The organism is Micromonospora sp. NPDC049240 (genome assembly GCF_040647835.1).
In the GTDB taxonomy this organism is placed as follows: Bacteria; Actinomycetota; Actinomycetes; order Mycobacteriales; family Micromonosporaceae; genus Micromonospora.
Genome location: NZ_JBEZCX010000001.1, coordinates 455,008 through 509,595, shown reverse-complemented (window position 1 = coordinate 509,595; position 54,588 = coordinate 455,008). Strand labels below are relative to the sequence as shown.

Here is a 54,588-nt window from a genome sequence, read left to right as displayed (position 1 = left end):
ACCACGCCCTCCGCGTCGTGACCGGCCGCCCGCGCGTTCCACAGCCCCAGCGGGGTGAGCCGGTAGGTGTGCACGTGCTCGGGGGAGCGCTCCAACTCGGCGAACGGCGCGATGGCCATCCGGCAGGCCTGCGCGTCCGGGTGGTCGATCTCCAGCAGCAGCGTCTTGTCCGACTGCACGATCAGTGGTCCACCACTCACGCCGCGTCCTCCTCGCCTGGCCCGGAAACCTGCCCGCACGGCGGCTGACCTGCCGAAGGCGGACCATCCAGTGTTGCACGCCGGGGAAGGTCAGAAAAAAGTCTCGCTGGACAGGCAACGTCATACTCCTCTCACACGTCTAGCAAGCGGGACAACTGTCCAGGGAGGGCCCATGCAGCGTGTCCGGTTTCTCGCCCGGGTCGCCGGCCTGGCGGTGGTCGTGCTGGTCGGCGTCGGCGCGTGCGCGCTCGATCCGCAGACGGAGGGCGCCGGGGTCACCACCCCCGCGCCGGTCGGGCTGACGGAGGGAGCATCGGGGGCGAGCGCGCCGCCCACGCCCGAGCGGTCGGCCACGTCCCCGCCGGCGCAGCCGAGCCGGACGGCCACGCCGAAACCCTCCCGGTCGCCGTCGGCGACCGCCTCCCCGAAGCCCAAGCCGAAGCCGAGCCGCTCCGCCGGGTGCCCGCAGGGCGAGCACCAACGGGCCGTGGAGCGCTACCTGAGCCGGCTGGGCGGGTTCGGGACGCTGACCGTGGACGGTGCGCAGTCCGCCGCCGACTGCGTCGCGATCAAGAAGTTCCAGAACCGGTACGGCATCAGCCCGGCCTCCGGTCGCGCCGGCCCCACCACGTACGACGTGGCGAAGCGGCTGGCCGACACAGACGTGTCCCGCTGCCGGGCCGGCGCCCGGCTCACGTTCTGCGTGGACCTGACCCGGCAGACCGTGTGGGCGATGCGCGGCGGCACGGTGGTGCTGGGCCCGACCGTCACCCGCACCGGCATGTCCGGCTACGCCACGCCGGCCGGCACGTACTCGGTCGGCTGGAAGAACCTGCGTGAGTGGTCCAACCCGTACGAGGTGTGGCTGCCGTACTGGCAGCAGTTCAACGGCGGCATCGGCTTCCACGAGACCACCACCTACCTGCACAACGGCGCGATCGGCTCGCACGGCTGCGTCAACCTGCTGCACCGCGACGCGGTCCGCCTCTGGGAGCTGGGCTCGGTCGGCACCCGCGTGGTGGTGATCGGCCGCCGTCCCGGCACCTGAGCTGCCGGTACCCTGGGAGCCGGGTCCACCACCGGGCGGGGAGGGGCTGGCATGACCGTCGATCAGGACGTGCTTCCCGAGGACGAGCGGACGCCGCCGCAGGTCTCCACCGCGGTGCTGGTCGGCTACGCGACCGCCGCCGCGGGCGTGTTCGGTTGGTTTCTCTTCGGGCTGCTGGTGCAGCGGCAGGGCTTCGTCGACTCGGTCGGCGAGTCCGCCGGCGCGGCGTTCGCGCTGCTGCTGGCGATCTCGGTGATCGGCACGTTGCGCCGCAACGGGGAGTGACTCACTCCTCCAGCACGGCGGCCGTGATCCGGTGCAGCGCGAACGTGTGCAGCATCTCGGTGCGGTCGTCCTCGGCGCGCAGGTAGCCGGCGCCGATCGAGACCGGCCGGACCAGCCGGGACGCGGTCGCCCCGTGCGCGTCGACGTAACCCACCCAGACCCGCGCCTTGTCCCGCACCGCCTGCTGGAGCACCGCCAACGCGTCGCCGTGCCCGGGCACCGCCGTCGGGCCGGTGACCGCCGGTCCGCCGCGGACCACCGCCGGGGCCCGCCGCGCCGCCCGGGCCGCCGCCTCGCCCCGGCGGATCTGCTCCACCACGCCCAGCAGGCGGGGCATCGGCAGCCTCGGCGTGGCCAGCGGGTCCACCGTCCGGCCGGTGAGCGGCGTCCGGGCCGGCGCCCGCCGGTTCTTCGGCCGGGACAGCACCGTCGCGCCGCTGGCGTCCTCGGGCACCGGCGCGTATCCCGCGTCGCGCAACGCGAGCAGCATCCGGTTGACCTGGTACGGGGTGACCAGCACGGTCGGGGCCAGCCGGCGGAACGCCAGCGACTCCAACCGCCGGTCCGCCTGCACCTCGTTGAGCAGCGCCTCGTCGTCGCTGCGCACGTAGCCCCCGGCCGACCCGACCCGCAGCCCGCCGTGCTTGCGCGCCACGTCGTCCACCAGATAGGTCAGCCCCTGCGGCACCGGGGTACGCGACCGGCGGCGGAACAGCGCGTGCAGGTCGTCGGCGGTGTACCCGGCGTCCAGGGCCCGCCGGATGCTGGCCGTGGTCACCCGGTGCACGCTCGCCCCGCCCGCCGACTCGTGCTCGGCCACCACGTCCAGCTCGGCGGCGAGCGCCGGGTCGGGCGGGCCGGGCACCACCACGCTCAGGTCGGCCTGCACGAGGACGTGGTCGACCGGGGCGGGCAGCAGCCCGTCCAGTGCGCGTACCGCCGTCGACGGGTCGCCCGACTCAGCGTCGGAGCGCAGCCCCAGCGGGTCGTCGCCCCGCTCGTCGGCGTCGGCCAGCTCGGCCAGCAGCAGCCGCCCGTACGAGGTGAGCGCGCCCAGCCCGGTCACCCCGAGCCGGGCCGCCTCGGCCAGCACGTCGCGGTGCGCCGTCTCCCGTCCCCGGGCCCGCCGGGGCGCCCGCCACTCCAGCAGCGCCAGCACCTCGTCCGGTGTCGGCGCGGTGGCCGCCGGCAGGTCGGCCAGCACGGCGAGCACCGCGCGGCGGGCGGCCGGCGCACCGGCGCGTTCCGCCTCCGGCGAGAGCACCGAGATCGGCCGGTCCCGGTCGTCCCGCTGGCCGACCAGACCCACCTGCCGGGTCATCGCCAGCCACGCCCGGGCGAGCTGCTCCCAGCGCTGGGCGAGCGACGCCGCGCGCCACACCTCGTACCCGCCGGTGGGCGCGATCTGCTGGTCGCCGCCGTACCGGGTGGTGGCCGCGCCGGTCAGCTCCAGCTCACCGGTCAGCCCCGCCGCGTACGCCACCTCGAAGATCAGCGCGGTGGTCGGCTCGTCCAGCCCGAGGAGCCGGGCGAGCCGGCGCAGGTCGCGTACGCCGACGCCGCCGGACCGCAGCACCGGGGCCGGCTCGACGACAAGCGCCTCCAGCAGCGCCTCGGTGTGCCGGACCGCCTCCATGGTCTGCCCGGCCCCGGCCGAGTCGACGGCCTTGGTCTCCCGGGGCGGGGCGGACACCTCGGGCGGGCTGGTGCGCAGCGGGCCGAGCGGACCGGTGTCGCGGCGCAGCACCAACCCCACCTCCCGGGGCAGCTCGACCGTGCCGTGAGGGCCGCCGGACATCCGCACCAGCAGGTGGTGCTCGACCAGCCAGCGGATCGGGGAGCCGGTGGGCGCGCCGCCGTTGACCAGGTCGGGCGGGAGCACGTCCTCGCCGCCGGTGGCGGGGGCCTCCAGTGCGCCCGGCGCCACGGTGCCGACCGGCGGCCCCGCGGCGAGCCGGTCCAGGACCGCCCGGGCCGACGGCGGCGCGGCGAGCAGCGCCCGCCGCAGCTTCGCCGGGTCCGCGCAGAGGGCCGCCGCGCGCGCGTCCAGCTCCGCCGCCGGGCGACCCAGCCCCGCCGGGTACGGGGACACCTCGTCGACGCCGCCCACCACGGTCAGGTCGTGCTCGGGGCCGTACAGCAGGAACCGCGCCCGGAGCCGGTCGACGGCGGCCCGGACCGCGGTCGGGGCGGGCGGGTGCGGCCCGGCGGTGGCCGTGGCGAGGATCTGGTCGGTGGAGGTGGCGCCGTCGGGGCCCCGGGTGAGCCGGGCGGCGTCGAGGATCTGGAGAGTGAACTGGTCGAGCCCGTCGAGCGCCCGGGCCACGGAGACCCGGGACTGGGCGCGCAGGGCGAGAGCGGACACGTCCGCCGGCACCGGCACGACGAGGTCCGGCCGCAGTTGGAGCAGGGCGGCCAGCGACTCGTCGGGGAGGGCCCGCAGATGGTCGGCGAGTGAGGTGGTCATCGTCGTACCACGCTAGCCCGCTGGGTACGTTCTCGGCATGCCTCCGCTGATGGTCGGCTTCGACCTCGACATGACCCTGGTCGACTCCCGTCCCGGGATCGCCGCCGCCTACCGGGCCCTGACCGAGCGCACCGGCGTGCCGGTGGACGCGGAACTGGCGGTGTCCCGACTGGGCCCGCCGCTGCGCACCGAGCTGGCGCACTGGTTTCCGCCGGAGCGGATCGAGGAGGCGGTGACGCTCTACCGCGAGCTGTATCCCGCGTACGCGATCACGCCGACGGTGCCGATGCCGGGCGCGGAGGGCGCGGTGCGCGCGGTGCACGAGCGCGGTGGGCGGGTGATGGTGGTGACCTCGAAGATCGGCCGGCTGGCGAAACTGCACCTGGACCACCTCGACCTGGCCGTCGACGAGCTGGCCGGCGACCTGTTCGCCGAGCAGAAGGCGACCGCGCTGCGGGAGCACGGCGCGACGCTCTACGTGGGTGACCACGTGGCCGACATGGCGGCCGCACGAGCAGCGGGAATCCCGGGCGTGGGAGTGGCAACGGGCCCGTGCTCGGCGGCCGAGCTGAGCGCGGCCGGGGCCGAACTGGTGCTTGATGATCTCGGCGAATTCCCGGCGGCGGTGGACCGGATCATCGGGCTAGCCTTGGAGGGGTAGACGGTTCGAGTGGAGCGGGGTTCGACAGGTGCCGACGGGTCGAGTGAAGTGGTACGACGCGGCCAAGGGATACGGGTTCGTCACCAGTGACGAGGGTGGCGACGTGTTCCTGCCCAAGGGCGCGCTACCGGCGGGTGTCGCCGACCTGAAGGGTGGCCAGCGGGTCGATTTCAGCGTGGTGGACAGCCGGCGGGGCGCCCAGGCCATGGGCGTGAAGTTGCTGGAGGCGCCGCCGTCCGTGGCGGAGCTGCGTCGCCGGCCGGCCGAGGAACTGCACGGCCTGGTCGAAGACATGATCAAGGTGCTGGAGGCGAAGGTCCAGCCGGACCTGCGCCGGGGGCGCTTCCCGGATCGCAAGGCCGCGCAGAAGATCGCTCAGCTGGTCCACGCGGTGGCGCGCGAGCTGGAGGTCTGAGGGACGAGCCCGGCGTCGGCGGCCCGGCCCAGCAGCGCCTCCACGGCGGCGAAGCCGGCCTCACCCAGGTCGGCGGTGAACTCGTTGACGTAGAGGCCGATGTGCCGGTCCACCACGTCGGGCTCCATCTCCTGCGCGTGCGCGAGGACGTACCCGCGGCTGGCCTCCGGGTCCGCCCAGGCCTGCCGCACCGACTCCCGGATCCAGGCGGCGGCCTCGACCGGGTCGACCGCGCCACGGCGGGCCAGGATCGCGCCGAGCGGGATCGGCAGCCCGGTGTCGCCCTCCCACCATTCGCCCAGGTCGACCAGCGCGGTCAGCCCGTGGCGCGGGTAGGTGAAACGGGCCTCGTGGATCACCAGACCGGCGTCGTACCGGCCGGCCGCCACGCCCGGCATGATCTCGTGGAACGGCACCACCTCGATCCGCGCCGGCGCCTGGTCCGCCGCCCAGAGCCGGAACAACAGGTACGCCGTGGTCCGCTCGCCGGGCACCGCCACCGTCGCGCCGGACAGGTCGGTCCGGTCGCCCCGGGTGAGCACCAGCGGGCCGCAGCCCCGGCCCAGCGCGCCGCCGCAGGGCAGCAGATGGTAGTCGTCGAGCAGCCACGGCAGCGCCGCGTAGCTCACCTTCACCAGGTCGAACGCCCCACGCTCGGCGGCCGTGTTGGTGACGTCCACGTCCGCGTAGGTCACCTCGACCGGAGGTGCCCCGGCCACCCGGCCGTGCACCAGCGCGTCGAAGACGAACGTGTCGTTCGGGCAGGGGGAGATCGCCAGGGAGAGCGCCACCCGTTCACCGTAACTCCGTCGCCGGTGCCGACCGCCACCCCGACCCGACCAGTGTGACCGACGCGGCTCGCTCGCTCCCTGGTGGCGGAGAGGTCGTTCGCCGGCCCTGCGAACTTGATGGCGTGAACGGGTCGGCCATCGGTCCGGTCGTTCACCCCCGCCCACGCGGGCACACCCGCCGGGTCAGTCCCCACTGGGCAACCTCGCCTGTGCTGGTCACGCCGGGACGTGCACCGCTGGCGGAAGGACTGACTCACCTTTGCCATCAAGTTTGCAGGGGCCGCTCGCGGACCCCTCGTCCCCAGCGGAACGGCTTTTCCACATGGTTATCCACAGGAAGTTGCCGCAGGGTGGAGGACGACGCGGTGACGGTCGAACATGGCACGGTGACTGACGCCGAACCGAACACCGATCCGCGGGCGACAGATGTGGGAGCGACGGATCTGGGAGCGACCGATCTGGGAGCGACGCTGCGGGCGTTGCGTCGGGCGGCCGACCTCAGTCAGCGTGAGCTCGCCGAGAGATCGGGAGTCCCGCAGACGACGGTCGCCCGCATCGAGTGCGGGCGGTCGGTGGGTTCGAGCTTCCGCACCGTCGCGCGGCTGGTCGTGGCAGCGGGCGGGCGGGTCATCATTGCGCCCCCGGGCGAGAGGGATCGGCTGCTGCCGACGGTGTCGGAACAGTTGCGGGACGCGGCGGGGCGGCACTGCCCGGCGCACCTGGATGCCCGAGAGGTCCGCGAGCCGAAGGACTGGCCGGGGGCCTGGTGGGCGCACTTCCCGGCCCTCTCCGGTTACGCGTCGGCCCTGCCGGCCGTGACCTACCGACTCGACCGCGAACACCGGGACCGCGACCGGGCCCGGGCCTGGGTGCGCCGGGAGTGTCAGGTCCGGCGACACCTCGACCCCACGCTGCCGGCGACGTCCTGGCGATTCGTCGCCGAGCTGCCGGACGGCGAGTTGATCGGCGAGCTGCGCGCACACGAGCGCAGCGACGAACTGCTCCTCGGCTTCCCGTTGCCGGGCCGGTGCCACCTCGTGCTGGACGGGGTGCTCGTGGCGCCGGCGTACCGGCTTCTCGGCATCGGTCGGCGGCTGGTGGCTGCGCTGACCGCCGAAATGGCCCGTTGCGACATACCGTCGGCACACGCCGTCACCGATGAGCCGGGAGTGGGCCTGCTGCGCAGATGCGGCTTCCGGGTCGAGTCGAGAGGGGCCGCGGTGATGCGGTTCGAGCTGCCGGTCAGCGGAGAGCCGCGGCTGCGGTGGTGAGCGCGGCGAACGCCTCGCGCATGCGCCACGCGCCGCGGTCGCGGGGGCCGATCGGGTTCGAGACCGTCCGCAGCTCGGCGAAGGGGACCCCGGCGTGGGTGGCGGCCACGGCGACGCCGTACCCCTCCATGGCCTCGGCCACGGCGTCCGGGTGCCGGTCGGCGAGCGTGGCGGTGCTGGCAGCGGTGCCGGTCACGGTGCTGACCGTGAGCACGGTGCCGACGGTCGCCGTGGGCAGCGCGGCGCGCAGCGCGTCCAGCAGGGCCGGGTCGGCGGGCACGGTCCGGCCGCCACCCAGCAGCTCGGGCGCCATGCCCAGCTCCTCGACCGGGATGAACCCGGCCGGCGACTCGGCACCGAGGTCGGCGGCGACGCTGCGGTCGGCCAGCACGGTGCCGCCGACCGCGACCCGGCCGACGAAGCCGCCGGCGATGCCGGCGCTGACCACCGCCCGGTACGGCCGGCCGGCCGCCTCGGCCAGCGCCAGCAGGCGCGCGGTGGCGGCGCCGGCGACGGCCGGGCCGACGCCGACCGGTCGTACCGTCACGGTCGGGTCGGTGAGGCCGGCGCGGACCGCCTCGGCCTCGGCGGGCACCGCCGTGACCACCAGCAGACCGGTCACGCCACCGGCCCCCGGGGATCGCGCCGGTTCTCGTCCTCCGCCGCCCCGACCCCGCCGACCGACGAGGAGGGGCGGTAGATGTGGAAGCCGGGCGGAGCGAGCGCGTCGTCGTCCGGCGGGGGGATGTCGACCCGCTGCGGCGCGGGCGAGGTGGGTGCCGGGTCGTCGAACGAGGTGACCGGCGGGTGACCGCTGATCACCTCGTCGTCGCCGAGCGGGCGACCGCTGATCACCTCGTCGTCGCCGAGCGGGCGACCGACCAGGTGTTCGCCGCGCAGTCGGCCGGCGATCAGCACACCGCGTACGGCCACGAGCGCGGCCACGCCGGCGGCTACCGCCACCCCGATCAGGCCGGTGAACGGCACCAGCCCCAGCCCGCCGCCGGCCACGAACGCGAGCATCAGCGCGGTCTCCGAGTGCGCGAACGAACTGGCCCGCAGCCGCTCCGGGATGCGCTCCTGGATCGAGGCGTCCACCGCCAGCTTGGCGATCCCGCTCATCAGCGCCGCCACCAGGCAGAGCAGCGCCACCATGGGCAGCGAGAACTTGATCGCGGCGAGCAGCGCCACGCCGGCCACGACGATCGAGCCGCTGGACTGGATCGCGGTCGGCCGGTGGATGCGCAGCCGGGTGCCGAGCGCGGTGGCCAGGAACGTGCCGACCGCCAGCGCGCCGCCGACCAGGCCCAACGCGGCCTGGGCGCCGAGTTCACGGCCGAAGAAGTCGGTGGTCAGGTCGCCGGCCTTGATGGCGAAGGCGAGGAAGAGAAGCAGGAAGCCGTAGATCCCGCGTAGCGCCGCGGCCCCGATCAACGTGGCGATCACCAGGCGGCCGGCGGGGCGGCCCCGGCCCAGCGGGCGCTCGCCGTCGCGGCGGCGCATCGCCCGCAGTGGGTGCGGCATCCGCTCCGGCGGCTCCGAGTCGGCCTTGGGCGGCAGCCGGAGCGAGACGACCATGCCGATCAGGAAGATCACCGTGGCGACCCGGAGCGGCCACTGCGGCCCGAACCAGAACGCGGCCAACCCGATCGGGGCGACCAGCGCGCCGGCCACCGTGCCGTAGACGCTGGCTCGCGCGCCGACCTGGGACAGCCCCAACCCTTCGGGGAGCAGCCGGGGAACCGCCGCGGACCGGGCCACGCCGTAGGCGCGGGAGAGGGCGAGCACCCCGAAGGCCGCCGGGTAGAGCCCGAGCCCGCCCATGTAGTCGGAGATCAGCCAGGCCAGGAACGCCCGGCCGAGCATGGTGGTGGCCAGCGCGTACCGCCGGCCGTGGCGGAAGTGGTCGAGCAGCGGGCCGACCACCGGTGCGAGCATGGCGAACGGGACCATGGTCACCAGCAGGTAGAGCGCGACCTTGTTGCGCGCCTCGCCCAGCGGCACGTCGAAGAAGATCGTCCCGGCCAGGCCGATGGCGATCAGCGTGTCGCCGGCGCAGGAGAGCGCGTGCAGGTCGAACAGGCGGACCATGCCCACCTCGTTGCCGGCGCTGCGGGCCCGGGCGGTGCCGGCCCGGCGAGTCATCCAGCGCCCGCCGTGCAGCGAGCCCCGCAACAGCAGCCGGGTGGCGCGGATGCCGGTGCCCACGGTCCGCCCGAGGAAGGAGCGGCCGGAGCGGGAGGACAGCGCCATGTGTCCCATCCTGACCCATCTACTCCGTGCGTGCCGCATCACCCGGAGAGAACCCGCCGACGGGCATGGGGAACAATGGTGGAGTGACCAGGCCCGCCTCCGCCCGCGCCCCCCGGCTCGACCAGGTCTGCGCCGCCGCCGTCGAGGTGGCCCGCGACGCCATCACCGAGGTGGAGCCGACCGACGTCGGTGACCACCTCCAGGCCGTCGCCGAGGGCGACCGGGTCGTCACCCACTACTTCGACTGCCGGATGGCCGGTTACCGCGGCTGGCGCTGGGCCGTCACGGTGACCCGGGTGCCGCGCAGCAGACACGTCACCATCTGCGAGACCGTGCTGCTGCCCGGCTCGGACGCGATGCTCGCCCCCGGCTGGCTGCCCTGGCAGGAGCGGCTCCAGCCGGGCGACCTGGGTCCGGGTGACCTGCTGCCCAGCCCGGCCGACGACGAGCGGCTCGCCCCCGGGTACCTGCTCTCCGACGACCCGGCCGTGGAGGAGACCGCCTGGGAGCTGGGCCTCGGTCGGGCCCGGGTGCTGTCCCGGGAGGGGCGCGCGGACACCGCCCAGCGGTGGTACGACGGCGACCACGGCCCGGACGCCGCCATCTCGACCGCCGCACCGGCCGCCGCCCGCTGCGGCACCTGCGGCTTCTACCTGCCGCTGGCCGGCTCGCTGCGGCAGTCCTTCGGGGCGTGCGGCAACTTCTTCGCCCCGGACGACGGTCGGGTGGTGAGCGCCGACCACGGCTGTGGCGCGCACTCGGAGACGCTCGTCGACACCACCGAGACGCCGGTCGCCGAGCTGCCCACCATCTACGACGACAGCGCGGTCGAGGCGGTGCCGGTCGGCGGGGCCCCCGCTCCCGCCGAGGCGGCCGAGCCGGCGGAGCCGTACGCGCACTCCTGACCGGTCAGCGCTGACGCGCGGCGGCGGCCCGGCGGCGACGCCGGTTGGCGTCGTGCCGCATCATCGTGGCCAAACCGGGAAAGCCCCACAGAAAACCGGCAAGACAGGTCCAGAGCCAGTTCTGGTGGCCGTGCGCGGTGAGCCAGCCCCGGCAGAAGATCAGCAGCACCAGACCGGCCACCGCCCAGGCGATCAGCCCGGCGACGGCGAACGGCACCATCGGCGGGTCGAGCGGCTCCGGCCGCGGCTGTTGCTCCTGGGGCACCGGCCCAGCGTACGTGATCGTTCTTTCCTGTCCGCCGGGTGATCTGGCACGATGCGCGCGACAAACCGGTTGATCGACAAGATGAGGACCCGATGGCCATTGCCCCGCCGGCGGACCACGGCACACCGCCCGATCCCGCGCACCCGCGCAACGCGTTCGACCGTTTCTTCGAGATCTCCGCCCGCCGGTCCACCACGGGTAGGGAGATCCGAGGTGGCTTCGCCACGTTCTTCACGATGGCGTACATCGTGGTGTTGAACCCGCTGATCCTCGGCGGCGCGGAGGACGCCGACGGGCGTACCCTCGCGATCCCGGCGCTGGCCGCGGCGACCGCGCTGGTCGCGGGCCTGATGACCATCCTGATGGGGGTGGTGGCCCGGTTCCCGATCGCGCTGGCCGCCGGGCTGGGCGTGAACGCGCTGGTGGCCTTCGAGATCGCGCCGCAGATGACCTGGGCGGACGCGATGGGCCTGGTGGTCATCGAGGGTGTGCTGATCGGCATCCTGGTGCTCACCGGGCTGCGTACCGCGGTGTTCCGTTCGGTGCCGACGCAGCTCAAGACCGCCATCGGGGTCGGCATCGGTCTGTTCCTGACCATCATCGGTCTGGTCGACGCCGGGTTCGTGCGGCGGGTCCCGGACGCCGCGAACACCACCGTGCCGGTCGGGCTGGGCATCAACGGCAAGATCGTCAGTTGGCCGATGCTGGTGTTCGTGGTCGGTCTGCTGGTGACCGTGGTGCTTGTGGTACGGCGGGTGCGCGGCGCGATCCTGATCGGCATCCTGGCCTCCACCGTGCTGGCCGTCGTGGTCGAGGCGGTCGGCAACATCGGCCCGTCCTTCGTCGACGGCAAGCCGAACCCGAAGGGCTGGGCGCTGAACGTGCCCGAACTGCCGAAGCAGGTGGTGGACCTGCCGGACCTGTCGCTGCTGGGCAACTTCAACGTGCTGGACTCGTGGACCCGGGTCGGCTGGCTGGTTCCGCTGATGTTCGTCTTCACGCTGCTGATCACGGACTTCTTCGACACCATGGGCACGATGGTCGCGATCGGCCAGGAGGGGGACATGCTCGACGAGCAGGGCACCCCGCCGCGCGCCAAGGAGATCCTGCTCGTCGACTCGATCGCCGCCGCCGCGGGTGGCGCGGCGTCGGTGTCGAGCAACACGTCGTACATCGAGAGCGCCGCCGGTGTCGGTGAGGGCGCCCGGACCGGCGTGGCGAACCTGGTCACCGGCGGCCTGTTCCTGCTGGCCATGTTCCTCGCGCCGCTGTCGGCGATCGTGCCGTTCGAGGCCGCGTCGACCGCGCTGGTGGTGGTCGGCTTCCTGATGATGACGGCGGTCCGGACCATCGACTGGACCGACTACGAGATCGCGATCCCGGCGTTCCTCACCATCGTGCTGATGCCGTTCACCTACTCCATCTCGAACGGCATCGGGGCCGGCGTGATCAGCTACGTGCTGGTGAAGCTGGCGAAGGGCAAGGCCCGGGAGGTCCACCCCCTGCTGTACGGCGTGGCCGCGCTCTTCATCCTCTACTTCCTGCGCGGGCCGATCGAGTCCGTGCTGCTCTGACGCTGGTGAGCCTGGTCATAACGGACGTCGTTAGCCAGGCTCATTAGTTAGGCTAACGAGTGTGACGGAGCGGACGGTGACGGCGAAACGCGTGCCACCGGCGCAGCTGGCCCCCCAGCTGCGTGATGCGATCACCCGACTCAACCGGCGGGTCCGACAGGCCCGACCGGTCGGCGACCTCACGGTCACCCAGCTGTCGGCGCTCACCAGCCTCAAGCTGGCGGGCGCCCTCACGCCACGGGAACTGGCCGACGTCGAACGGGTGCAGCCGCCGACGATGACGAAGATCGTCGCGAAGTTGGAGGAGCGCGGCCTCGTGCAGCGCACCCCCCATCCGACCGACGGACGGCAGGTCATCCTGGCGGCGACCGAGGGGGGACGGGCCGTGCTCGACCAGTTCGAGCGCGCCCGCAACGAGTGGCTGGCCAGCCGACTGGCCGCACTCACCGAGGAGGAACGCGACACGCTGCGGCGGGCCGCCGACATCCTCCAGGGCATCGCCCGCGGCTGACCCCGCGTCGCGCGGTCCGCTTCGTCAGTTGTCGATGAGGCGTACCTGACGCGAGGAGGCGCACCTAGAGTGCAGGCCAAGCTGAGCACGATGTTCCAGTCCCTACGAGTCCGCAACTACCGACTCTTCGCCACCGGGCAGCTGATCAAACTGATCGGCGTCTGGATGATGTTCATCGCCCAGGACTGGCTCGTCCTCGAGCTGAGCGACAACTCCGCCACCGCGCTCGGCGTGGTCACCGCGTTGCAGTTCACCCCCGTACTCCTGCTCACGCTGCTCTCGGGCCGTCTCGCCGACCGGTACGACAAGCGGATGCTGCTCTTCGTCGCCAACGCGTTCTGGACCGTGCTGGCGCTGGGGATGAGCATGCTGGTCGTCACCGGCGTGGTGCGGCTCTGGCACGTGTTCGCGTTCGCCGCGCTGCTCGGTGTCGCCAACGCGGTCGAGACCCCCGTGCGGCAGGCGTTCGTCTCCGAGCTGGTCGGCGTGACGCTGCTGCCGAACGCGCTCTCGCTCAACGCGGCCGTGTTCAACTCCGCCCGGATCGTCGGCCCCGCCGTCGCCGGCCTGGCCATCGCCGCGTTCGACGTCGGCCCGGTCTTCCTGGTCACCGCGCTCAGCTCCATCGCGCCGCTGGCCACCGTGGTCAAGATGCGCCCCGCCGAACTGCACCGCAAGGACCTGCCGCCGGCCGGCGAACGGGACCAGGCCCGGGTGGTGGACGGCCTGCGGTACGTGGCGCGCCGCCCCGACCTGCTGCTGCCGATGGTCGTCATGTCGGTGATCGGGATGAGCCTGTTCAACTTCCAGCTCACCCTCGCCGCGCTGGCCAAGACCGTGTTCCGGACCGGGGCCGCGTCGTTCGGCCTGTTCAGCACCGCGCTGGCGGTCGGCGCGCTGGTCGGCGCGCTCGCCGGCACCGGCCGGCGCAGCCGGCCCTCGGTCTGGCTGGTGCTGGGCGCCGCCATCGGCTGCGCCAGCTTCGGCACGCTGGTCGGGCTCGCTCCGGCGTACTGGATGGTGGTGGCGCTGCTGCTGCCCACCGGGTTCTTCATGGTCTTCTTCGCCCAGGCAGCCAACCAGCGGGTGCAGCTCGGCGTCGACGCGTCCTTCCGGGGACGGGTGATGGCGCTGTGGGTGCTGGTGTTCCTGGGCACCAACCCGGTCGGCGCGCCGATCATCGGGTGGACGGCCGAGACGTTCGGCGCCGGCGCGAGCATCTGGATCGGTGGCCTCATCTCGCTGGCCGCCGCGCTGCTGGCGCTCACCTGGCAACTGCGCCGCTCCGGCGCGCGCCTGCGCCTGCGGGTGCTGCCGATGCCGCGCTTCTACGTGGTGTCCCCCCGGGCCGAGTGAAAGGACGGGCCCCCTCTTAACGCATTCTGCATAGAAGGGGGCCCCGCTCAACACCGCACAAATGCGTACCGGCCGGTTTCGGCAAACGGGTGGCGGGTGCGGTCGACAGGGCTTAGCGTCGATGTGTGGGATTGGGGCAGGGGCTGCTGCTGGCGCTGGCGATCCTCGCTGTCTGCTGCCTCCCCGCCGTGTTCGCGCTGGTCTTCTGCGCCGACGAGATCATCGACCGGTTCGCGTGCGGGTGGGCCGAGTGGCGCGAGCAGCGCCGTGAGCGCCGCACCATCGCCCGGCTCGATCGCGCCATCGAGGCCGAGGCGCTGACCCGCGACATCGACCTGACCGAGTTCGAGCGGGAGGGCCGCCGCCCGCTGGAGCAGCTCGCCACCGATCTGCGCCGGCTCGGCGGCCACCGGCTCGCCGCCGCCGACCGCTCGGTGGTGTGGCACGGCGCGGTCATCGAGGCGTACGACGAACGGCTGCGCGCCGCCTGCCACGCCCTCGGCATCGCCGAGCACCTGGCCGAGCTGGCCGGCGTCGACCGGGAGATCGAACGGGTCCGGGTGGAAGGGCTGCTGCACGCCGCCGGGCTGACGCTGCCGGCCGCCCGGGCGGCGCACCACCAGCGGCACCGCTGAGCGGGTGCGGCTCTTCGCGGCGGTCTACCCGTCTGCGGCGGCGGTCACCGACCTCACCGCCCGGGTCGTCGGGCTGCGCGTCGGCGTCGCGTCCGCCGCCGGTGTGAACGTCCGGCTCGCCGACCCCGCCCACCTCCACCTCACGCTCGCCTTCCTCGGTGAGGTGCCGGACGACCGGCTGGTCGAGGTGACGAGCGCGCTCGGTCTGGCCGCGGAGTCCTTCCGGGCCGGTCGGGGCAGCGCACCGCGGCTGCGCCTGGGCGGTGGGGGCAGTTTCGGCCAGGGCGGCTCCACCGTGCTCTGGGTGGACGTGCGCGGCGAGACCGACGCGCTGGACGTGCTGGCCCGCCTGGTCCGCCACGCGTTGCGACGGGCCGGACTGCCGCACGACGACAAGCCGTTCCGGCCCCACCTGACCATCGCCCGCCCCGGCGACCGCGTCGACGTGCGCGCGGACCGGGAGACGCTGCACGGGTACGCCGGCCCGGAGTGGCCCGCCGAGGAGCTGGTCCTGGTCCGCAGCCACCCGGGCGCTCGCACCCACCACACCCGCCTCGCCGCCTGGCCCCTGTGACCGCCGGGCACGTCAAGTGCCCGGCACGTCAACTGTCGATCAGGAGGACTCGCGGGCCGCCGGGCCGCTGCCGAAGAGGACGTCGTCCCAGCTCGGCAGCCGCTTGCGCGGCTTGCCGCCGGCCTCACCGGACTCGGTGCCGGAACCGCCGGACGCTGGCGGGTTGCCGGTGCGCCGAGGCCGCAGCACGGCCAACGACGGCACGGCGGGGATCTCCTTCGGCGCGTCCGAGTCGTCGTCGAACGCCGAACCCTGCCCGCCGCCGAGCAGCGCGGCGGCACCCCCGGCGACAGCCCGCTGGCGGGGTGCCTCCGAACCGGCCAGCGCGGCCGGGGAACGGGTGTCGAGACCGCGGCCGGACGTGCCGCCGAGCGGCCGGTCCAGCGAGGCGAGCAGCGCGTCCCGGCCGGCACGGATCGGGTCGCGCCCCGGACGGGCCTGCTCGACCCCGGACGGCAGGCCGTGCCCGCCCCGGCTCGGCTCGCCGCGCGACGGGCCGGGCAGCGCGTGGCCGCCCCGCTCGGGCGCCGGCTCCTGGCCGAGGATCGGCGTGGGCCGCTCGGCGCACAGGTATTGCGCCATGTCGTCGTGCGCGATGACGTTCTGCCGGGACTTGTCGAGATCCCACACCGCCTGGGCGGTGGCCTTGCCGGACGGCCAGGTGGCGATGATCCGCCAGGTGCCGTCGTCGCGGCGGTAGGCGTCCCAGGAGATCTTCTCGGTGTCGATGCCGTGCTGGGCCAGCCGGCCGTTGACCACCTCGGCCAGCGGGGTCGGCTTCTCAGCGCCCTTGAGCCGGGTGCGGCGGGCGTGCTGGGCGAGCATGGCCCGCTCCTGGAGCACCGGGCCGGCGTAGCGCAGCACGCGGTCGACCGGCACGCCGGCGATGCGGGCGACGTCCTCAGCGGACTCGCCGGAACGGATCCGGGCCTGGATGTCGCGTGGGGACAGCGACGGCGTGGGATCGGTGGAGGCCGGCACCACCGCGAGCGGGGGCGCGCCCGGCTCGGCGTGCAGCACCGAGGCCACGCGCTCGTCGATGGGGAGGGCGAGCAGGCGGCCCACCTCGTCGGTGAGCACCAGGGCCTGGCCGTCCTCGGAAAGGGCGACGAAGCGTACTGGGCGCATGGGCTTGCCTCCGTCCCGCTTCGCTGGCCGTCACGCCACGAGCCGGCCACCCGGGGCGTCCCCACCACCGTACGCTCATCTACCCGACGATGGGGACTGCGACACCCCGGCATGTCGCGACTGAGCTGCGGCGATGATCACGGTGGGTGGCCGCCGGAGCCCCGACGACCACCCAGCGTCACGGCGTGATCAGAGTCGCTCGACCACGTAGTCGATGGACGCGGTGAGCGCCTCGACGTCGGCCGGCTCGACGGCCGGGAAGAGCGCGACCCGGAGCTGGTTGCGGCCGAGTTTCCGGTAGGGCTCGGTGTCCACGATGCCGTTGGCGCGCAGCGCCTTGGCGATCGCCGTGGCGTCCACCCCGTCGGCGAAGTCGACGGTGGCGACCACGTTGGAGCGCAGCGCCGGGTCCGCCACGAACGGGGTGGCGAACGACGAGCGCTCGGCCCAGCCGTACACGATGCCGGCGCTCTCGGCGGTGCGCTTGGCCGCCCAGGCCAGCCCGCCCTGGGAGTTCATCCAGTCGGTCTGCTCCGCGGCCAGGAAGATGGTGGCCAGCGCCGGGGTGTTGTACGTCTGCTCCAGCCGCGAGTTGTCGATCGCGGTGACCAGGTCCAGGAAGGCCGGGATGTAGCGGCCCGAGGACTTGATCTCGGTGGCCCGGGCGAGCGCGGCCGGCGACATCAGCGCCAGCCAGAGGCCGCCGTCGGAGCCGAAGCACTTCTGCGGGGCGAAGTAGTAGACGTCGGTCTCGGCGACGTCGACGTCCAGCCCGCCCGCGCCGGACGTGGCGTCGACAAGCAGCAGCGAGCCCTCGTCGGCGCCCGGCACCCGGCTGATCGGCACCGCCACGCCGGTGGAGGTCTCGTTGTGCGGGGTGGCGTAGACGTCCACGCCCGCCTCGGCGACCAGCGTCGGGGCGCTGCCCGCCGCCGACTTGCGCACGGTCGGCTCGCCCAGGAACGGGGCGTCGGCGACCGACTTGGCGAACTTGGCGCCGAACTCGCCGAAGCTGGCGAACTGGGCCCGGTCGCGGACCAGGCCGAACGTGGCGACCTCCCAGAACGCAGTGGTGCCGCCGTTGCCGATGATCACCTCGTAGCCCTCGGGGAGGGAGAAGAACTCGGCGATGCCCCGGCGCAGCCGGGCGACCTCGTCGCGGACCGTCTTCTGCCGGTGCGACGTGCCCAGGTAGCTGGTGGCGACGTCGGCGAGCGCGGAGACCGCCGCCGGACGAACCTTGGACGGGCCGCAGCCGAAACGGCCGTCGGCGGGCTTGAGGTCGTCGGGAATCCGGATGGTCGGTGCGTCAGCCACGGTTGTCTCGATCCTTCCGCATGGGCGAGGGCGGGCCCTTCCTGCGGGCGCGGATCGACGACCGGCTCGTGCGCCGGACGCACGGGGCGGCCGGGATCCGAACCCGGCCGGCAGCGCTGCCGGCCTTCATCCTCGCACCCGCCCGGCCGGCACCACCCGCTGGTCCCACCGTGAGTGCTGAGTCGTACGCCACAGCGGCAGCGTTAAGAAGGGGCCCCGCCTATGCCGAAAGCGTTAAGAGGGGGCCCCTCCTTACGGCTCAGACGCCGTGCGGGATGGCGTCCCAGCCCTCGACCTGCTGCGGCTTGCGGGTGCCCGGGCCGACGTAGGTGGCGGACGGGCGGACCAGCCGCTGGAGCTTCTTCTGCTCCAGGATGTGCGCGGACCAACCGCCCATCCGGGCGCAGGTGAACATCGAGGTGAACATGTGCGCCGGCACCTCGGCGAAGTCCAGCACCACGGCCGACCAGAACTCGACGTTGGTGGCGAGGACGCGGTCCGGGCGGCGGGCCTGCAACTCGGCCAGGGCGGCCTTCTCCAGCGCCTCGGCGACCTCGAAGCGGGGCGCGCCCAGCTCCTTGGCGGTCCGCCGCAGCACGCGGGCGCGCGGGTCCTCGGCCCGGTAGACCCGGTGCCCGAAGCCCATCAGCCGCTCGCCGCGGTCGAGCACGCCCTTGACGTACCCCTCGGCGTCGCCGCTGCGCTCGACCGACTCCAGCATGCTGAGCACCCGGGACGGCGCGCCGCCGTGCAGCGGGCCGGAGAGGGCGCCGATGCCGGAGGAGATGCAGGCCGCGGCGTCCGCGCCGGTGGAGGCCACGATCCGCGCGGTGAAGGTGGAGGCGTTCAGGCCATGCTCGGCGGCCGAGATGAAGTACGCGTCGACGGCCTTGACGTGCCGGGGGTCGGGTTCGCCGCGCCACCGCTTCATGAAGCGCTCGACGATCGTCTCCGCCTTGTCGATCTCCTTCTGTGGCACCGCCGGCAGGCCCAGCCCGCGCGCCGACTGGGCGACGAAGGACAGCGCGGTGACCGACACCCGGGCCAGGTCCTCGCGGGCCTGGGCGTCGGAGATGTCGAGAAGCTGACTGAGCCCCCAGTACGGGGCCAGCATGGCGACCGCGGACTGCACGTCGACGCGGATGTCGCCGGAGTGCACCGGCACCGGGAACGGCTCGGCCGGCGGCAGGCCGGGGCCGAACCGACCGTCCACCAGCAGCGCCCAGACGTTGCCGAAGGAGACCTGGCCGATCAGATCCTCGATGTCCACGCCCCGGTAGCGCAGCGATCCACCCGCGCGGTCGGGTTCGGCGATCTGGGTCTCGAAGGCTACGACGCCCTCCAGACCCGGCTTGAAATCGGACATGTCGTCTCCTGGCTTCCGGCTCGGTGCGCCCGGGCGGGCTGATCCAGCCCCGCAGCTCAGGCGACCCCTCAGGGATGTGGTTCGAAACATCTTGCCCGGTGGGTAACCGGCTGCGCGACCCGCAGCGACTGTGCGCCACGCGACATCCCCGCCGGTGGACGCGCATGCGGACAGGAGAAGACTAGGCGTCGGGGCCTGGCCAGCGTCGGGGGACGCCGGTACGCCCGGGAGAGGGACGGCCAAAGTGACAGGCGACACACCCGCCCCGGCCGGCATGCGTAACGAGTACGCCGCCGACCTGGGCCTAACCGAACCGGACCTGGCGCCGGACTGGCACATCCAGTTCGCCCGCTGGTTCGCCGACGCGGTGGCGCATCCGCTGCCCGAGCCGAACGCGATGGTGGTCGGCACCGCCGACGACCAGGGCCGGCCCAGTGGACGCACCGTGTTGCTCAAGGGCTACGACGCGGAGGGCTTCGTCTTCTACACCAACCACCGCTCGCGCAAGGGCGCCGAGGTGACCGCCAACCCGTGGGCCAGCCTGGTCTTCCCGTGGTTCCCGATGCAGCGGCAGGTGACCGTCACCGGCCGGGTGGCGCACGTCGACCGGGCGGAGACCGAGGCGTACTTCGCCAGTCGGCCGCGTGGCTCGCAGCTCGGCGCGTGGGCCAGCACCCAGTCGGCGGTGGTGCCGGACCGGGCCGCGCTGGACGCGGCGTACCAGGCGGCGGCGGAGCGGTTCGCCGGCGTCGGGTCGATCCCCGCCCCGCCGCACTGGGGCGGGTTCCGGGTCCGCCCGGAGACGGTGGAGTTCTGGCAGGGCCGGGCCAGCCGGCTGCACGACCGGCTGCGGTTCCGGCGTACCGCCGACGGGGTGTGGGTCGTCGAGCGGCTCGCACCGTGACGGAGGTCACCAAGGCCCGGTCGCGCGGACCCCGCCGCTGGGCGATCGACCTGCGCCCGCTGCGCGTGCCCGCCTACCGGCGGGTGTGGCTCGGCAACGCGGTGGCGATGTTCGGCTTCCAGTTCACCGCCGTGGCGGTGCCGGTGGAGATGTTCGACCTGACCGGCGGCTCGTTCTGGGTCGGGCTGCTCGGCGTCGCCGGCTTCGTGCCGCTGCTGGTCTTCGGGCTCTGGGGCGGCGCGGTCGCCGACGCCCGGGACCGGCGGCGGGTGCTGCTCGCGGGCGGCGCGCTGCTCTGGGCGGCGACGCTCGGGCTGCTGGTGCAGTCGCTTGTCGGCGCGCGCAGCCCGGTGCTGCTCCTGCTGCTGGTGGGCGTGCAGTCGGTGGCGTTCGCGATCACCTCCCCGGCCCGCAGCGCGATCCTGCCCCGGTTGGTGCCGGCCGAACTGGTCCCGGCCGCGACCACGCTGAACTACACCACGTTCACCGCCGCCGCGGTCGCCGGGCCGCTGGCCGCCGGGCTGATCTTCGCCACCTGGCGGGTCGACGCGGCGCTGCCCATCGCGTACGGGTTGGACGCGCTGCTGTTCACCGTGTCGCTCTGGGCCACCCTGCGGCTGCCGGCGATGCCGCCGGAGCCGGAGCCGGGCGGCGGCGTCCGCCGGGCCGGGCTGAGCAGCGTCGTCGACGGCTTCCGCTACCTGGCCACCACGCCGGTGCTGCTGCTCTCCTTCGCCATCGACCTGATCGCGATGATCCTGGCCATGCCACGGGCCCTCTTCCCGGAGCTGGCGCAGGACCGCTTCGGCGGCGGCGCGGCGGTCGGCTGGCTCTACAGCGCCATCGCCATCGGCGCGATGCTCGGCGGCCTCACCTCCGGCTGGATCGGCCGGGTGCGCCGGCAGGGGCTGGCGCTCACCGTGGCGGTGGTCGGCTGGGGCGTGGCCATCGCGCTGGCCGGGCTGGCCGGCCGGCTCTGGCTGGCGGTGCTGCTGCTCGGTGTGGCCGGCGCCGCCGACCTGGTCAGCGCCACCCTGCGGCAGTCGATGCTGCTGGTGTACGCGCCGGACCGGATGCGCGGCCGGCTCCAGGGCGTGAACACGGTGGTGGTGGCCGGGGGCCCGCGCCTGGGTGACCTGCGGGCCGGCGTGACCGCCGCCGGGTTCGGCACCGGCGTCGCCATGGTCGGTGGTGGCATCGCCGCCGCCGTGCTGGCGGTGCTGCTGGTGACGGCGTTCCCCGCGTTGCTGCGCTATCGCGCCACCGCTCCCACCGAGGACCGTCGGTGACGATAGGGTCGCCGAATGGGGATCGACGAGCGGGCACCGTCCGGAACACAGTGGACCATCTCCGCCGACGGCCACGAGGCCGTCGTGGTGGAGGTCGGTGGCGGGCTGCGGGCCTATCGGCACGACGGGGTGGACTACCTCGACGGGTACGCCGAGGACGAGCTCAGCCCCGGCTCGGCCGGGCACGTGCTGGCGCCCTGGCCGAACCGGATCCGGGACGGCGCGTACACGTTCGGGGACCGCTCGCTCCAGCTCGACCTGACCGAGCCGGAGCGGCACAACGCGCTGCACGGCCTGGTCAACTGGGTCCGGTGGGAGCTGGTCGAGCAGTCGCCGGCGAGCGTGACGCTCGGCTACGACCTGCCGCCCACCCCGGGCTACCCGTGGGCGCTGCGGCTGCGCAGCCGGTGGAGCGTCGGCCCGGACGGCCTGCGCGCCGAGCACGAGGTGACGAACCTCTCCGCCGAGCCGGCGCCGTTCGGCTTCTCCGTGCACCCCTATTTCCAGCTCCCCAAGGTGGGTGTGGACGAGCTGGTGCTGCGGGTGCCGGGGCGGAACCGGGTGCTGGTGGACGGCCGGCTGCTGCCGGTGGGCGCCAGCCCGGTGGCCGGCACCGAGTACGACTTCACCGCGCCCCGGCCGATCGGCGACATGGTGCTCGACCTGGCCTTCGGGGACGTGGAGCGGGACGCCGACGGCGGTTCGGCGGTGACGCTCGGCGCGCCGGACGGCTCGTCCGGGCTGGCGGTCTGGGCGGACCGCGAGTTCGGCTGGTGGCAGGTGTTCACCGGGGACACGCTCGGCGGTGAGCGGCACCGCCGCTCGGTGGCGGTGGAGCCGATGACGTGCCCGCCGGACGCGTTCCGGTCCGGCCGGGACGTGATCACGCTGGACGCCGGGCAGACGTGGCGCGGCGCCTGGGGCGTCCGGCCGGGGCGCTGAGCGTGGAGTTCGCCGAGGTCGTCCGGCGTCGCCGGATGGTCCGCAACTACGACCCCGACCGGCCGGTCCCGCCCGAGGTGGTGGACCGGCTGCTCGCGCACGCGGTCCGGGCCCCGTCGGCCGGGTTCGCGCAGGGCTGGGGGTTCCTGGTGCTGGAGGAGCCGGCGGACCGGGCCCGGTTCTGGGCGGCCACCACGCCGGACGGCGGCGGTCGGGAACGCTGGCTGGCCGGGATGCGCCGGGCCCCGCTGATCGTGGTGCCGCACGCCAACCGGGACGCCTACCTGGACCGGTACGCCGAGCCGGACAAGGGCTGGACGGACCGCGCCGAGGACCGCTGGCCGGTGCCCTACTGGTACGTGGACGCCGGCTTCGCGGCGCTGCTGATGCTGCTCACCGCCGTGGACGAGGGGCTGGGCGCCTGCTTCTTCGGCATCCCGCCGCAGCGCGTCGGGGCGTACCGGGAGGCGTTCGGGGTGCCTCCGGAGCTGCATCCGATCGGCGCTGTCACTGTTGGCTACCGAGCCGTCGACCATCGGTCACCGTCGCTGCGCCGGGGGCGGCGCCCGGTGGATGATGTGGTCCGGCGGGGGCGGTGGAGCTGAGCGGTTAGGCTGGCAGCCACATCGTCAGCCCGGCCTGGGGGAGGAGAGCACGCGGTGATCTTCAGGGCGGTCCGGGACGGGCGTCCCTACCCGGAGCACAACTTCACGCTGAAGCAGTGGGCCGAGATCCCACCGCGTCCACTGCGGCTGGATCAGCTCATCACCACCAAGCGGGAGTTGGCGCTGGACAAGCTGCTCGCCGAGGACTCCACCTTCTACGGCGACCTCTTCCCGCACGTGGTGCAGTGGAACGGCGGCCTCTACCTGGAGGACGGCCTGCACCGGGCGTTGCGCGCGGCGTTGCAGCAGCGCAACCAGATCCATGCCCGGGTGCTGGTCCTCGGCGACCAGGGGGAGTGACGACGTGACCACGCTCGACCTGCTCGACGTCGACGCCTCGCTGAGCGAGGAGGAGCGGCAGATCCGGGCCGTCGTCCGCCAGCTCGTGACCGACCGGGTCCGCCCGCACGTCGCCGGCTGGTATGAAGACGGCGACGTGCCGGCCCGCGAGCTGGCCCGCGAGTTCGGCAAGCTGGGCCTGCTCGGCATGCACCTGACCGGGTACGGCTGCGCCGGTGCGTCGGCGGTCGCGTACGGGCTGGCCTGCCTGGAGCTGGAGGCCGGCGACTCGGGCGTCCGCTCGCTGGTCTCGGTGCAGGGCTCGCTGGCCATGTACGCGATCTGGCGCTTCGGCAGCGAGGAGCAGAAGCAACGCTGGCTGCCGGCGATGGCGACCGGCGACGCGATCGGCTGCTTCGGGCTGACCGAGCCGGACCACGGCTCCGACCCGGCCTCGATGGCCACCCGGGCCCGTCGCGACGGCGACGACTGGATCCTCACCGGCGGCAAGATGTGGATCACCAACGCGCCGATCGCCGACGTCGCGGTGATCTGGGCCCGCACCGACGACGGTGTGCGGGGTTTTCTCGTGCCCATGGACACCCCCGGGGTGGGCGCGCGGGAGATCCGCCGGAAGATGTCCCTGCGTGCCTCGCTGACCGGCGAGATCACGCTCGACGACGTGCGGCTGCCGGCGGACGCGCGACTGCCCGAGGCGACCGGGCTGAAGGCGCCGCTGAGCTGCCTGACCGAGGCCCGGCACGGCATCGTCTGGGGCGCGCTCGGCGCGGCCCGCGACTGCCTGGAGACCACCCTGGCGTACGCGACCACCCGCACCCAGTTCGGCCGGCCGCTGGCCGGTTTCCAGCTCACCCAGGCCAAGCTCGCCGACATGGCGGTGGAGTGGAACAAGGGGCTGCTGCTGGCGCTGCACCTGGGCCGGCTCGCCGACGCCGGGTCGCTGCGGCCCGAGCAGGTGAGCGTGGGCAAGCTGAACAACGTCCGGGAGGCGCTGGCCATCGCCCGACAGTGCCGCACCATCCTCGGCGCGAACGGCGTCTCCGGGGAGTACCCGATCATGCGGCACGCCGCCAACCTGGAGAGCGTGCTCACCTACGAGGGCACCTCGGAGATCCACCAGCTCGTCATCGGCCAGCGGCTGACCGGGCTCTCCGCCTTCGCCTGACCTGCTGTTTCACCCGATCGGGGCACTCGACGAGCGAGTGTCGCACAGTCCCCGTACCGTCATTGTCAGTCGATGTGTCGGACGAGGACGGTGAGGGCGATGGCCCGCGACGGTGACACCCAGCAGCCCACCAGGGAGTTCCCGGAATACCCGACCAGCGAGTCCCTGCACGACCGGGCGGACGCCCCGCCCGAGCCCGGGCCGGGCGCCCGGTCCCCGGTCGGCGGGGCCGCGCGCGGGCTGCTCTGGGTGCTCGGTGCGGCGGCGCTGGCGGTGGTGGTGCTGCTCGGCGTGCAGGCGACCGGCCTACTGCCGGACTTCCGCAACCCGTTCGCCAAGGAGCAGACCGACCGCAGCCAGCCGCCGTTGCTCAAGTCGATCCGTGACCTGAGCCGTTACGTCGCGGCGGAAGGCAACTTCCAGGTGGTGGTCGACGTGCAGAAGGACCGGCGCAACGTGCCGGACTTCCTGCTCAACGAGCGCACGCTCTTCGTCGGGGCGGGCCGGGTCGAGGCGTACGTCGACTTTGCGAAGATCGCCGACGGGGCGGTGGTGGCCTCCGACGACGGCAAGTCCGTCGAGATCAAACTGCCCGCGCCGCAGCTCGGCGAGACCGACCTGGACATGGACAAGAGCTACGTCTTCGCCGAGGAGCGCGGCCTGATCAACCGGCTCAACGACCTGGTGGCCGGTGACCCCAACCGGCAGCAGCAGGTCTACAAGCTGGCCGAGGACCGGATCACCGCGGCGGCCCGGGACAGCGGGCTCGCCGCCCGGGCGCAGGAGAACACCCGCAAGATGCTGGAGGGGCTGCTGCGCTCCCTCGGCTACGAGAAGGTGACCGTCACCTACACGGCCCCCTGACCTCGCACGACGCGCCCGCCCTCCCGGGGCGGGCGCGTCGTCGTGTGCGGGTCAGCGGGTGGCGAGGTAGCGGTCCTCGTTCGGCATCAGCACCCACAGGATCAGATAGACGATCACCTGGGTGCCGGGCAGCAGCAGGGACAGCAGGAACAGCAGCCGGACCATGCCGGCCGACATGCCGAACCGCCGCCCAAGGCCGGCGCAGACACCGGCGATCATGCGCCCCTCGCGGGGCCGGACCAGTTTGCGACTCATCGTCGTCTCCCACTTCTGCGGCGATCCGCCGCGCTGATTCCACGCTAGGTCTCCGGTGCGCGTCGGCCCTCGGCCCCGAGGAGGATCGGCGACCCGGGCACCCGTAGGTACTTACCCCCGCCGCCCCCTCCCGACGCGCGCACCGCCTCGTCCTCCGCGATCTTGCAGTTGCGGCCCGCCTCGTGCCCCGTATGCCGGTTTCGCCGGGGCGACAACTGCAAGATCAACGAGGGGGTCGGGGGCGTGGGGGCGGGTGGGGGCGGGTATTGGGGTGGGGCGGGTAGGGTCGTCGGTCGGGCGCCTCCACCCTTGGCGCCGGTCGCTCACCCCGGGACGGGGGGTGCGGCATCGCACCGGTTCGGAACCGCACAACGGGGACGACGGCGAGGAAAGCGCAGCCATGATCAGTGTTTTCGACCTCTTCAGCGTCGGTATCGGGCCGTCCAGCTCGCACACCGTCGGGCCGATGCGGGCCGCCCGGACGTTCGTGGGCGGCCTGAAGGCCGACGGGCTGCTCGCCGACGTGGCCCGGGTGCAGGCGGAGCTGTTCGGCTCGCTCGGCGCCACCGGCCACGGCCACGGCAGCGACCGGGCGGTGCTGCTCGGGCTGGAGGGCGAGGCCCCGGAGTCGGTCGACACCGACACCGTGGGCGAGCGGATCACGCGGATCCGGGACGCGCGGCGGCTGCGCCTGCTGGGCAGCCAGGAGGTCGACTTCGACCCGGACCGGGACCTGGTGCTGCACCGCCGGCGCTCGCTGCCGTACCACCCGAACGGAATGACGTTCGCGGCGTACGACGCGGCCGGGCGCGAGGTGCGGACCCGCACCTACTACTCGGTGGGCGGCGGGTTCGTGGTGGACGAGGCGGCGGCCGGGGCGGACCGGATCAAGCCGGACACCACCCGGGTGCGTCACCCGTTCCTCACCGGGGCGGAACTGCTCGACGTCACCACCCGGACCGGCCTGTCGATCAGCGAGGTGATGCTCGCCAACGAGCTGTCCTGGCGCAGCGAGGCGGACGTCCGCGCCGGGCTGCTGGACATCTGGCGGGTGATGCGGGAGTGCGTGGAGAGCGGCTGCACCCGCGACGGCGTACTCCCGGGTGGGTTGAAGGTCCGTCGCCGCGCCGCCGAGCTGCGGCGCGGCCTGGAGGCGGAGACCGGCGCGGACGACCCGCTGCGCGCGATGGACTGGGTGACGTTGTTCGCGCTGGCGGTCAACGAGGAGAACGCAGCCGGCGGGCGGGTGGTGACCGCGCCGACGAACGGCGCCGCCGGGATCATCCCGGCCGTGCTGCACTACTACACCCGCTTCGTGCCGGGCGCCTCCGACGAGGGCGTGGTCCGGTTCCTGCTGGCGGCCGGCGCGATCGGCGTGCTGTTCAAGGAGAACGCCTCGATCTCCGGCGCGGAGGTGGGCTGCCAGGGCGAGGTCGGGTCGGCGTGCTCGATGGCGGCGGCCGGGCTGGCCGAGGCGCTGGGCGGCACGCCGGAGCAGGTGGAGAACGCCGCCGAGATCGGCATGGAGCACAACCTGGGGTTGACCTGCGACCCGGTGGGCGGGCTGGTGCAGATCCCGTGCATCGAGCGCAACGCGGTGGCCAGCATCAAGGCGATCACCGCGGCCCGGCTGGCGCTGCGCGGCGACGGCGTGCACCACGTGTCCCTGGACAAGGTCATCAAGACCATGCGGGAGACCGGCGCGGACATGAAGGTCAAGTACAAGGAGACGGCGCGGGGCGGGCTCGCGGTGAACGTGATCGAGTGCTGACCGTTACCTCTCAGTGCGCTTTGGTGAGCGCGCGTTTGGTAGTCCCGCCTTGCGGTGGGACGGTCCCGGTCTTGCCCGCTTTGGCGGTGCCGGGTTGACGCTTCGCAGCCACCCGCCCCGCGAGCGGGGTCTTACGGTCGGCTCCACGTCCAGCCACCGGGCCACTCCCGGCGGTGTCGTACTCAGTCGCGAGCGCGGCCAGGTTGAGCGAGGCGTTGTGGTCGCGGTCGAGGACCAGGCCGCACGCCTCGCATTGGTATTCACGCTCGGATAGGGCCAGCTTGGTTTTCACCGCGCCGCAACCCGAGCAGGTCTTGGATGACGGGTACCAGCGGTCGGCGACGAGTAGCCGGCCGCCGTTCCAACTGGTTTTGTAGGCCAGTTGCCGGCGGATCTCGGCGAACCCGGCGTCGGCGATGTGCTGAGCCAACCGGCGGTTGCGGAGCATCCCGGTGACGTTGAGGTCTTCCACCACCACCGTGCCGTACGTCGAGGCGAGTCGGGTGGTGAGCTTGTGTAGCCCGTCGCGGCGCAGGTTCGCCACCTGGACGTGAGCGCGGCCGAGCCGAGCCGCGGCCCGCTGCCACCGGCTCGACGGGCGCTGTCCGGTGCGCCGGTCCGGTCCGGTCTTACGCGCCGCCGCCCGGCCGAGCTGCCGGAGGCGGCGTTGCGCGTTGCCGAGGTGACGCGGGTTCGGGACCAGCTCGCCAGTCGAGAGCACCGCGAGGTGCTTCACGCCGATGTCCACGCCGACGACCGAGCCCGCCCTGCGCGGTCGGCGGTCGGCGCGTTCCACCTCGACGCAGAAGGAGACGTGCCATCGGCCGCCGTCACGCCGCACGGCGGCGGACATGATCCGGGCGGTGCCGTTGTCGAGGCGGCGGGCGAGTTTCCGGGCGGACTCGTGCAGCTTCAACCGGCCCAGCCGGGGCAGTGCCACATGCATGCGGTCAGGCTCGACGCGGATCGTCCCGGTGGTGAACCGCACCGACGGGACGGTGCGGCGGCGGGACTTGAACCGGGGAAACCCGACCGGCCGTCCGGCCCGCTTCCCCGAGCGGGAGTCGCTCCAGTTCTTCAACGCGCGGGAGAGGGCGTCGAGGCCAGTGTTGTACGCCTCTTTGGAGCATTCCGCCCACCACGGCGCCACATCCTGCTTCGCCGCGTTCCACGCCCGGCGCAGCGCCGGCAGCGTCCACGACATTGCCGGAGTCAGCATCTCGCCGGAGACGCCGTAGGTGCGCTCTGCTGCGCGCTGCTCGATGACGGCCTTGACGCGGGCGAGTGCCCAGTTGTGGGCGACCCTTGCGGCTCCGGTGTGGGCGAGCACGGCCCGCTCCTGCATAGGGGTGAGGTCAAGGGCGAAGCGGTACGCCTGGATCGTCTTCACGTCGGCTCTTCCGTCGCCGCCTCAACGGCGCGGCGGGCGCGGTCCGCTGCGGCACGGCGGCCGTACAGACGGGCGCACAACGACGTCAGGGTCTCGGTGACATCGCGGACGAGGTCGTCGTCCACCTCGGCCGGGTCGACCACCAGCAACCGGCGCCCCTGAGCGGCAAGCGCCGCTTCGACGTACTCTGCGCCGAAGCGGACGAACCGGTCGCGGTGCTCGACCACGATGGTCGCCACCTCCGGGTCGCGCAGCAGGGCGAGGAACTTCTTGCGGTGCCCGTTGAGCGCGGACCCCACCTCGGTTACCACCCTGTCCACGGGCAGACGCTGGGAGGTGGCCCATGTGGCGACCCGGGCGATCTGCCGGTCGAGGTCGGGTTTCTGATCTGCGGATGACACACACGCATACACCACGACCTGCCCGCTAGTCACCGTGGTCGGGGTCAGGGGTTCACCGACCATGATAAGCCGGCCGAGTCGGTACGTAGGAACGGGCAGCGTCCCAGACTCGTACCGCCGCCGTGCGGTCGCATACGAGATACCGGTGGCCGCTGCCCATTCCTTCAAGTTCACGGTGAACACTTTAGCGTGCTAATGAGCACTATTGACGATTGCCCTGCCATCGGCAATCCCCCCCCCGTTGGGGTGATCCGGCGGGGACGGCCGCCATACCAGCGGGAAGAGGGCGACGATGGTGCGGTGACGTCCGGCGTCGCGGCGCTCTGGTCCGCCCGCACCTCGCTGCGCATCCTGGTCCGGCGGGATCTCGCGGTGAAGTACCAGCAGTCGGTGCTCGGCTACCTCTGGTCGCTCATCGAGCCGCTCGGCATGGGGCTGATCTACTGGTTCGTCTTCGGCGTGCTCTATTCCGGCGCGACCCGGCGGCACCTGGGCGAGGCGGCCGGCTCGTACCCGCTGTTCCTGATCACCGGGATCTTCGCCTGGATGTGGGCCAGTTCGGCGCTGACCGAGGCGGCCGGCGCGCTGACCGGGCAGGCCCGGCTGATCACCACGATGAACCTGCCCCGGCCGATCTTCCCGATCGGCCGGGTCGCCGGTCGCTTCGCCGAGTACCTGGCCGGCCTGCCGATCCTGGTCGCCATCGCGGCGCTCTACGCCGCCCACGGGAAGATCCACCCCGGGTGGAGCCTGCTCGCCCTGCCGCTGGCGGTGGCCGTGCAGTTCGTGCTGCTGGTGGGCCTGGCGCTGCTGCTTTCGGCGGGCAACGTGCTGATGCGCGACATCGAGCGGACCATGCGGCTGGTCATCCGGCTGCTGTTCTACGCCACCCCGATCATCTATCCGTTCAACCTGGTCCGGGACTCCGGCATGCCGGGCTGGCTGAAGCTCGCGTACGAGCTGAACCCGCTGGTCGGGATCTTCCAGTTGCACCACGCGGTCTGGTACCCGGACGAGTTCCCGGACGCCCGGCTGCTCACCGTGACGGTGGCGGGAAGCGTGCTGGTGCTGGTGTTCGGCTGGTGGGCGTTCCGCCGCCTGGAACCGGCCGTGCTGAAGGAACTCTGAGTGCCGCCGATCATCGAGGCGGACCGGCTCGGTATCCGGTTCGTGCGTAACCGGCGCCGGCAGTTGCGGCTACGGGAGCTGATCGTGCACCGGGGCGCGCGGGACCCGGACGCCGGCCGGTTCTGGCCGCTGCGGGACCTGTCGTTCCGGATCGAGCCGGGCGAGACGGTCGGGGTGGTGGGGCGTAACGGCACCGGCAAGAGCACGCTGCTGCGGTTGATCGCCGGGGTGCTCATCCCGGACGAGGGCACGATCTCGGTGCACGGCCGGGTGGCGCCGCTGCTGGAGTTGTCCGCCGGGTTCTCCGGTGACCTGACCGGCCGGGAGAACCTGTACCTGGTGGGCGGGCTGCACGGGCTCTCCCCGGCGTACCTGCGGCGGCACTTCGACGAGATCGTCTCGTTCGCGGGTGAGCAGGTGGAACGCGCCATCGACACGTCGGTGCGGCACTACTCGTCGGGGATGAAGGTGCGGTTGGGCTTCGCGGTGATCGCGCACCTGCCGCACCCGGTGTTGTTGGTGGACGAGGTGACCGCGGTCGGGGACGCGGAGTTCCGCGCGAAGTGCTATGCGACCATCGAGCGACTTCTCGCGGAAGGACGCACGTTGGTGCTGGTGTCACACAACGACAAGGACCTCACCCGGTTCTGCCGTCGGGGGCTCTACCTCGACGCCGGACGGCTGGTCGTCGACGGGACGATCGACGAGGCGCTGGCGGCCTACGCCGACGCGGCGCAGCGGTGACGCTCGCGATCGTGCTCGCCGCCGGGCCGGCGGCGGGCGGAGCCACCGAGGGCGCGGAGCCGCCGGCCGACCGGCTGGCCGCGCAGTGGCGGCGGGCCGGGGCGGAGCAGGTGCGGGTGGCCGCCGACCTGGGCGAGCTGGCCGACCTGGTGAACGGCGCGACCGGCCCGGTGCTGGTCAGCGGCGTCGATCTGGTGGCGCACACGGCCGTACTCAGGCATCTCGCGACCAGCCCGGTCGGGCCGACGGTGGCGTTGGTGCTCACCGACCCGCCGGCCGCCGGGCAGGCGGTGGTGCGCGAGGAGCGCGGCCAGGTGGTCGCGGTCGGTGACGCGGCGGACGCGACGGGCGTGTTCGGCGGCGCGCTGCGGGTCGGCGCGGCCGACCTGCCGGCGCTCGTCGACGCGGCCCGCGCGGCGTCCGCGACCGATCCGGCCGCGCCCGCGGCGTCCGGCGTCGAGCCGGGCGGGCCGCTCGCCGCGGTGGACCGGCTGGTGGCCGGGCTCGCCGCCCGGGGCACCCTGATCTTCGCCCACCGGGTACGCCTGCTCGTGGCGCACCGGGTCGGCGACGCGGCCGGACGGGCGGCGGCCGAGGCGGAGGTGGCGGCCGTCGACGAGGACCGGGCCGAGCTGAAGCTGTCGGTGAAGGAGCGGGACGACTTCTTCACCACGTTCTTCGTCAGCACCTGGTCGCCGTACGTGACGAAGGCGGCGGCCCGGATCGGGATCGGCCCGACCGGCGTCACCATGGTCTCGGTGGCGTTCGCGGTGGCCGCGGCGGTGCTGTTCGGCGTCGGTGGCCGGCCCGCGCTGGTGGCCGGCGCGGTCCTGCTCTACCTGGGGTTCGTGCTGGACTGCGTGGACGGGCAGTTGGCCCGCTACACCCGGCACTTCAGCGCCTGGGGCGGCTGGCTGGACACGATGGCCGACCGGTTCAAGGAGTACGTGGTCTACGCCGGTCTCGGTTTCGGCGCCACGCACGCCGGGTTCCGCTACGGCTGGGCGCTGGCCCTGGCCGCGATGACGTTGCAGACCGTGCGGCACATGACCGACACCTGGTACGGCGCGCTGCACGACGAGGCGGCCCGGCGGCCGAAGGTGGTGACCGGGGACGCGGGCGGCATCGGCGGGAAGCTGAACGCCGCGTCGACGAGGGTGCAGGCGGACACCGGCTCGGTGTCGTACTGGCTGAAGCGGACCGTGGTTTTCCCGATCGGGGAGCGGTGGGCGCTGATCGCGCTGGCCGCCGCGCTGTTCGGGCCGCTGGTGGCGCTCTGCGCGGTGCTGGTCTGGGGCACGTTGGCGTTCGCGTACACCGGGGCGTTGCGGACGCTGCGGGCGCGGTGGATGCGGGTGCCGGTGCTGACCACTGTCGACACCGGCCTGCACCGCGACGACGGCCCGCTGGTGCGGACGCTGCCTCCGGCGCGAGGGCCGCTGCTGCTGGCGGTGCTCGGCGCGCTCGGCGCGGCCGGGATGCTGGTGTGGGCGTTGCGCACGGTGCACGGCGGGGGCGACCTGCCGATCTGGGCGCCGGTCCTCGCGCTGGTGCTGCTGCTGGGCGCGGCGCAGGGCGCGCGGACGCCGCACGCCGGGGCGCTGGACTGGCTGGTGCCGGCCGCGTTGCGGGCCGCCGAGTACCTGTTCGCCATCGCGGTCGGCGTGGCCGGGCGCGCACCGGCCTGGTTGATCTTCGGGTACGTCCTGGTGCTCACGCTGCACCACTACGACCTGACCGCCCGGCTGGAGAAGCGGCAGTCGGCCCCGCCGCTGCACGTCGCCACGCTGGGCTGGGAGGGGCGCTCGGCGGTGCTGGCAATCGCGCTGATCGCCGGAATTGCGAGTATCGCTCTGGCTACACTCGGTGCGTACCTTTTGGTGATTTTCGTCGTGAGCGTGGTCCTCGCCTGGGTGGTCCTGCCGGCCCGCGCCCGTGGGGGTGTGCGCTCGCCGGGCTGACGGAGGGCGGGCCGGCATGACCCTGATCAGTTTCGTCGTGCCGGCCTACCGGGTGCAGGGCTACCTGCGGGAGTGCCTCGACTCGATCCTCGACCAGCCGTTCGCCGACCTAGAGGTGATCGGGGTGGACGACGCCTCCCCGGACGCCAGCGGCGAGATCCTGGCCGAGTACGCGGCCCGCGACCCTCGGGTCCACCCGGTGCGGCTCGCCGACAACGTCGGGCTCGGTCCGGCCCGCAACACCGGGCTGGACCGGGCCGCCGGCGATTACGTGTGGTTCGTCGACGGGGACGACTGGCTGGTGGCCGGCTGCCTGCCGCACGTCGCCGACCGGCTCCGCGACACCCGCCCGGACGTGCTGGTCGTGGACCACGTCCGGGCGCACTGGAACTTCGTCGGCACGCGCAGCGCCATGCGGGACGTCTTCCCCGAGTCGCCGGGCCCGGCCACGTTCACGCTGCGGGACCGGCCGGAGACGCTGCGGCTGCTGCACACCGCCTGGAACCGGCTGGTCCGCCGCGAGTTCCTGGTCGAGCGCGGGCTGCGCTTCGCGCCCGGCTGGTACGAGGACGTCTCGTTCAGCTATCCCGCGCTGATGGCCGCCGACCGGATCGGCGTACTGGACCGGGTCTGCCTCAACTACCGGCAGCGCCGCACCGGCGCGATCACCCGGACCCGGGGTGACCGGCACTTCGAGGTGTTCGCCCAGTGGCACCGCGTGTTCCGGCTGATGGACCGGTGGGCGCCGGCGGTGGACGAGCTGCGGCCGGTGGTCTTCGAGCGGATGATCTGGCACTACCTGACCGTGCTCGGGCACGGGGAGCGGATCGCGCCGGAGCTGCGGGCGCCGTTCTTCGCCCAGATGCACGAGGACTACAGGCGTTTCCGGCCGCCGGAGGGCTACCCGGTGCCGCCCGGCGTGGAGGGGCTGAAACACCAGCTGGTGGCGGCCGGCCGGTGGCGGACGTTCAGCGCGCTGCGCGGGGCCCACCAGGCCGGGGAGGCCGCCAGGCGGACGGCCGACCGAGCCCGGCGGCGGGTGACGCCGGTGGTGCGGCGGACCGCCCGGCGGGCCCGCGACACCGCGCTGCACGAGTACTACCGGGCCGAGCTGCGCCGCCCGATCGACCCGACGCTTGCCGTCTACGCGGCCTACTGGTACCGGGGGTACGCGTGCAACCCGGCCGCCGTCTACGAGGCCGCCCGCCGGCTCGCCCCGCAGGTACGCGGCGTCTGGATCGTCCGGCGGGACCGGGTGGCCACGCTGCCGCCGGGCGTGGAGTACGTGGTCGCCGGCACCCCGGAGTACCACCGGGTGCTGGCCCGCGCCCACTGGCTGGTCAACAACGTCAACTTCCCGGACTTCGTCCGTAAGCGTCCCGGCTCCGTGCACGTGCAGACCCATCACGGCACGCCGGTGAAGGTGATGGGTCTGGACCAGCAGCGCTACCCGGTGGGTGCGATGGGCATGGACTTCGCCGGCCTGCTGCGTCGGGTGGACCGCTGGGACTACAGCGTCACCGCGAACGCCTTCTCCACCCAGATGTGGGAGCGGGCGTACCCGGCCGACCACACCACGCTGGAGGTCGGCTACCCGCGCAACGACCGGCTGGCCCGGGCCACCGCCGACGAGTGCCGTCAGGTCCGCGCCGCGCTGGGCATCGGTGCGGACGAGTACGTGGTGCTCTACGCGCCGACGCACCGCGAGCACCTGCCCGGCTGGCGTCCGCCGTTCGACCCGGACCGGATGCGGGACGTGCTCGGCCCGGCCGGGCGGTTGCTGATGCGCAGCCACTACTTCCACGACCGGGAGCGACGGCCGCGTGGGCCGGCCGCCGGCGGGGTGCTGGACGTCAGCGAACACGAGCGGGTGGAGGATCTCTACCTGGCCGCCGACGTGCTGGTCACCGACTATTCGTCGGCGATGTTCGACTACGCCGTGCTGGACCGGCCGATCGTGGTCTACGCGCCGGACTGGGACGCGTACCGGGTGGCCCGGGGCGTCTACTTCGACCTGCTGGCCGAGCCGCCGGGCGCGGTCGCGACGGACTTCCCCGGGCTGCTGGACGTCTTCCGCTCCGGCGCGGTGAACGGCGGGGCGGCCGAGCGGGCGCGGGCGGCGTTCCGGGCCCGGTTCTGCTCGCTGGAGGACGGGCACGCCGCGGATCGGGTGGTCCGGCGCGTGTTCCTCGGCAGATCCACGTAATAGGACTGTCACGAGCCGAACATGGCACGTTTACCCGATGTGCGAACTCGATGATCCTGGTCACAGTCATTCCCGGGTTCGGGCGAGCGACTGGGGAGGTGACGGTGACCACCGTCGCGCTCAAGGATGTCACCAAGGTGTTCCAGGACGGAACCATCGCGGTCGACAACATAAATCTGGACGTCAACGACGGCGAGTTCATGGTGCTGCTGGGCCCGTCGGGCTGCGGCAAGTCGACAGTGCTGCGGATGGTGGCCGGCCTGGAGGATCCGACCTCGGGCGCGGTCATGCTCGGTGGCGAGCTGGCCAACGACCTGCCGCCCCGGGACCGGAAGATCGCCATGGTCTTCCAGGACTTCGCGCTCTATCCGCACATGACCGTCGGTGACAACATCGGCTTCCCGCTGCGGCTCTCCGGCGTCGAGCCCGGGTCGCGCGGCGAGCGCATCCAGGACGTGGCGGGCGCGCTCGGCATCGGCGACGTGCTCGCGCGCAAGCCCAGCCAGCTCTCCGGCGGCCAGCGGCAGCGGGTGGCGATGGGCCGGGCGATCGTCCGGCGGCCCGGCCTGTTCCTGATGGACGAGCCACTGTCCAACCTGGACAGCGGGTTGCGCGCCGAGCTGCGGGCCGAGATCTCCGCGCTGACCCGGGAACTGGGCGTCACCACCATCTACGTCACCCACGACCAGGCCGAGGCGCTCACCATGGCCGACCGGGTGGCCATCATGCGCAAGGGCGTGCTCCAGGACGTCGGCACCCCCACCCAGGTGTACGGGCGGCCGGCCACGCTCTACGTCGCCGCGTTCCTGGGCAGCCCGCGGATGAACCTGCTGGAGGCGTCCGTCTACGTCCACCTCGACCGGTACGTCACGCTGAGCCTCGGCGACCAGGCGCTCTACCTGCCCTGGGACGACATCCGCAGCCGCGCGGTGGCGCACTACCACGGCGAGCGGATCGTGGTCGGGCTGCGCGCCGAGGCGCTCACCCCGGTCGCCCCGGACACCGCCGGCGACGTGCTGCACGGCCGGATCCGCTACCTGGAGCACCACGGCCACGAGTCCTTGGCCTTCCTCGACATCGGCGCGACCGCGATCGTGGTCGACGAGATGGGCACCCCGGTCGAGCGGACCGCTCCCGGCCAGCGCGGCCTGCGCCGGTTCGGGCAGGTGGTGCAGCGGCTCACCGGCCGGTCCGCGGAGACCGCCGCGCCGGCGTCGACGCCGAACGGCGGCGGCAACCGCACCAGCGTGCTGCCCGACCCGGGCCGGCACCACCGCCGCCCGGCCGAACTGGCGGTACGGCTGGCCCCGTACCCGCAGGTGTCGGCCGGACATTCGCTGGCGGTGCAGGTGCGGATGGACGCGCTGCACTTCTTCGACGAGCGCGGCGACCGCATCGACGTCGGCTGGAGATGAAAGGAGGGGCACCCTGTTAACGCATTCTGCATAACAGGGGGCCCCGCTTAACGCGCCACTGCTCGGCGCGCGCCTCAGAGCGTGATCGAGCCGCCGGTGTTCCTGATCATTCGGTGGAGCACCTTCAGGGCGGTGACGTAGTCCGCGTCGTCGATGCCCTCGTGGATGCGGGCCCGGATCGCCGGCGCGTGCCGCTTGAGGTCGAGGCGGGCGGCCTCGCCGGCCTCGGTGATCGACAGCCGCCCGCCCTCGTCGCGGGCCAGCCAGCCGCGCTCCAGCAGCACCTGCGACTCGGCGTCCAGGTCGTCCTCGGCCCGCAGGTAGGAGCGCATCGCCTGCCGTAGCTCGGCGACGGTCAGTCCGCCGCCCGGCGGCAGCAGGTCGTTCGGGGAGAGGTTGCGCAGCAGCCAGAACTGAGGCTGCGTGAAGCCGAGTTCGGCGTGCCGGGCGCGGGTGAAGGCGATGAGTGACTCGTAGGCCACGCCGGTCCAGTAGGCGGCGGGCTGGCCCGCCAGTTCGGCGTCGGTCGACTGCGGCGTCGTCATGGGCCGAAGTAGAACGTCAACCCGGCTTCAGCTCAAGGGTTCACGCCTGACGTCCCCAGGCGACGAAGCGGGCGAACATGTCGGCGGGGTCCGGGGCGCCGGCCGGGTTCAGCCGGTAGAGGTCGCGGGTCGCCTCGTAGAACAGCCCGCACAGGTAGAGCGACAGGCTGACGTTGTTGTCCGCGTACTCGCTCTTGAGCAGCAGGCGGGCGGTCGGGCAGGGCCACTGCTGGCCGCACGCCCGGCAGCACCACACCGGACGCAGCGGTGTGTGCGGCGCGGCATGCCGGGGGTACGGGCGTTGGTTGGTCACGGGCGCTCCTGTCGGTAGCGGGTAACGGACGAGTTCGGCTCCGCTGCGTGACAGTGTCGTCACCGCGTCGCTAGGGTCGGAAGGCGTTCCACCCCCACCTTCCGGGCCGTCCGACCGGCCGTCTTCCGTGTGCAACCGTGTGCAGAGGTGTGCAGATGATCCGTATGGCGTTGTGGGAGCTGTTCGCCGGTGAGCTGCGCCGGCTCCGTTCCGAGGCCGGGCTGACGCAGGAGGCGTTGGGCGAGCGGGTGAGCTATTCGGCGTCGCTGGTGGCGGCCGTCGAGCAGTGCCGCCGCGCGCCGCGTGCCGAGTTCACCGAGCGCTGCGACGAGGTGCTCGACGCCGGTGGCCTGCTGGTCCGCATCCGGGCCGCGCTGGTGCAGGAGTCGCTGTTGCCGTGGTTCCGCGAGTGGGTGGGCATCGAGCAGGAGGCGACCGCGCTGCGCAGTTTCCAACCGCTTGTGGTCCCGGGCCTGTTGCAGACCGAGGAGTACGCCCGCGCGCTCTACGAGGGGGCCGCGCAGTTCGTCGGCGAGGCGCTGGAGCAGCAGGTGGCCGCGCGGCTGGCCCGGCAGGCGGTGCTGGATCAGCCCACGCCGCCGCAGTTCGTGGCCGTGTTCGACCACTCGGTGCTGACCCGCCCGGTCGGCGGCCCGAAGGTGATGCGGGAGCAGTTGGCGCACCTGGTCGAGATGGGCCGCCGGACCCGGGTGCACCTGCACGTGGTGCCGGAGACGGTCGGCGCCCATCCGGGGCTCAACGGCGCGTTCGTGCTCGCCACCCCGGCCGACGGCGACGACGTGGGCTACCTCGACAACCAGATGCACGGCACAATCGTGGAACGGACGGCGGACGTGAACTCCCTGCGGCAGACCTGGGAGTCCGTCCGTGCGGAGGCGATGCCGCACGGGGCGACCCTGGCGGCGATCTCGGAGGCGGCGAACCGATGGAGCTGACCGGCGCGACCTGGCGCACGAGCACCCGTAGCAGCGGCAACGGCGGCGACTGCGTCGAGGTGGCGGACAATCTGCCCGGCGTGGTCGGGGTCCGCGACAGCAAGGACCGGCAGGGGCCGGCGCTGACGTTCACGCCGGCGAGCTGGGCGACGTTCGTCGCGTACGCCAAGCGCGCCTGACCAGCCCCCGCCACCGGCGCTTGCCTGTGACGGAGGGAGGGCCGTGACCGTTGACGCCGGCTCCGACATCGGCCCGGCCGCTCGCGCTACATAGGCTCAGTCGGTGTGGCGGTCTGGGTCGCGAGCACGACCGGCATGTCTGGGTAAGGATCCCTGATCGGCGCGCGGCCGACGCGGGCCCTCTCTCGCACCTCCGCCAGTGGGGGACCGGCGACGTAGTGCCTTCCTCGCCGTTCGCCGCGCGCTTCCAACAGACCCTGTTCGGCAAGGCTGGTCAGGTCGCGTGTCGCCGTCCGCTCCTCGACGTCGGCGAGCTTGACGTATCCGGAACGGCGGACGCGGTATCCCAGAACCGCCTCGTAGAGCAGGTCGGTGACTCGCTCGGGGAGCCGTCGCTCGGCCACGATCGAATCCAACTCCGACCAGATTCCGGAGGCCTCCCGGAACCGGCGAGCCACGGTTTGCGCCTGCATGTGATGAGCACGCAGGTTGAACGCCACCCAGAGGTGTGCCGACCCCTCGGGATTCCAGTGCCCCCGGCCGGTGGCGGCCAGCACCCGGTAGTAGTCCTCGGTGTTGCTCCCCAACCACTCCTCAATGCTGGAGAACGCAGGCTCCACGATGGCCCGCCGCGACAGCACCAGTGTCTGGAGCGCGCGCGCCATCCGCCCGTTGCCATCGCGGAACGGATGGATCATCACGAGGTTCAGGTGTGCCATCGCCGCCTTGACGAGCGGAGAGGTGGTGGCATCCGACCGCAGGTCCTCGGCCAGTTCCTCCATGAGGTGCGGTACGTCGTCGAAGTCCGCGCCTTCGTACACCCGCCGGTCGGTTCGCTCGTCGTGGACGTAGATCGGCCCTTTGCGGTATTGCCCGGGGCTCTTCGCCAGGTCGTGCGAGAGCATCATGTAATGCATACTGCGGATCGTCGACGTCTCGAAGCGGAAGTACGGATCCCCGGCGGTTTGTAGCACGTAGCCCAAGGCCTGCCGATATCCTCGGATCTCTGCGAAGGTGCGATCGTCGGCGCTCAGTGGCTCCTCGCCGTCGAGTGCGGCGGCGGCGTCGTCCTCGGCGACGACGTAGCCTTCGATGCTGTTGGAGCCCAGAATCGCCCGGGCCAGCATGGTGCGCCGCAGCCCACCGGTCCAGCGGCGAGGGGTGCGCAGGACGTCCGCGAGCGTGTGTCGCATGTCGTGGATTTCGGCCAGGACGACCCGGTCGTAGTCGTCGAGTTCCGGGGTGGTGTAGATCATCTCATGTCCTAATGTCTCTTAATAAGAGACAGAGTACCTCCAGGATGGGCTCATTGTCTCTTAATAAAAGACAATGAGCCCGTCGCGCCTCGTCAGGAGATCGACTGCGGCCAGCGGTGGTTACGCCACTCGTCCCAGCTCGCGAATCCGGCCGGTGGGGCGTCGACGGGTTCGCTGCCGTTCTCGGGCCCGTAGAGGGCCTTCACCCACTCGTCCTTGGTGAGACGAAGCGCCTGCCGCTCCCGTTCGATGCGCCGAGCGGCGGTGGTCTTGCCGGTGCAGGGGAGCCCCACGGTCAGATACAGCGTCGGTCGCCTCGTCATCGCCACACTCAATGATCACGCCTGGCGGCGTAGTTCGCGGAGCACGCCGTGCCGGCGGAGCGCCCACGCGAGGCGCCGGGCGCTCGGATGTCGTACGAACAGCACGGCCGCCCGGCGGATCAGGCCGAACCGGTCGTCGCTCACCTGGCGGTCGATCGCCTGCCAGATCAGCTCCCGCACGTCGGCGCTGTCCAGCATCGTGCGCACCTCGCGACGTACCGCGGGGTCCTCGGTCGCCGACGTGATGGCGGTGGCGCGGGCCGGTCGGTCCGCGAGCGGTTGCACCGCCGCGGCGACCAGTGGCCGGCGGACCGTGTCGCGCTCCAGCAGCAGCAACACCGCCTCCCGGACCTCGGTCGTCGCCAGGCCGGACCGCAGCAGACGCAGCAGGCTCCGCTCGACCTCGCCGTCCCGGTCCGGGCCGGACAGCGCGGCCAGCAGCACTGTCACCTCGTCGAGGTCGACGAGGTGACGCAGCCCGTCGCGGAACTCCGGCAGCCCCCAGGCCACCGTCAGCCCTCGGGCGAGATCGCGGTTCATGCGCCACTGGCTACCCGGAGCCGGCAGCCGGTGAAACGCCGGAGGCGTCTTGCCATGCTGATTGACTGGTGTTCTACTGAACCATAACAATCGTGAAGGGGCTCACCAGGTGATCAACTTTCATGTCGACCGGTCCAGCAGCGTCCCCGCCTACGCCCAACTGGTGCGGCAGGTCCGCGAAGGGCTGCGGATCGGGACGCTGCAACCCGGGGACCAGCTCCCCACCGTGCGCAGCGTGGTGACCGCGTGCACGGTCAACCCGACCACCGTGCTCAAGGCCTACCGGGAGCTGGAGCTGTCCGGTCTGGTGGAGGCGCGGCAGGGGGCGGGCACCTTCGTCAGCGGGACGCTCGGCTCCACCGACCCCCATGTGATGGCCCGCCTGCGGAGCAGCCTCGCCCGGTGGCTCGGCCAGGCCCGGGAGGCCGGCCTGGAGGACGAGGACGTCCAGGCGCTGCTCGCCTCGGTGATCGTGGAGAACTCCACGCGCCAGAAGCGGGAGGGTGCCGCGTGAGCGGGCAACCCGTCGCCGTCGAGGCACATGGCCTGAGCCGGCGCTACGGCAGCGTGTGGGCGCTGCGCGAGTGCGCCTTCCAGTTGCCGGCGAATCGCATCGTCGCGCTGGTCGGCGCGAACGGCGCGGGCAAGTCGACGCTGCTGAGCATCATCGCCGGCACGCTGGCGGCCACCAGCGGCACGCTGCTGGTGCACGGCCGGCCGGTGACCCGGGGCGGTGCCACCGACGGCGGGAGCCGGGTCGCGATCCTGGCCCAGGACAAGCCGCTCTACCGCGACTTCACGGTGTCGGAGATGCTCCGCTTCGGCCGGTCGACGAACCGAGTGTGGGACCAGCAGCGCGCGCTGTCCTGGCTGCGGCGCTTCGACATCCCGCTGGACCGTCGCTGCGGCAGGCTCTCCGGCGGGCAGCGGGCCCAGGTCGCGCTGGCGGTCGCGCTGGGCTCCCGCCCGGCCGTGCTGCTGCTTGACGAACCGCTCGCCAACCTGGACCCGGTGGCCCGTACGGAGGTGACAGGCGAACTCATGGCGGAGGCCGCCGACGCCGACATGACGGTCGTGCTGTCGACCCACATCATCGCCGAACTGAGTGGCGTCGGTGACCACCTGCTGCTGCTCGACGAAGGCCGGCCGGTCCTCGCCGGCGACGTCGAGGAGTTGCTCGACAGCCACGTCCGGCTGACCGGCCCCCGGGCGGACCAGCCGCCCGGCCCGGGCGCGATCGTCCAGGCCCAGCACACCGAACGCCAGTCCACCTTCGTCGTCCGGCAGGCGGAGCCACCGACGGCGCACGCCGTCGTAGCCCCCGGCTGGACCGCCCAGCCCATCACCCTCGACGAGTTGATCCTGACCCATCTCAAGGCGTCGTCCAGGGCGTCGCACGAGCGGAAGGCAGCCGCATGAGCCTGGTCACCGACGTGTCCGCCCACCCGAACCGCCGGGACGACCTCGGGTACGCCGGGGGCGTACGCGGTCTGCTCTGGCTGACCTGGCGTCAGCACCGGTGGACCCTGATCGGCGCGCTGGTCCTGGCCGCGGCCCTGGTGGGTGGGATGACCTACCTCTCCGTGGAGCTGACGAGCCTGTGGCACCAGTGCCACGAGACGTTCTGCCCGGAGGGCTCCCCGCAGGGGCAGCGGCTCGCCGGGTCCTCGCCCCTGGTCCTGACCATGGCGGCCCTGTCCCGGCTGGTGCAGTGGATGCCGCTGTTGATCGGCGTGTTCGTCGGCGTTCCGGTGCTGACCCGGGAGCACGAGCAGCGCACCCTGCTGCTGGCCTGGAGCCAGGACGTCTCTCCGCAGCGGTGGCTGTGGAGCACGCTGGCGATGCTCGGCCTGTTCGTGGCCGCCGTGACCTCGGCCGTCGGCGGCGTCAGTGACCATCTGGAGCGGGCCCAGGCCCGGATCGCGCCGGTGAGCCTGTTCGAGTACGGGCCGTTCCTGAACACCGCGATGATGCCGGTCGTGATCAGCCTCTGCTGGTTCGTGCTCGGTGTCGCGCTCGGCGCCGCGCTCAGGCGCACGCTCCCCGCCGTGTTCGGCGCGATCGTGGGCTTCGTCGGCCTGACCTACCTCGTCCAGTGGCGCTATCCCACGCTGATGACGCCGTTGTCCGCGCACCGTCCCATCGGCGGGCCGAACCTCGACGTGCTGCGCGGCAACGCCCTGGTCGTCGACGGCGGCATGATCGACTACGGGATCGACGGGCCGTCCGGCGCGTACGAGGCCTCCGGACGCGAGCTGACCGGCGTCGAGCTGCAACGCATCTGCCCGCCGGACAACGGCAGCGGCCGGACGCTCACCTGCTTCACCGAGCACGGTCTGGAGCAGCACCTGCTCTACCAGCCGGGCAGCCGGATCCCCGACTTCCACCTGATCGTCGCGGGCGGCTACCTGGGGCTCGCCGTGGCGGCGCTGCTGACCGTCTGGTGGATCGTGCGCCGTACCGATCTCAGCGCGGGCTGAACCGGGCCGGGTTGCTGCTTGCCCGGAAAGTTACCGGCGAGTAGCGTTCGGGCATGACCATCGACTCTCGCCAGGTGGCGGCCGGTCTCCTCGCAGCGGTGCCGTTCGCCCGTACGCTCGGCATCGAGATCGTCGAGGTGGCGCCCGAGGCCGACGGCGGGGTCCGCGCCGTGGTCCGGCTCCCCGACGACCCGGCGCACCACAACCACGTGGGCGGCCCGCACGCCGGCGCCATGTTCACGCTCGGCGAGACCGCCTCCGGCGCGGTGGTGCTCGCCGCGTTCGGGCAGGTGCTCGACCGGGCCGTACCGCTGGCCGTGACCGCCACCATCGGCTACCGCAAGGTGGCGATGGGCCCGGTGCTGGCGACGGCGCGGCTCGCCCGCCCGCCCGCCGACGTGCTGGCCGAGCTGGCCGCCGGGCAGCGGCCCGAGTTCGACGTCGAGGTCGAGATCGGCACCGAGGACGGCACCGTCACCTCGGCGCTCACCGTGACCTGGACGCTGCGCCCGAACCGCTGACCCGCGAAGCGGGTTTGCCCGGGGAGCCGCCTGGATAGATTCAGGCAATGCTGGGCCTACCCGCGCACGTGTCCGCGTGTCTCTACGATCTGAACCGTTCTTCGAGCACGCCGTCCCTCACTCGTTGAACTTGTCCGACAGCAGGAAGTCGACGGCTTGTCTCATGTTCTCCCGGAAGCCGGACAGGTCGTCCAGCAGGTCATCCGGCAGGTCATCCTCCGGAGCAGCCGGCACGTCACCGTCGGGTTGCTCCGCCACAGCCTGTTCCGCCAGGTAGACAGTGCCGCGTGCGGCAAGATGAGTCGAGTGGACCTTGGCCGCCACGTGCGCGTACCGCAGCGCTTCACGCGGCCGGCCGAGTTCGATCAGCAAAAACACGATGTCGGTCAGATAAGCCAGGTTGAGCGATCGTAGGACCGCATTCTGCAACGCGAGGACGGCTAGTTCCGGGTTGCCTGCGGACTTGGCTGCAGCTGCCAGGTTGGCCCATGACGCGCTTGCCCTCGGATGAATACCCACGCTTTCGGCGAATAGCCGCAGCGCCTCCTTCAGGCGACCCGCATTGTATGCGGCACGCCCCTTTTCTCCGATGATCGAGGCTCTCCACACATCATCGTCTTTCTCCTGCCCGGCCAGCCACGCCAGGTGCTGCTCCGCCTCTTCTGAGCGTTTCAGATCGTTCAGCGCCCGCACCAGCAGGTATCGGACCAGCTCGTGGTTCTCGATCGCGGGCAGCCGCACGAGTGCTCGCTCGTACGCTGCGATGGCGTCGTCGGCGAGCCCTATGTTGACCATTCCGCGCATCGCCTCCAGGATGATGCCGAGATCCGGCTCGGCCGGTTCGGCTTCGGGCAGCGACAGCGACAGCGAGGCGGCCTGAGATCGGATGGTGTCGCTGATGTCGGTGAGATCCGGGCGGTCCTGCGGGCGCTTCGCCAGGCCGGCGTGGATCATGTCGACCAGCGCAGGGGGAACGTCCGGACGAAGTGTCGCGAGGGGAAGCGGCGTGCCGTGGAGATGCTGGAGCCGGTAGCTCGTGCGCCTGTCCGGCACACCGTAGGGTGGCACCCCGGCCAACACCTCGAAGAGGACGCAGGCAAGGGCGTAGACGTCGCTGGCGGGCACGGCCGGCCCGGTGAACTGCTCCGGCGCCATGTAGAGCGGGGTGCCGGCACCGGCGCCCTCGTCGGCGGCGGGCCTGCCGGAACCGCTTTCGCGAAGGATCGCCCGGGCCAGCCCGAGGTCGGTCACCTTGGCCGTGGAGTCCGCGTCGATCAGGATGTTCTCCGGTTTCAGGTCCGCGTGGACGAAGGCGGGTAGCTGGTTCCGGGCATAGTGCAGCGCCTGAGTCACGTCCCAGGCCAGGCGTAGCGTCCGCTCGACGCTGAGCCGGCTCGTGCGCAACGTCTGGCGCAACGACCCGGGCACGTATTCCATCACCAGCATGGGCGGCTCGTGCTGTGCCTGATGCGCCGAGATCGCAGTCACTATGTTGGGATGCTTTCCCAGTTGCAGCCACAGGAAGCACTCACGGAGGAAGTGGCTGGCGCCTTCCTCCGTGTTGCTGAGTTCGGGGCGGAGCCGTTTGACAGCGACGACACCGGCGGCGTGGAACTCGCTCCGGCAGAGATATACCAAGGACATCCCACCGGCGACGACGCGCACCGGAGTGAGGCCGGTCAGCCTTACCCGTGGGTTCCGGTCCGGTCGTTCCTCCGGTGACTCGGGCGGCGGCAGTTCAGTCATCACCGCTGCCGTCCGCCTCGGCCGCCACGGACCGACTGGGAGCGCTCTGGAAGGATTCGCCGTATTGCCAGCGTGCCAGGGCACGGTCTTCGGACTCGATCTGACGAGCGAGATTCAGCAGGCTTCCCCGTAACACCCGGGCAACGCTCTGGAGTTCGGCCACGCTGACGTCCCCCTCCTTGGCGCGCTGGACGATCAGGTCGGCGGCGCCGACGCCGGAGACCGCCGTGGCGAGCACCATCCGCAGGCGTTCTTGTTGGGCGGCGATCCGGACTTTCTCGTTCGCCGCTTTCCGCCGCTGCTCGATGTATTGCCACACGCCGAATGCGGCGGAGGCGATGCCGACAATCGCAGCCACTAGGCTGAGTGGATTCATCCCGCCACTCCCTGCTCCCGTGCTACTCGGTGCTGGCGTCAGAAGTCAATCTTCACGACCCTTGGCTCACCGTTTGAATGTCGCCAACGCGACAGATATTCAAGGGCGGGGGTCCATGAGGCTGTTGATCACGCGGCACGGGTTGCCGACGAGCAGCGCTCGGGCCTGCGCCCGAACCGCTGAGACGCGAAGCGGGTTTGCCCGGTGAGCCGCCTGGATAGATTCAGGCAATGCTGGGCCTACCCGCGCACGTGACCGCGTGTCTCTTCGATCTGGACGGGGTGCTGACGCAGACCGCCAAGGTGCACAACGCCGCCTGGGCCGAGACGTTCGACGCGCTCCTGCGACGCCGGTCCGCCGAGACCGGCGAGCCGTTCCGCCCGTTCGACCCCGGACCGGACTACAACCGGTACGTGGACGGAAAACCGCGCGCCGACGGGGTGCGATCATTCCTGGCCTCCCGTGGCATCACGCTGCCCGACGGCACCCCCGACGACCCGCCGGACGCGGACACCGTCAACGGCGTCGGCAACCGCAAGAACGTCGTCCTGCTCCAGCGCATCGCGCACGACGGCGTCGAGGTCTACGACGGCTCGGTGCGCTACCTGGAGGCCGCCACCGCGGCCGGGCTGCGCCGGGCGGTCGTCTCGGCCAGCGCCAACTGCGAGGCCGTGGTGCACGCCGCCGGGCTGGACCGGTGGCTGGAGGCACGGGTCGACGGCGTGGTCGCCCGGCAGCGCGGGTTGCAGGGCAAACCGCACCCGGACACGTTCCTGGAAGGCGCGCGGCTGCTCGGCGTCGAGCCGGCGCAGGCCGCCGTCTTCGAGGACGCGCTCGCCGGGGTGGCCGCCGGACGGGCCGGCGGCTTCGGGTACGTGATCGGCGTGGACCGGGTCGGCCAGGCCGACGAGCTGCGCGCGCACGGCGCCGACGTGGTCGTCACCGACCTCGCCGAGCTGCTGACCACGGAGTCGGCCCGGTGATCCGGGAACGGTCGTACCCGGTCGAGCCCTGGCACGTCCGCGAGGTCCGCCTCGACATGGACGTGCTGGCCCAGTCCGAGTCCGTGCTCGCGCTCTCCAACGGCCACATCGGGCTGCGCGGCAACCTCGACGAGGGCGAACCGCACGGCCTGCCCGGCACGTACCTGAACTCGTTCTACGAGTTGCGTCCGCTGCCGTACGCGGAGGCCGGCTTCGGCTTCCCCGAGTCGGGGCAGACCATCGTCAACGTCACCAACGGCAAGCTGATCCGGCTGCTCGTCGACGACGAACCGCTCGACGTCCGCTACGGCGAGCTGATCGACCACGAGCGGGTGCTCGACCTGCGCGCCGGCACGCTCCAGCGGGAGGTGCACTGGCGGTCCCCGGCCGGTCGCGAGGTCAAGGTCCGCAGCACCCGGCTGGTGTCGTTCACCCACCGCTCGGTCGCGATGATCAACTATGAGGTGGAGGCGGTCGACGGGCCGCTGCGGCTGATCCTCCAGTCCGAACTGGTGGCGAACGAGTCACTGCCGCCGCAGAGCCGCGACCCCCGGGTGGCCGCCGTGCTGGAGTCGCCGTTGCAGGCGGAGGAGGAGCTGACCACCGACGACGGCGGCCTGCTCATCCACCGCACCAAGGTCAGCGGCCTGCGGGTCGCCGCCGCCATGGGCCACGACGTGCACGGCCCGGAACGCACCACCATCGAGTCCGAGGGGTACGAGGACTGGGTCCGCACCACCATCGGCTGCGTGCTCAAGCCCGGCGAGAAGCTGCGGGTGGTCAAGTACCTCACGTACGGCTGGTCGAGTCGCCGGTCCCTGCCGGCGCTGCGCGACCAGGTCGGCGCCGCGCTGTCCTCCGCCCGCCTCGACGGCTGGGACGGGCTGCGCCGCGCGCAACGCGAATACCTCGACGCGTTCTGGGACGCCGCCGACGTGCGCGTCGAGGGCGACCCGGAGGTCCAGCAGGCGGTCCGCTTCGGTCTCTTCCACGTGCTCCAGGCCGGTGCCCGCGCGGAACGGCGACCCATCTCGGCCAAGGGCCTCACCGGCCCCGGGTACGACGGCCACGCGTTCTGGGACACCGAGATGTTCGTGCTGCCGGTGCTCACCTACACCCAGCCGGGCGCGGTGCGGGACGCGTTGCAGTGGCGCTACGACACGATGGCCCAGGCGCAGGAGCGGGCCCGCACGTTGAACCTCGAAGGCGCGGCGTTCCCGTGGCGCACCATCGAGGGGCCGGAGTCGTCGGCGTACTGGCCGGCCGGGACCGCCGCGTTCCACATCGCCGCCGACGTCGCCGACGCGCTGCGCCGCTACGTGCTGGTCACCGGCGACGAGGCGCTGGAGCGGGAGATCGGGCTGGAACTGCTGGTCGAGACCGCCCGGTTGTGGCGCTCGCTCGGCCACCACGACCGCGCCGGCCGGTTCCACATCGACGGGGTGACCGGCCCGGACGAGTACACCGCGGTGAAGAACGACAACGTCTACACCAACCTGATGGCGCAGCGGAACCTGCTCACCGCCGCCGACTGCGCGATGCGCCACCGCGACCAGGCGCTCGACCTCGGCGTCACCGAGGAGGAGGCGGCCGCCTGGCGGGACGCCGCGAACGACATGCACGTCCCGTACGACGCGGAGACCGCAGTACACCAGCAGGTGGAGGGCTTCACCCGGCTGCAGGAGTGGGACTTCGAGCACACGCCGCCGGAGAAGTACCCGCTGCTGCTGCACTATCCGTACTTCGACCTGTACCGCAAGCAGGTGGTGAAGCAGGCCGACCTGGTGCTGGCCATGCACTGGCGGGGCGACGCGTTCAGCGCCGCCGAGAAGCGGCGCAACTTCACCTACTACGAGCGCCGCACGGTCCGGGACTCGTCGCTCAGCGCCTGCACGCAGGCGGTGCTGGCGGCCGAGGTGGGCTTCCCCGAGCTGGCCCACCGCTACCTGCGCGAGGCCGCGCTGATGGACCTGCACGACCTGAACGAGAACACCCGCGACGGGGTGCACATGGCGTCGCTGGCCGGCGCCTGGATCGCGCTGGTCGCCGGCTTCGGCGGGCTGCGCGACCACGACGGGACGCTGTCCTTCGCGCCCCGGCTCTCCAGCCGGCTGAGCCGCCTGGAGTTCTCGTTGCAGTGGCGGTCGATGCGGCTGCGGGTCGACGTCCGGCCGCACCAGACCACGTACTCGCTGCGCAACGGCGGCCCGGACACGGTGCTGGACCTGCTGCACCACGGCGAGCCGCTGCGGGTCACCTCCGCCCGGCCGGTCACCGTGCCGGTGCCGGCGGCGCACCCGGCCGGACCGCAGCCGGAGCAGCCGCCGGGTCGGGCGCCGCTGATGCACCTGCCGGAGCACGCCGGCTGAGGCCGCGCGGTCCCGCCCCCGGAGGGCGGGACCGCGCTGTCCGCGTACCTCAGAACTGGCGGCCGTTCGACGGACGCCCGCCGGCGTCGCGCGGCGCGACCGCCCGCGGGTCCTCGGGGGTACGCGCCGACGCGGCCTGGTCGGCCCACTCCGGCGAGCCCTCCAGCTCCTGTTCGCGACGCTTCTGGTCGGTGAGTTCCTGGTCTCGCTCCCGGTCCTGTTTCGCCATCGGAGATCCTCGCGATCGGTCGGGGTCCGTGGTCACGCCGCGCGTTCCCGCCCGGGCGGGGCTCAACCGTCCAGGTGGCGGGCGAAGCTCTGGCGGAGGTGGTTCTTCGGCCGGGAACCGACGATCGAGCCGACCACCACGCCGTCGCGGAAGACCAGCATGGTCGGCGCGGACATCACCCGGTGGGCCCGCGCGGCGGCCGGGTTCTCGTCGATGTTCAGGGTGACGAAGCGCAGCGCGTCGCCGAACTCCTCGGCCAACTCGGCCAGGTGCGTCGAGACCACCCGGCAGGGCGGGCACCACTCGGCCCAGAAGTCGACCACCACCGGTCGGTCGGCGGCCAGCACCGTCGCCGCGAACGTGGCGTCGGTGACCGCGGTCAGTCGGCCGGTCTGCGTGTCCTGAGGCATGTTTCCTCCCGGTGGGCGATCGCGTGGGCGAGTTGGTCGTGCAGGCGGCGGCGGACCGCGCCGAGCCGGTCGAGGTAGTCGTCCACCTCGGCGAGCTTGCGTCGCAGCACCGCCACCGAGTCCGGGCAGACGTCGCCGGAGTCGTGCCCGGCGCGCAGGCAGGCGACGAACGGGCGGATGTCGTCCAACCCGAAGCCGATCGCCAGCAGGGACCGGATCTCGTGCACGACACGCAGCTCCGCCTCGTCGTACACCCGGTAGCCGTTGGCGGACCGGCGTGGCCGGACCAGCCCCTGGCTCTCGTAGTAGCGCAGCGTGCGGGCGCTCGTACCGGCCCGTTCCGCCAGCTCCCCGATCCGCATCCGTGCCCCCGCCCGCCGTCCGTCCCTCGCCCCGCCGACGCTAAACCTTGCCGCCGACGTCAAGGCAACCCACGCGCCGCTCCTCCTCCCCTCCCGGTTCCCCCGCTCTTCTCGGCGATCATGAAGTTGGCGGGGTGGCGGAGCGCTCTCCCGGCCGCCACCTTCATGATCGCCGGGAGGCGGGGTATGCCGGGGACGGGGGTGAGGGGTGTGCGTGAGGTTTCGGTGCCGGTGGTGGAGGGTGGGCTCACGGGGGACGTCTCCGTCCCGTCCGGGGCCGGCGGGGTGGTGCTGTTCGCCCACGGGAGCGGCAGTTCCCGGCACAGCCCGCGCAACGTGGCGGTGGGCCGGGCGCTCAACGCGCGCGGACTGGCCACCGTGCTCGTCGACCTGTTGACGGTCGACGAGGAGGCCCGGGACGAGGTCACCGCCGAGCTGCGCTTCGACATCGGGATGCTCGCCGAACGGCTGGCCGGCATCGTCGACTGGATGGGCGCCGACCCGGAGCTGGGACGCCTGCCGTTCGGGCTGTTCGGCGCCAGCACCGGCGCGGCCGCCGCCCTGGTCGCCGCCGCGGCCCGCCCGGACCGGGTGGGCGCGGTGGTCTCCCGGGGCGGCCGGCCGGACCTGGCCGGCAGCTCACTGACCGCGGTACGCGCACCCACGCTGCTGCTCGTCGGCGGCCTGGACGAGCAGGTGATCACGCTCAACGAGCAGGCGCGGGACGAGCTGGGCGAGGTGGCGGAGCTGCGGATCGTGCCGGGCGCCACCCACCTCTTCGAGGAGCCCGGCACGTTGGAGCAGGTGGCCGACCAGGCCGGCGCCTGGTTCGTCGCCCACCTGCGCCAGCCGCATCCGGCCTGAGCCGAGCGACGCCCGGGGCTGCCGGCGTCGTCGGGTCAGCCGGTGGCGTGGGCCGGGCCGGCCGGGTCAGCCGGTGACGTCCACGCCGGCCGCTCGCGCGGTCCCGCCGGACCGGTGCCGCTGCACGGTGTCGAGCACCCGCCAGAGCACCGCGGCGATCGGCACCGAGACGAACGCGCCGGCGACGCCGGCGACGAGCGTGCCGGCGGTGACCACCACCAGGATGACCGCCGGGTGCAGTTGCACCTGCCGACGCATCACGAGCGGCTCCAGCAGGTTGCCCTCGATCTGCTGCACCGCGATCACCGCCGCCAGCGTCAGCAGGGCGGTGGTCGGGCCGTTCGCGGCCAGCGCGACGAGCACGGCCACCGCGCCGGCCACGGTGGCGCCGATGATCGGCACGAACCCGCCGAGGAACGTGATCAGGGCGAGCGGCAGCGCGAGCGGAACGCGCAGCACGACCAGCGCCAGCCCGATGCCGATGGCGTCGATCGCCGCGATGATCATCGTGCCCCGGCTGTACGCGCCGAGCGTCCGCCAGCCGGCCCGGCCGGCCTCGGCGGTCACGTCGCGACGCGGCCCGGTCAGCCGGCGCAGCACCCAGTGCCACATCGACCGGCCGTCCTTGAGCAGGAAGAAGAGGAGGACCAGGCCGAGCAGCAGCGCGCCGGCCACCTCGGCGACCTTCTGCGCGCCGGCGACCGGGTCGGGGGCGCCGGCGCTGACACCCTGCCGGATCTGCTCGACCAGCTTGTCGAGCTGCTGGTCGCTGACCGGCAGCGTGGACGTGACGAAGTCTCGGCTGCGTTGCAGGCCCTCGTCGAGTTGCTGGCTCAGCTCCCCGAACTGACTGGCGGTGAGGTTCCAGACCAGGACGCCGGCACCGGCCAGCACCCCGAGCAGCAGCAGGACGGTGAGCAGCGCGGCCGGCGCGGCCGGCACCCGGAGCCGGCGCAGCCGCACCAGCACCGGGTCGAGCAGCGCGGTGAGGAACAGCGTGCCGGCCAACGCCACGGCAAGCGGCGCCAGCAGCACCGCGATCTGCCCGAGCAGCCACAGCCCGGCGGCCACCACCAGGAGGCAGAGGCTCCAGGTGACCGCTGTGCGCACCGGCCAGGGCAGCCCCGCCCACGTCTGCCGGGGCCCGACCCGTGCCGGCTCGGCATGGGCCGGCTCGGCATGGGCCGGCTCGACCCGACCCGCGTCGGGATGGGCCGGCCCGGAGCGGGTCGGGTCGAACCGGGCCCCGGCGGGGCGTGCCGGGTCGGGCGTACCAGCGTCGTCGTCCACGTCGCCTCCTCGATCGAGGCCGTTGGTACCCGACCCGGCGGAATCCGACACCCGGCCCGTCATCGCCCGCCCGGCGTTTGCCACCCCGGCCCCAGGGAAGGCCTTCAAGGTACCGAAGGGAGATGCGACATGAGTGACTTCATGGACAAGGCCCGAGACTTCGCCGACAAGCACGACAAGCAGGTCGACCAGGGCATCGAGAAGGCCGGCGACATGGCCGACAAGCGCACCGGCGGCAAGTACGACCAGCAGATCGACAAGGGCGTCGACATGGCGCAGCAGCGCACCGGCGAGGGCGACACCGGACGCTGAGCATCCGGACGACGGATCCCGGGCCACCCCGAAACGGGTGCCCGGGATCCGGTGTGTCCGGGTGCGTGCGGGACCCGTCGGCGGCGGGAGTCGGGCGGGCCGCTCAGTCGGGCAGGCTGCCCAGCAGGCGGGTCACCGCGATCTCCAGCACCACCCGTTCCGGGTTCGGGCGCGGGGTGCGGTAGCGCTCGGCGTACCGGCGCTCGGCCTCGGCCACCGACGCCGGGTCACGACGCACCACCGCCCGGCCCTCCACGGTCAACCACCAGCGGCCGTCGACCTGGCACACCGCGACCGGCGTGCCCGCCGGGCCCGCGCCCGCCACGTGCCGCGCCTTCGCCGAACCGCCCGAGGTGATCACGCGGGCCAGGCCGGCGTCCGGGTCGAAGGTCACCCCGACCGGTACGACGTGCGGCGTGCCGTCGGCGCGCAACGTGGTCAACGTGGCGAGGTGCCGGTCGGCGAAGAAGCGCGCGACCCGCCCGTCGTGCGGATCCAACCCGTGCCGCCCAGCCATGCCGTCTCCTCACTCGTCCCCGAGCCCGATCATCACATGCCGAACCGGCGGCGCGCCGGACGACGAGACATACGCCATGCCCGATGTCCGGAGCAAGGCTGCCAGGTGTGCTCTTCTTCACGCCTAGGTGGACAGTGGGTGTACCGAACGCTTCATAAGGTGACCCCCGTGTGCCCACCGTCGCGGTGGGCGCCGTTCGAATCGGGGGAACCGTCGTGTCACTGTCGTACCGCCGTGTCGCCGTTCGCGGCGCCGGCCTGCTAGCCATGGTCCTGCTGGCCGGGGCCGCCGCCACACCCGTACAGGCCGTCACCGGCGGTGTCGCCGTGACCGACGGCTCCTACGCCTTCGCCGCCAAGATCTCGATCGGTCCGGCCGACCGCTCGTGCAGCGGCGCGCTCGTCGACCCGTGGTGGGTGCTCACCGCCAAGAGCTGCTTCAGCTTCGACGGCCAGCCCGTCGTCGACGGCAAGCCGGCGCGGCCCACCACGGTCACCGTGGGGCGCTCCGACCTGACCACCTCGACGGGTGCCACGTCGTCGGCCTTCCGGGTCGTGCCGCACCCCGACCGCGACGTCGCGCTGGTGCGGCTGACCCGCCGGGTGGACGTCGCGCCGGTGGCGCTCGGCACCGCGCCGGTCGTGGGCGAGCAGCTCACCGCCGCCGGCTTCGGCCGCACGGCCACCACGTGGGTGCCGGACCAACTGCACACCGGGCCGTTCGAGGTGCAGAGCGTCGGCGCCGGCACGACCGGCATTCTCGGCACCGGCACGGCCGGCATCTGCCGGGGTGACCTGGGCGGCCCGACCGTCCGCACGACCGGTGGCACGCCCCGGCTGGTCGGCCTGCACCACTCCTCCTGGCAGGGCGGCTGCCTCGCCGAGACGGAGACCCGCCGGGACGCGGTGGACACCCGGGTCGACGACCTCGGCCCGTGGCTCACCGCCACCATGCCGCAGGGGCCGGCCACCGACCAGTACGGCGACATCAACTTCCTCTACGTCTACGCCAACGGCGACATCGCGCCGCAGACGTTCCCGGCCACGTCGACCGGCGGGTTCGGCAGTCCGCTCGGTGTCTGGCGGGGCGGCGCCGGCGCGTACGCTACGGACCGGGTCAAGGTGTTCAACGACGACTTCGACGGTGACGGCGTCGACGACCTCGCGGTCATGTCCACCACCACCGCCAACGCGTTCGCGTTGGACACGTTCGTCACCCGCCCGGACGGCACCCACGGCGCACCTGTCCGCTCCTGGACCTCGCCCAACTTCGGGCACCTGACCAGCATGAAGATGGCGTCGGGCGACATCAACGGCGACGGTCGCGCCGACCTCACCGCCTTCTACGGCTACGCCAGCGGCGACGAGGCGTGGATCAACTGGCTCGCCCGGCCCGACGGCGGGTTCGACGCGCCGATCGAGGCGTGGCGGGCGTCGAACTTCGGTAACTGGGCCAGCACCAGCGTCTTCGCCGGTGACGTGACGGGCGACGGGCGGGCCGACGCCAGCCTCTTCTACGCGTACGCCAACGGCTCGATGGCGGCCATCACCTGGCCGGGGCAGGCGGACGGGAAGTTCGGCGCCGGCTACACCTCG

At 72.7% G+C, this 54,588-nt stretch carries 59 protein-coding genes (2 of these 59 cut by a window edge); 35 read left to right on the top strand and 24 right to left on the bottom strand.

The window, feature by feature from the left end; all coding sequences use genetic code 11:
* On the bottom strand, positions 1-200 hold the start of the coding sequence (locus tag AB0B02_RS02475) for a DNA repair helicase XPB (RefSeq protein WP_281942738.1). The gene continues 1,480 nt to the left of window position 1, outside the view; the window shows 200 of its 1,680 coding nt (coding positions 1-200); it begins with the start codon at positions 198-200; its stop codon lies off the left edge, out of view.
* 172 nt (positions 201-372) lie between these two features.
* Here AB0B02_RS02475 and AB0B02_RS02470 point away from each other — a divergent pair, with 172 nt between their 5' ends.
* Positions 373-1,248 (top strand): L,D-transpeptidase family protein, encoded by an 876-nt coding sequence (locus AB0B02_RS02470; RefSeq protein ID WP_357294783.1) that lies wholly within the window; start codon positions 373-375, stop codon positions 1,246-1,248.
* Positions 1,249-1,299: 51 nt separating this feature from the next.
* Positions 1,300-1,533, top strand: a complete 234-nt coding sequence (locus AB0B02_RS02465) for a hypothetical protein (protein ID WP_281942742.1) — start codon at positions 1,300-1,302, stop codon at positions 1,531-1,533.
* Position 1,534: 1 nt separating this feature from the next.
* On the opposite strand, the gene AB0B02_RS02460 is transcribed toward AB0B02_RS02465, so the two are convergent.
* Positions 1,535-4,000, bottom strand: coding sequence for a helicase-associated domain-containing protein (locus AB0B02_RS02460; RefSeq protein WP_357294771.1), 2,466 nt, complete (start codon positions 3,998-4,000; stop codon positions 1,535-1,537).
* A 37-nt stretch (positions 4,001-4,037) separates the two neighbouring features.
* Between AB0B02_RS02460 and AB0B02_RS02455 the strand changes: the two genes are divergently transcribed.
* Positions 4,038-4,661, top strand: a complete 624-nt coding sequence (locus AB0B02_RS02455; protein ID WP_281942746.1) for an HAD hydrolase-like protein — start codon at positions 4,038-4,040, stop codon at positions 4,659-4,661.
* Between the two features lie 28 nt (positions 4,662-4,689).
* A complete protein-coding gene (locus AB0B02_RS02450) occupies positions 4,690-5,076 on the top strand; it encodes a cold shock domain-containing protein (protein ID WP_073826071.1) in 387 nt (128 codons plus the stop codon).
* Here AB0B02_RS02450 and AB0B02_RS02445 read toward each other — a convergent pair.
* Positions 5,037-5,867 carry a 1,4-dihydroxy-6-naphthoate synthase gene (locus AB0B02_RS02445; RefSeq protein ID WP_107154757.1) on the bottom strand — a complete coding sequence of 277 codons (831 nt, stop codon included), beginning with the start codon at positions 5,865-5,867 and terminating at the stop codon, positions 5,037-5,039. The genes AB0B02_RS02450 and AB0B02_RS02445 overlap by 40 nt on opposite strands.
* A 386-nt stretch (positions 5,868-6,253) precedes the next feature.
* Here AB0B02_RS02445 and AB0B02_RS02440 point away from each other — a divergent pair, with 386 nt between their 5' ends.
* Entirely contained in the window at positions 6,254-7,138 is an 885-nt protein-coding gene (locus AB0B02_RS02440; RefSeq protein WP_281942749.1) for a GNAT family N-acetyltransferase, read from the top strand.
* Here the strand turns inward: AB0B02_RS02440 and AB0B02_RS02435 are convergent.
* The gene (locus AB0B02_RS02435; RefSeq protein ID WP_281942750.1) at positions 7,110-7,760 is read right to left on the bottom strand and encodes a futalosine hydrolase; all 651 of its coding nucleotides are present in this window, start codon (positions 7,758-7,760) and stop codon (positions 7,110-7,112) included. The genes AB0B02_RS02440 and AB0B02_RS02435 overlap by 29 nt on opposite strands.
* Entirely contained in the window at positions 7,757-9,391 is a 1,635-nt protein-coding gene (locus AB0B02_RS02430) for an MFS transporter (protein ID WP_357294747.1), read from the bottom strand. The genes AB0B02_RS02435 and AB0B02_RS02430 overlap by 4 nt, the downstream gene beginning before the upstream one ends.
* Positions 9,392-9,456: 65 nt before the next feature.
* Here AB0B02_RS02430 and AB0B02_RS02425 point away from each other — a divergent pair, with 65 nt between their 5' ends.
* Positions 9,457-10,296, top strand: a complete 840-nt coding sequence (locus AB0B02_RS02425; RefSeq protein ID WP_281943429.1) for a DUF3027 domain-containing protein — start codon at positions 9,457-9,459, stop codon at positions 10,294-10,296.
* 4 nt (positions 10,297-10,300) lie between these two features.
* Here AB0B02_RS02425 and AB0B02_RS02420 read toward each other — a convergent pair whose 3' ends face one another.
* Positions 10,301-10,561 (bottom strand): DUF2530 domain-containing protein, encoded by a 261-nt coding sequence (locus AB0B02_RS02420; protein ID WP_281943427.1) that lies wholly within the window; start codon positions 10,559-10,561, stop codon positions 10,301-10,303.
* A gap of 92 nt (positions 10,562-10,653) precedes the next feature.
* Here AB0B02_RS02420 and AB0B02_RS02415 point away from each other — a divergent pair, with 92 nt between their 5' ends.
* The 5 genes from AB0B02_RS02415 to thpR all read left to right on the top strand — a co-directional run bounded on the left by AB0B02_RS02415 (position 10,654) and on the right by thpR (position 15,211).
* Positions 10,654-12,135: an NCS2 family permease gene (locus AB0B02_RS02415; RefSeq protein ID WP_357294731.1), complete on the top strand. Its 1,482-nt coding sequence runs from the start codon at positions 10,654-10,656 to the stop codon at positions 12,133-12,135.
* 61 nt (positions 12,136-12,196) lie between these two features.
* Positions 12,197-12,646, top strand: a complete 450-nt coding sequence (locus AB0B02_RS02410) for a MarR family transcriptional regulator (protein ID WP_281943423.1) — start codon at positions 12,197-12,199, stop codon at positions 12,644-12,646.
* A gap of 69 nt (positions 12,647-12,715) precedes the next feature.
* Positions 12,716-14,002, top strand: a complete 1,287-nt coding sequence (locus AB0B02_RS02405) for an MFS transporter (protein ID WP_281943421.1) — start codon at positions 12,716-12,718, stop codon at positions 14,000-14,002.
* Between the two features lie 125 nt (positions 14,003-14,127).
* Positions 14,128-14,637 carry a hypothetical protein gene (locus AB0B02_RS02400; protein ID WP_281943419.1) on the top strand — a complete coding sequence of 170 codons (510 nt, stop codon included), beginning with the start codon at positions 14,128-14,130 and terminating at the stop codon, positions 14,635-14,637.
* A 4-nt stretch (positions 14,638-14,641) separates the two neighbouring features.
* Positions 14,642-15,211, top strand: a complete 570-nt coding sequence (gene thpR / locus AB0B02_RS02395; protein WP_357294711.1) for an RNA 2',3'-cyclic phosphodiesterase — start codon at positions 14,642-14,644, stop codon at positions 15,209-15,211.
* Positions 15,212-15,250: 39 nt separating this feature from the next.
* On the opposite strand, the gene sepH is transcribed toward thpR, so the two are convergent.
* From sepH to AB0B02_RS02380, 3 genes are all read right to left on the bottom strand, one after another.
* On the bottom strand, positions 15,251-16,339 hold the full coding sequence (gene sepH / locus AB0B02_RS02390) for a septation protein SepH (protein ID WP_281943415.1): 1,089 nt from the start codon (positions 16,337-16,339) through the stop codon (positions 15,251-15,253).
* Positions 16,340-16,528: 189 nt separating this feature from the next.
* The gene (gene serC / locus AB0B02_RS02385; protein WP_357294687.1) at positions 16,529-17,656 is read right to left on the bottom strand and encodes a phosphoserine transaminase; all 1,128 of its coding nucleotides are present in this window, start codon (positions 17,654-17,656) and stop codon (positions 16,529-16,531) included.
* A gap of 259 nt (positions 17,657-17,915) precedes the next feature.
* A complete protein-coding gene (locus AB0B02_RS02380) occupies positions 17,916-19,022 on the bottom strand; it encodes a citrate synthase 2 (protein ID WP_357294676.1) in 1,107 nt (368 codons plus the stop codon).
* A gap of 274 nt (positions 19,023-19,296) precedes the next feature.
* Here AB0B02_RS02380 and pdxH point away from each other — a divergent pair, with 274 nt between their 5' ends.
* The 7 genes from pdxH (at position 19,297) to AB0B02_RS02345 (ending at position 25,151) form a co-directional block, all read left to right on the top strand.
* Entirely contained in the window at positions 19,297-19,926 is a 630-nt protein-coding gene (gene pdxH / locus AB0B02_RS02375; protein ID WP_357295831.1) for a pyridoxamine 5'-phosphate oxidase, read from the top strand.
* On the top strand, positions 19,923-21,215 hold the full coding sequence (locus AB0B02_RS02370; protein ID WP_357294664.1) for an MFS transporter: 1,293 nt from the start codon (positions 19,923-19,925) through the stop codon (positions 21,213-21,215). Before pdxH ends, AB0B02_RS02370 begins: the two co-directional genes overlap by 4 nt.
* Before the next feature lie 15 nt (positions 21,216-21,230).
* A complete protein-coding gene (locus AB0B02_RS02365; protein WP_281943407.1) occupies positions 21,231-22,157 on the top strand; it encodes an aldose 1-epimerase family protein in 927 nt (308 codons plus the stop codon).
* A gap of 2 nt (positions 22,158-22,159) precedes the next feature.
* A complete protein-coding gene (locus tag AB0B02_RS02360) occupies positions 22,160-22,762 on the top strand; it encodes a nitroreductase family protein (protein WP_281943405.1) in 603 nt (200 codons plus the stop codon).
* Positions 22,763-22,816: 54 nt separating this feature from the next.
* Positions 22,817-23,122, top strand: coding sequence for a type II toxin-antitoxin system VapB family antitoxin (locus AB0B02_RS02355; RefSeq protein WP_089154454.1), 306 nt, complete (start codon positions 22,817-22,819; stop codon positions 23,120-23,122).
* A 4-nt stretch (positions 23,123-23,126) separates the two neighbouring features.
* The gene (locus AB0B02_RS02350; protein WP_357294646.1) at positions 23,127-24,287 is read left to right on the top strand and encodes an acyl-CoA dehydrogenase family protein; all 1,161 of its coding nucleotides are present in this window, start codon (positions 23,127-23,129) and stop codon (positions 24,285-24,287) included.
* A gap of 99 nt (positions 24,288-24,386) precedes the next feature.
* Positions 24,387-25,151, top strand: coding sequence for a DUF4230 domain-containing protein (locus AB0B02_RS02345; protein WP_281943401.1), 765 nt, complete (start codon positions 24,387-24,389; stop codon positions 25,149-25,151).
* 51 nt (positions 25,152-25,202) lie between these two features.
* Here the strand turns inward: AB0B02_RS02345 and AB0B02_RS02340 are convergent, their stop codons facing one another.
* Complete coding sequence (locus tag AB0B02_RS02340; protein ID WP_281943400.1) at positions 25,203-25,406, bottom strand: PspC domain-containing protein; 204 nt, start codon at positions 25,404-25,406, stop codon at positions 25,203-25,205.
* 400 nt (positions 25,407-25,806) lie between these two features.
* Between AB0B02_RS02340 and AB0B02_RS02335 the strand changes: the two genes are divergently transcribed.
* Positions 25,807-27,177 carry an L-serine ammonia-lyase gene (locus tag AB0B02_RS02335; RefSeq protein ID WP_281943399.1) on the top strand — a complete coding sequence of 457 codons (1,371 nt, stop codon included), beginning with the start codon at positions 25,807-25,809 and terminating at the stop codon, positions 27,175-27,177.
* A gap of 10 nt (positions 27,178-27,187) precedes the next feature.
* On the opposite strand, the gene tnpB is transcribed toward AB0B02_RS02335, so the two are convergent.
* Together tnpB and AB0B02_RS02325 are read right to left on the bottom strand one after the other, a co-directional pair.
* Entirely contained in the window at positions 27,188-28,567 is a 1,380-nt protein-coding gene (gene tnpB / locus AB0B02_RS02330; RefSeq protein WP_281943397.1) for an IS607 family element RNA-guided endonuclease TnpB, read from the bottom strand.
* Positions 28,564-29,142, bottom strand: a complete 579-nt coding sequence (locus AB0B02_RS02325) for an IS607 family transposase (RefSeq protein ID WP_281943395.1) — start codon at positions 29,140-29,142, stop codon at positions 28,564-28,566. Before AB0B02_RS02325 ends, tnpB begins: the two co-directional genes overlap by 4 nt.
* Positions 29,143-29,268: 126 nt before the next feature.
* Here AB0B02_RS02325 and AB0B02_RS02320 point away from each other — a divergent pair, with 126 nt between their 5' ends.
* From AB0B02_RS02320 to AB0B02_RS02300, 5 genes are all read left to right on the top strand, one after another.
* Positions 29,269-30,096: an ABC transporter permease gene (locus AB0B02_RS02320; protein WP_357294607.1), complete on the top strand. Its 828-nt coding sequence runs from the start codon at positions 29,269-29,271 to the stop codon at positions 30,094-30,096.
* Positions 30,097-30,840 carry an ABC transporter ATP-binding protein gene (locus AB0B02_RS02315; RefSeq protein ID WP_357294597.1) on the top strand — a complete coding sequence of 248 codons (744 nt, stop codon included), beginning with the start codon at positions 30,097-30,099 and terminating at the stop codon, positions 30,838-30,840.
* An 11-nt stretch (positions 30,841-30,851) separates the two neighbouring features.
* A complete protein-coding gene (locus AB0B02_RS02310; protein ID WP_357295822.1) occupies positions 30,852-32,801 on the top strand; it encodes a DUF5941 domain-containing protein in 1,950 nt (649 codons plus the stop codon).
* 16 nt (positions 32,802-32,817) lie between these two features.
* Positions 32,818-35,007: a bifunctional glycosyltransferase family 2 protein/CDP-glycerol:glycerophosphate glycerophosphotransferase gene (locus AB0B02_RS02305; protein WP_357294580.1), complete on the top strand. Its 2,190-nt coding sequence runs from the start codon at positions 32,818-32,820 to the stop codon at positions 35,005-35,007.
* A gap of 104 nt (positions 35,008-35,111) precedes the next feature.
* A complete protein-coding gene (locus tag AB0B02_RS02300) occupies positions 35,112-36,422 on the top strand; it encodes an ABC transporter ATP-binding protein (protein ID WP_357294570.1) in 1,311 nt (436 codons plus the stop codon).
* Between the two features lie 74 nt (positions 36,423-36,496).
* On the opposite strand, the gene AB0B02_RS02295 is transcribed toward AB0B02_RS02300, so the two are convergent.
* Together AB0B02_RS02295 and AB0B02_RS02290 are read right to left on the bottom strand one after the other, a co-directional pair.
* Complete coding sequence (locus tag AB0B02_RS02295) at positions 36,497-36,967, bottom strand: MarR family winged helix-turn-helix transcriptional regulator (protein WP_357294553.1); 471 nt, start codon at positions 36,965-36,967, stop codon at positions 36,497-36,499.
* A 40-nt stretch (positions 36,968-37,007) separates the two neighbouring features.
* Positions 37,008-37,280 (bottom strand): hypothetical protein, encoded by a 273-nt coding sequence (locus AB0B02_RS02290; RefSeq protein ID WP_281943384.1) that lies wholly within the window; start codon positions 37,278-37,280, stop codon positions 37,008-37,010.
* A gap of 155 nt (positions 37,281-37,435) precedes the next feature.
* Here AB0B02_RS02290 and AB0B02_RS02285 point away from each other — a divergent pair, with 155 nt between their 5' ends.
* A complete protein-coding gene (locus AB0B02_RS02285) occupies positions 37,436-38,236 on the top strand; it encodes a helix-turn-helix transcriptional regulator (protein ID WP_357294529.1) in 801 nt (266 codons plus the stop codon).
* Complete coding sequence (locus tag AB0B02_RS02280; protein ID WP_357294522.1) at positions 38,227-38,415, top strand: DUF397 domain-containing protein; 189 nt, start codon at positions 38,227-38,229, stop codon at positions 38,413-38,415. Before AB0B02_RS02285 ends, AB0B02_RS02280 begins: the two co-directional genes overlap by 10 nt.
* An 86-nt stretch (positions 38,416-38,501) precedes the next feature.
* Here the strand turns inward: AB0B02_RS02280 and AB0B02_RS02275 are convergent, their stop codons facing one another.
* The 3 genes from AB0B02_RS02275 to AB0B02_RS02265 form a co-directional block, all read right to left on the bottom strand.
* A complete protein-coding gene (locus AB0B02_RS02275; RefSeq protein ID WP_357294514.1) occupies positions 38,502-39,671 on the bottom strand; it encodes a Fic family protein in 1,170 nt (389 codons plus the stop codon).
* Positions 39,672-39,763: 92 nt separating this feature from the next.
* The gene (locus tag AB0B02_RS02270) at positions 39,764-39,994 is read right to left on the bottom strand and encodes an AAA family ATPase (RefSeq protein ID WP_357294499.1); all 231 of its coding nucleotides are present in this window, start codon (positions 39,992-39,994) and stop codon (positions 39,764-39,766) included.
* Between the two features lie 15 nt (positions 39,995-40,009).
* Positions 40,010-40,534, bottom strand: coding sequence for a hypothetical protein (locus AB0B02_RS02265; RefSeq protein WP_281943376.1), 525 nt, complete (start codon positions 40,532-40,534; stop codon positions 40,010-40,012).
* Between the two features lie 109 nt (positions 40,535-40,643).
* On the opposite strand from AB0B02_RS02265, the gene AB0B02_RS02260 reads away from it, so the two are divergent.
* The 4 genes from AB0B02_RS02260 to AB0B02_RS02245 are packed head-to-tail and all read left to right on the top strand — an operon-like array spanning position 40,644 to position 43,535.
* Entirely contained in the window at positions 40,644-41,048 is a 405-nt protein-coding gene (locus AB0B02_RS02260) for a GntR family transcriptional regulator (protein WP_281943375.1), read from the top strand.
* Entirely contained in the window at positions 41,045-41,953 is a 909-nt protein-coding gene (locus AB0B02_RS02255; RefSeq protein ID WP_281943373.1) for an ABC transporter ATP-binding protein, read from the top strand. The genes AB0B02_RS02260 and AB0B02_RS02255 overlap by 4 nt, the downstream gene beginning before the upstream one ends.
* A complete protein-coding gene (locus tag AB0B02_RS02250; protein ID WP_281943372.1) occupies positions 41,950-43,014 on the top strand; it encodes an ABC transporter permease in 1,065 nt (354 codons plus the stop codon). Before AB0B02_RS02255 ends, AB0B02_RS02250 begins: the two co-directional genes overlap by 4 nt.
* 53 nt (positions 43,015-43,067) lie before the next feature.
* Positions 43,068-43,535: a DUF4442 domain-containing protein gene (locus tag AB0B02_RS02245; protein WP_281943370.1), complete on the top strand. Its 468-nt coding sequence runs from the start codon at positions 43,068-43,070 to the stop codon at positions 43,533-43,535.
* A 117-nt stretch (positions 43,536-43,652) separates the two neighbouring features.
* Here AB0B02_RS02245 and AB0B02_RS02240 read toward each other — a convergent pair whose 3' ends face one another.
* Together AB0B02_RS02240 and AB0B02_RS02235 are read right to left on the bottom strand one after the other, a co-directional pair.
* On the bottom strand, positions 43,653-45,281 hold the full coding sequence (locus tag AB0B02_RS02240) for a serine/threonine-protein kinase (RefSeq protein WP_281943368.1): 1,629 nt from the start codon (positions 45,279-45,281) through the stop codon (positions 43,653-43,655).
* Positions 45,274-45,657 (bottom strand): hypothetical protein, encoded by a 384-nt coding sequence (locus AB0B02_RS02235; RefSeq protein ID WP_281943366.1) that lies wholly within the window; start codon positions 45,655-45,657, stop codon positions 45,274-45,276. Before AB0B02_RS02235 ends, AB0B02_RS02240 begins: the two co-directional genes overlap by 8 nt.
* Positions 45,658-45,887: 230 nt before the next feature.
* Between AB0B02_RS02235 and AB0B02_RS02230 the strand changes: the two genes are divergently transcribed.
* Positions 45,888-46,640 carry a beta-phosphoglucomutase family hydrolase gene (locus AB0B02_RS02230; RefSeq protein WP_281943364.1) on the top strand — a complete coding sequence of 251 codons (753 nt, stop codon included), beginning with the start codon at positions 45,888-45,890 and terminating at the stop codon, positions 46,638-46,640.
* Positions 46,637-49,009, top strand: coding sequence for a glycoside hydrolase family 65 protein (locus AB0B02_RS02225; protein WP_281943362.1), 2,373 nt, complete (start codon positions 46,637-46,639; stop codon positions 49,007-49,009). The genes AB0B02_RS02230 and AB0B02_RS02225 overlap by 4 nt, the downstream gene beginning before the upstream one ends.
* 49 nt (positions 49,010-49,058) lie before the next feature.
* Here the strand turns inward: AB0B02_RS02225 and AB0B02_RS02220 are convergent, their stop codons facing one another.
* The 3 genes from AB0B02_RS02220 to AB0B02_RS02210 all read right to left on the bottom strand — a co-directional run bounded on the left by AB0B02_RS02220 (position 49,059) and on the right by AB0B02_RS02210 (position 50,010).
* Complete coding sequence (locus AB0B02_RS02220) at positions 49,059-49,238, bottom strand: hypothetical protein (protein WP_281943361.1); 180 nt, start codon at positions 49,236-49,238, stop codon at positions 49,059-49,061.
* A 62-nt stretch (positions 49,239-49,300) separates the two neighbouring features.
* Entirely contained in the window at positions 49,301-49,648 is a 348-nt protein-coding gene (gene trxA / locus AB0B02_RS02215; protein WP_281943359.1) for a thioredoxin, read from the bottom strand.
* The gene (locus AB0B02_RS02210) at positions 49,618-50,010 is read right to left on the bottom strand and encodes a MerR family transcriptional regulator (protein WP_281943357.1); all 393 of its coding nucleotides are present in this window, start codon (positions 50,008-50,010) and stop codon (positions 49,618-49,620) included. Before AB0B02_RS02210 ends, trxA begins: the two co-directional genes overlap by 31 nt.
* 165 nt (positions 50,011-50,175) lie before the next feature.
* Here AB0B02_RS02210 and AB0B02_RS02205 point away from each other — a divergent pair, with 165 nt between their 5' ends.
* On the top strand, positions 50,176-50,874 hold the full coding sequence (locus AB0B02_RS02205) for an alpha/beta fold hydrolase (RefSeq protein ID WP_281943811.1): 699 nt from the start codon (positions 50,176-50,178) through the stop codon (positions 50,872-50,874).
* A 66-nt stretch (positions 50,875-50,940) separates the two neighbouring features.
* Here the strand turns inward: AB0B02_RS02205 and AB0B02_RS02200 are convergent, their stop codons facing one another.
* Complete coding sequence (locus AB0B02_RS02200; RefSeq protein WP_281943355.1) at positions 50,941-52,164, bottom strand: AI-2E family transporter; 1,224 nt, start codon at positions 52,162-52,164, stop codon at positions 50,941-50,943.
* Between the two features lie 129 nt (positions 52,165-52,293).
* Between AB0B02_RS02200 and AB0B02_RS02195 the strand changes: the two genes are divergently transcribed.
* Complete coding sequence (locus AB0B02_RS02195; RefSeq protein ID WP_107154798.1) at positions 52,294-52,476, top strand: antitoxin; 183 nt, start codon at positions 52,294-52,296, stop codon at positions 52,474-52,476.
* A 103-nt stretch (positions 52,477-52,579) separates the two neighbouring features.
* Here the strand turns inward: AB0B02_RS02195 and AB0B02_RS02190 are convergent, their stop codons facing one another.
* Complete coding sequence (locus tag AB0B02_RS02190; RefSeq protein ID WP_281943353.1) at positions 52,580-52,993, bottom strand: TIGR03618 family F420-dependent PPOX class oxidoreductase; 414 nt, start codon at positions 52,991-52,993, stop codon at positions 52,580-52,582.
* A gap of 215 nt (positions 52,994-53,208) precedes the next feature.
* Here AB0B02_RS02190 and AB0B02_RS02185 point away from each other — a divergent pair, with 215 nt between their 5' ends.
* Positions 53,209-54,588, top strand: the 5' portion of a protein-coding gene (locus AB0B02_RS02185) for a trypsin-like serine protease (RefSeq protein ID WP_357294387.1). It continues 408 nt past the right edge of the window; the window shows 1,380 of its 1,788 coding nt (coding positions 1-1,380); its start codon is at positions 53,209-53,211; its stop codon lies beyond the right edge, outside the window.

Bases quoted from the DNA above. Each gene is read 5' to 3' on its own strand.
- AB0B02_RS02235 (WP_281943366.1), bottom strand. From the start codon at position 45,657: ATGAATCCACTCAGCCTAGTGGCTGCGATTGTCGGCATCGCCTCCGCC.
- sepH (WP_281943415.1), bottom strand. From the start codon at position 16,339: ATGCGCCCAGTACGCTTCGTCGCCCTTTCCGAGGACGGCCAGGCCCTG.
- AB0B02_RS02425 (WP_281943429.1), top strand. From the start codon at position 9,457: ATGGGGAACAATGGTGGAGTGACCAGGCCCGCCTCCGCCCGCGCCCCC.
- AB0B02_RS02305 (WP_357294580.1), top strand. From the start codon at position 32,818: ATGACCCTGATCAGTTTCGTCGTGCCGGCCTACCGGGTGCAGGGCTAC.
- AB0B02_RS02470 (WP_357294783.1), top strand. From the start codon at position 373: ATGCAGCGTGTCCGGTTTCTCGCCCGGGTCGCCGGCCTGGCGGTGGTC.
- AB0B02_RS02295 (WP_357294553.1), bottom strand. From the start codon at position 36,967: ATGACGACGCCGCAGTCGACCGACGCCGAACTGGCGGGCCAGCCCGCC.
- AB0B02_RS02240 (WP_281943368.1), bottom strand. From the start codon at position 45,281: ATGACTGAACTGCCGCCGCCCGAGTCACCGGAGGAACGACCGGACCGG.
- AB0B02_RS02380 (WP_357294676.1), bottom strand. From the start codon at position 19,022: ATGTCCGATTTCAAGCCGGGTCTGGAGGGCGTCGTAGCCTTCGAGACC.
- AB0B02_RS02280 (WP_357294522.1), top strand. From the start codon at position 38,227: ATGGAGCTGACCGGCGCGACCTGGCGCACGAGCACCCGTAGCAGCGGC.
- trxA (WP_281943359.1), bottom strand. From the start codon at position 49,648: ATGCCTCAGGACACGCAGACCGGCCGACTGACCGCGGTCACCGACGCC.
- AB0B02_RS02275 (WP_357294514.1), bottom strand. From the start codon at position 39,671: ATGATCTACACCACCCCGGAACTCGACGACTACGACCGGGTCGTCCTG.
- AB0B02_RS02270 (WP_357294499.1), bottom strand. From the start codon at position 39,994: ATGACGAGGCGACCGACGCTGTATCTGACCGTGGGGCTCCCCTGCACC.
- AB0B02_RS02465 (WP_281942742.1), top strand. From the start codon at position 1,300: ATGACCGTCGATCAGGACGTGCTTCCCGAGGACGAGCGGACGCCGCCG.
- AB0B02_RS02335 (WP_281943399.1), top strand. From the start codon at position 25,807: ATGATCAGTGTTTTCGACCTCTTCAGCGTCGGTATCGGGCCGTCCAGC.
- AB0B02_RS02430 (WP_357294747.1), bottom strand. From the start codon at position 9,391: ATGGCGCTGTCCTCCCGCTCCGGCCGCTCCTTCCTCGGGCGGACCGTG.
- pdxH (WP_357295831.1), top strand. From the start codon at position 19,297: ATGCGTAACGAGTACGCCGCCGACCTGGGCCTAACCGAACCGGACCTG.
- AB0B02_RS02455 (WP_281942746.1), top strand. From the start codon at position 4,038: ATGCCTCCGCTGATGGTCGGCTTCGACCTCGACATGACCCTGGTCGAC.
- AB0B02_RS02190 (WP_281943353.1), bottom strand. From the start codon at position 52,993: ATGGCTGGGCGGCACGGGTTGGATCCGCACGACGGGCGGGTCGCGCGC.
- AB0B02_RS02285 (WP_357294529.1), top strand. From the start codon at position 37,436: ATGATCCGTATGGCGTTGTGGGAGCTGTTCGCCGGTGAGCTGCGCCGG.
- AB0B02_RS02415 (WP_357294731.1), top strand. From the start codon at position 10,654: ATGGCCATTGCCCCGCCGGCGGACCACGGCACACCGCCCGATCCCGCG.
- AB0B02_RS02245 (WP_281943370.1), top strand. From the start codon at position 43,068: ATGACCATCGACTCTCGCCAGGTGGCGGCCGGTCTCCTCGCAGCGGTG.
- AB0B02_RS02220 (WP_281943361.1), bottom strand. From the start codon at position 49,238: ATGGCGAAACAGGACCGGGAGCGAGACCAGGAACTCACCGACCAGAAG.
- AB0B02_RS02205 (WP_281943811.1), top strand. From the start codon at position 50,176: ATGATCGCCGGGAGGCGGGGTATGCCGGGGACGGGGGTGAGGGGTGTG.
- AB0B02_RS02250 (WP_281943372.1), top strand. From the start codon at position 41,950: ATGAGCCTGGTCACCGACGTGTCCGCCCACCCGAACCGCCGGGACGAC.
- AB0B02_RS02230 (WP_281943364.1), top strand. From the start codon at position 45,888: ATGCTGGGCCTACCCGCGCACGTGACCGCGTGTCTCTTCGATCTGGAC.
- AB0B02_RS02265 (WP_281943376.1), bottom strand. From the start codon at position 40,534: ATGAACCGCGATCTCGCCCGAGGGCTGACGGTGGCCTGGGGGCTGCCG.
- AB0B02_RS02345 (WP_281943401.1), top strand. From the start codon at position 24,387: ATGGCCCGCGACGGTGACACCCAGCAGCCCACCAGGGAGTTCCCGGAA.
- AB0B02_RS02460 (WP_357294771.1), bottom strand. From the start codon at position 4,000: ATGACCACCTCACTCGCCGACCATCTGCGGGCCCTCCCCGACGAGTCG.
- AB0B02_RS02365 (WP_281943407.1), top strand. From the start codon at position 21,231: ATGGGGATCGACGAGCGGGCACCGTCCGGAACACAGTGGACCATCTCC.
- AB0B02_RS02340 (WP_281943400.1), bottom strand. From the start codon at position 25,406: ATGAGTCGCAAACTGGTCCGGCCCCGCGAGGGGCGCATGATCGCCGGT.
- AB0B02_RS02195 (WP_107154798.1), top strand. From the start codon at position 52,294: ATGAGTGACTTCATGGACAAGGCCCGAGACTTCGCCGACAAGCACGAC.
- AB0B02_RS02210 (WP_281943357.1), bottom strand. From the start codon at position 50,010: ATGCGGATCGGGGAGCTGGCGGAACGGGCCGGTACGAGCGCCCGCACG.